The organism is Amycolatopsis sp. NPDC050768 (assembly GCF_040654155.1).
Lineage (GTDB): Bacteria > Actinomycetota > Actinomycetes > Mycobacteriales > Pseudonocardiaceae > Amycolatopsis.
This window is the reverse complement of record NZ_JBFAHL010000007.1, coordinates 87,216-142,257: the sequence shown is the minus strand read 5'-3', so window position 1 is coordinate 142,257 and position 55,042 is coordinate 87,216. Positions and strand designations below refer to the sequence as shown.

At 71.5% G+C, this 55,042-nt stretch carries 56 protein-coding genes (1 of these 56 running past the window's edge); 31 read left to right on the top strand and 25 right to left on the bottom strand.

The genetic code is table 11. The annotated features are described in order from the left end of the window. Positions 1–164: the 3' portion of a transcriptional repressor LexA gene (gene lexA, locus AB0H62_RS21775; protein WP_220239347.1), read on the top strand. 490 nt of this gene lie to the left of the window's left edge; only the last 164 of its 654 coding nucleotides appear in the window; its start codon lies beyond the left edge, outside the window; its stop codon occupies positions 162–164. 1 nt (position 165) lies between these two features. On the opposite strand, the gene AB0H62_RS21770 is transcribed toward lexA, so the two are convergent. Beyond that, a complete protein-coding gene (locus AB0H62_RS21770) occupies positions 166–885 on the bottom strand; it encodes an SDR family NAD(P)-dependent oxidoreductase (RefSeq protein WP_360587728.1) in 720 nt (239 codons plus the stop codon). A gap of 95 nt (positions 886–980) precedes the next feature. After that, on the bottom strand, positions 981–3,287 hold the full coding sequence (locus AB0H62_RS21765; RefSeq protein WP_360587726.1) for a Tat pathway signal sequence domain protein: 2,307 nt from the start codon (positions 3,285–3,287) through the stop codon (positions 981–983). A gap of 283 nt (positions 3,288–3,570) precedes the next feature. Between AB0H62_RS21765 and AB0H62_RS21760 the strand changes: the two genes are divergently transcribed. The 3 genes from AB0H62_RS21760 (at position 3,571) to AB0H62_RS21750 (ending at position 5,677) form a co-directional block, all read left to right on the top strand. Then, on the top strand, positions 3,571–4,563 hold the full coding sequence (locus tag AB0H62_RS21760; protein ID WP_360587725.1) for a LacI family DNA-binding transcriptional regulator: 993 nt from the start codon (positions 3,571–3,573) through the stop codon (positions 4,561–4,563). A 160-nt stretch (positions 4,564–4,723) separates the two neighbouring features. Beyond that, positions 4,724–5,110, top strand: a complete 387-nt coding sequence (locus tag AB0H62_RS21755) for an Lsr2 family protein (RefSeq protein ID WP_360587723.1) — start codon at positions 4,724–4,726, stop codon at positions 5,108–5,110. Between the two features lie 213 nt (positions 5,111–5,323). Next, positions 5,324–5,677: a DUF1622 domain-containing protein gene (locus AB0H62_RS21750; RefSeq protein ID WP_220239342.1), complete on the top strand. Its 354-nt coding sequence runs from the start codon at positions 5,324–5,326 to the stop codon at positions 5,675–5,677. Positions 5,678–5,689: 12 nt separating this feature from the next. Here AB0H62_RS21750 and AB0H62_RS21745 read toward each other — a convergent pair whose 3' ends face one another. Continuing rightward, positions 5,690–6,259, bottom strand: a complete 570-nt coding sequence (locus AB0H62_RS21745) for a TIGR03086 family metal-binding protein (protein ID WP_360587720.1) — start codon at positions 6,257–6,259, stop codon at positions 5,690–5,692. Positions 6,260–6,363: 104 nt separating this feature from the next. Between AB0H62_RS21745 and AB0H62_RS21740 the strand changes: the two genes are divergently transcribed. The 12 genes from AB0H62_RS21740 (at position 6,364) to AB0H62_RS21685 (ending at position 17,282) form a co-directional block, all read left to right on the top strand. Next, a complete protein-coding gene (locus AB0H62_RS21740; RefSeq protein WP_220239340.1) occupies positions 6,364–6,699 on the top strand; it encodes a cupin domain-containing protein in 336 nt (111 codons plus the stop codon). 297 nt (positions 6,700–6,996) lie between these two features. Next, entirely contained in the window at positions 6,997–7,971 is a 975-nt protein-coding gene (locus tag AB0H62_RS21735; protein ID WP_220239339.1) for a dihydroorotate dehydrogenase, read from the top strand. Between the two features lie 78 nt (positions 7,972–8,049). After that, complete coding sequence (locus AB0H62_RS21730; RefSeq protein WP_220239338.1) at positions 8,050–9,315, top strand: MFS transporter; 1,266 nt, start codon at positions 8,050–8,052, stop codon at positions 9,313–9,315. 27 nt (positions 9,316–9,342) lie between these two features. Then, complete coding sequence (locus AB0H62_RS21725) at positions 9,343–10,140, top strand: IclR family transcriptional regulator (protein ID WP_220239337.1); 798 nt, start codon at positions 9,343–9,345, stop codon at positions 10,138–10,140. Continuing rightward, a complete protein-coding gene (locus AB0H62_RS21720; protein ID WP_220239336.1) occupies positions 10,137–10,613 on the top strand; it encodes a hypothetical protein in 477 nt (158 codons plus the stop codon). The genes AB0H62_RS21725 and AB0H62_RS21720 overlap by 4 nt, the downstream gene beginning before the upstream one ends. Continuing rightward, positions 10,610–11,083, top strand: a complete 474-nt coding sequence (locus AB0H62_RS21715) for a hypothetical protein (protein ID WP_360587717.1) — start codon at positions 10,610–10,612, stop codon at positions 11,081–11,083. Before AB0H62_RS21720 ends, AB0H62_RS21715 begins: the two co-directional genes overlap by 4 nt. Further along, positions 11,080–12,393: a Zn-dependent hydrolase gene (locus AB0H62_RS21710; protein WP_360587715.1), complete on the top strand. Its 1,314-nt coding sequence runs from the start codon at positions 11,080–11,082 to the stop codon at positions 12,391–12,393. The genes AB0H62_RS21715 and AB0H62_RS21710 overlap by 4 nt, the downstream gene beginning before the upstream one ends. Further along, the gene (locus AB0H62_RS21705; protein WP_360587713.1) at positions 12,390–13,250 is read left to right on the top strand and encodes a dihydroorotate oxidase electron transfer subunit; all 861 of its coding nucleotides are present in this window, start codon (positions 12,390–12,392) and stop codon (positions 13,248–13,250) included. Before AB0H62_RS21710 ends, AB0H62_RS21705 begins: the two co-directional genes overlap by 4 nt. After that, positions 13,247–14,569 carry a dihydroorotase gene (locus AB0H62_RS21700; protein WP_360587711.1) on the top strand — a complete coding sequence of 441 codons (1,323 nt, stop codon included), beginning with the start codon at positions 13,247–13,249 and terminating at the stop codon, positions 14,567–14,569. The genes AB0H62_RS21705 and AB0H62_RS21700 overlap by 4 nt, the downstream gene beginning before the upstream one ends. Beyond that, on the top strand, positions 14,566–15,957 hold the full coding sequence (locus AB0H62_RS21695) for an aspartate ammonia-lyase (RefSeq protein ID WP_220239331.1): 1,392 nt from the start codon (positions 14,566–14,568) through the stop codon (positions 15,955–15,957). Before AB0H62_RS21700 ends, AB0H62_RS21695 begins: the two co-directional genes overlap by 4 nt. 111 nt (positions 15,958–16,068) lie before the next feature. Further along, positions 16,069–16,287 carry a three-helix bundle dimerization domain-containing protein gene (locus AB0H62_RS21690; protein ID WP_220239330.1) on the top strand — a complete coding sequence of 73 codons (219 nt, stop codon included), beginning with the start codon at positions 16,069–16,071 and terminating at the stop codon, positions 16,285–16,287. Positions 16,288–16,382: 95 nt separating this feature from the next. Further along, entirely contained in the window at positions 16,383–17,282 is a 900-nt protein-coding gene (locus tag AB0H62_RS21685; protein ID WP_360587709.1) for a MurR/RpiR family transcriptional regulator, read from the top strand. A gap of 7 nt (positions 17,283–17,289) precedes the next feature. On the opposite strand, the gene proC is transcribed toward AB0H62_RS21685, so the two are convergent. Next, complete coding sequence (proC, locus tag AB0H62_RS21680; RefSeq protein ID WP_360587708.1) at positions 17,290–18,099, bottom strand: pyrroline-5-carboxylate reductase; 810 nt, start codon at positions 18,097–18,099, stop codon at positions 17,290–17,292. Then, positions 18,096–19,097: a proline racemase family protein gene (locus tag AB0H62_RS21675; protein WP_360587706.1), complete on the bottom strand. Its 1,002-nt coding sequence runs from the start codon at positions 19,095–19,097 to the stop codon at positions 18,096–18,098. The genes proC and AB0H62_RS21675 overlap by 4 nt, the downstream gene beginning before the upstream one ends. 147 nt (positions 19,098–19,244) lie before the next feature. Between AB0H62_RS21675 and AB0H62_RS21670 the strand changes: the two genes are divergently transcribed. From AB0H62_RS21670 to AB0H62_RS21630, 9 genes are all read left to right on the top strand, one after another. Then, positions 19,245–20,468, top strand: coding sequence for a carboxypeptidase-like regulatory domain-containing protein (locus AB0H62_RS21670; protein WP_360587704.1), 1,224 nt, complete (start codon positions 19,245–19,247; stop codon positions 20,466–20,468). Between the two features lie 14 nt (positions 20,469–20,482). Further along, positions 20,483–20,929 carry a MarR family transcriptional regulator gene (locus AB0H62_RS21665; RefSeq protein ID WP_360587702.1) on the top strand — a complete coding sequence of 149 codons (447 nt, stop codon included), beginning with the start codon at positions 20,483–20,485 and terminating at the stop codon, positions 20,927–20,929. 118 nt (positions 20,930–21,047) lie between these two features. Next, the gene (locus tag AB0H62_RS21660; RefSeq protein WP_220239324.1) at positions 21,048–21,686 is read left to right on the top strand and encodes an HD domain-containing protein; all 639 of its coding nucleotides are present in this window, start codon (positions 21,048–21,050) and stop codon (positions 21,684–21,686) included. Positions 21,687–22,081: 395 nt separating this feature from the next. Next, entirely contained in the window at positions 22,082–22,996 is a 915-nt protein-coding gene (locus AB0H62_RS21655) for a DUF6745 domain-containing protein (RefSeq protein ID WP_360587699.1), read from the top strand. A 46-nt stretch (positions 22,997–23,042) separates the two neighbouring features. Then, positions 23,043–23,513: a hypothetical protein gene (locus tag AB0H62_RS21650; RefSeq protein WP_255637812.1), complete on the top strand. Its 471-nt coding sequence runs from the start codon at positions 23,043–23,045 to the stop codon at positions 23,511–23,513. Between the two features lie 88 nt (positions 23,514–23,601). Continuing rightward, the gene (locus AB0H62_RS21645; RefSeq protein WP_220239322.1) at positions 23,602–24,435 is read left to right on the top strand and encodes a peptidoglycan-binding protein; all 834 of its coding nucleotides are present in this window, start codon (positions 23,602–23,604) and stop codon (positions 24,433–24,435) included. A 107-nt stretch (positions 24,436–24,542) separates the two neighbouring features. Beyond that, a complete protein-coding gene (locus AB0H62_RS21640) occupies positions 24,543–25,370 on the top strand; it encodes an LLM class flavin-dependent oxidoreductase (RefSeq protein WP_360587697.1) in 828 nt (275 codons plus the stop codon). Between the two features lie 39 nt (positions 25,371–25,409). Then, positions 25,410–25,856 (top strand): hypothetical protein, encoded by a 447-nt coding sequence (locus tag AB0H62_RS21635; RefSeq protein ID WP_360587695.1) that lies wholly within the window; start codon positions 25,410–25,412, stop codon positions 25,854–25,856. A gap of 17 nt (positions 25,857–25,873) precedes the next feature. Then, entirely contained in the window at positions 25,874–27,094 is a 1,221-nt protein-coding gene (locus AB0H62_RS21630; RefSeq protein ID WP_360587693.1) for a TetR family transcriptional regulator, read from the top strand. A 168-nt stretch (positions 27,095–27,262) separates the two neighbouring features. On the opposite strand, the gene AB0H62_RS21625 is transcribed toward AB0H62_RS21630, so the two are convergent. From AB0H62_RS21625 to AB0H62_RS21605, 5 genes are all read right to left on the bottom strand, one after another. After that, positions 27,263–28,036 (bottom strand): enoyl-CoA hydratase/isomerase family protein, encoded by a 774-nt coding sequence (locus tag AB0H62_RS21625; RefSeq protein WP_220239318.1) that lies wholly within the window; start codon positions 28,034–28,036, stop codon positions 27,263–27,265. After that, positions 28,033–29,538 carry an AMP-binding protein gene (locus AB0H62_RS21620; protein WP_360587691.1) on the bottom strand — a complete coding sequence of 502 codons (1,506 nt, stop codon included), beginning with the start codon at positions 29,536–29,538 and terminating at the stop codon, positions 28,033–28,035. Before AB0H62_RS21620 ends, AB0H62_RS21625 begins: the two co-directional genes overlap by 4 nt. Next, complete coding sequence (locus tag AB0H62_RS21615; RefSeq protein ID WP_220239316.1) at positions 29,539–30,705, bottom strand: acyl-CoA dehydrogenase family protein; 1,167 nt, start codon at positions 30,703–30,705, stop codon at positions 29,539–29,541. Positions 30,706–30,712: 7 nt separating this feature from the next. Continuing rightward, complete coding sequence (locus AB0H62_RS21610; RefSeq protein WP_220239315.1) at positions 30,713–31,996, bottom strand: MFS transporter; 1,284 nt, start codon at positions 31,994–31,996, stop codon at positions 30,713–30,715. Between the two features lie 162 nt (positions 31,997–32,158). Further along, positions 32,159–33,205: a PAS domain S-box protein gene (locus AB0H62_RS21605; RefSeq protein ID WP_220239314.1), complete on the bottom strand. Its 1,047-nt coding sequence runs from the start codon at positions 33,203–33,205 to the stop codon at positions 32,159–32,161. A gap of 108 nt (positions 33,206–33,313) precedes the next feature. Between AB0H62_RS21605 and AB0H62_RS21600 the strand changes: the two genes are divergently transcribed. Then, positions 33,314–34,339: an NADPH:quinone reductase gene (locus AB0H62_RS21600; RefSeq protein WP_220239313.1), complete on the top strand. Its 1,026-nt coding sequence runs from the start codon at positions 33,314–33,316 to the stop codon at positions 34,337–34,339. A 12-nt stretch (positions 34,340–34,351) separates the two neighbouring features. On the opposite strand, the gene AB0H62_RS21595 is transcribed toward AB0H62_RS21600, so the two are convergent. After that, complete coding sequence (locus tag AB0H62_RS21595) at positions 34,352–35,266, bottom strand: SDR family NAD(P)-dependent oxidoreductase (protein WP_360587687.1); 915 nt, start codon at positions 35,264–35,266, stop codon at positions 34,352–34,354. A gap of 78 nt (positions 35,267–35,344) precedes the next feature. Here AB0H62_RS21595 and AB0H62_RS21590 point away from each other — a divergent pair, with 78 nt between their 5' ends. Then, on the top strand, positions 35,345–35,929 hold the full coding sequence (locus AB0H62_RS21590; protein ID WP_360587685.1) for a TetR family transcriptional regulator: 585 nt from the start codon (positions 35,345–35,347) through the stop codon (positions 35,927–35,929). Positions 35,930–36,085: 156 nt separating this feature from the next. Continuing rightward, positions 36,086–36,517: a DoxX family protein gene (locus AB0H62_RS21585; protein WP_220239310.1), complete on the top strand. Its 432-nt coding sequence runs from the start codon at positions 36,086–36,088 to the stop codon at positions 36,515–36,517. A gap of 37 nt (positions 36,518–36,554) precedes the next feature. Here the strand turns inward: AB0H62_RS21585 and groL are convergent, their stop codons facing one another. The 9 genes from groL to AB0H62_RS21540 all read right to left on the bottom strand — a co-directional run bounded on the left by groL (position 36,555) and on the right by AB0H62_RS21540 (position 45,964). Continuing rightward, the gene (gene groL / locus AB0H62_RS21580; RefSeq protein ID WP_360587683.1) at positions 36,555–38,246 is read right to left on the bottom strand and encodes a chaperonin GroEL; all 1,692 of its coding nucleotides are present in this window, start codon (positions 38,244–38,246) and stop codon (positions 36,555–36,557) included. A gap of 32 nt (positions 38,247–38,278) precedes the next feature. After that, positions 38,279–39,304, bottom strand: a complete 1,026-nt coding sequence (locus tag AB0H62_RS21575) for an NAD(P)-dependent alcohol dehydrogenase (protein WP_220239308.1) — start codon at positions 39,302–39,304, stop codon at positions 38,279–38,281. Further along, the gene (locus AB0H62_RS21570; protein ID WP_360587681.1) at positions 39,301–40,050 is read right to left on the bottom strand and encodes an iron-sulfur cluster assembly protein; all 750 of its coding nucleotides are present in this window, start codon (positions 40,048–40,050) and stop codon (positions 39,301–39,303) included. Before AB0H62_RS21570 ends, AB0H62_RS21575 begins: the two co-directional genes overlap by 4 nt. After that, positions 40,047–41,084 carry an amidohydrolase family protein gene (locus AB0H62_RS21565; protein WP_220239306.1) on the bottom strand — a complete coding sequence of 346 codons (1,038 nt, stop codon included), beginning with the start codon at positions 41,082–41,084 and terminating at the stop codon, positions 40,047–40,049. Before AB0H62_RS21565 ends, AB0H62_RS21570 begins: the two co-directional genes overlap by 4 nt. Positions 41,085–41,144: 60 nt before the next feature. After that, the gene (gene mimD / locus AB0H62_RS21560) at positions 41,145–41,516 is read right to left on the bottom strand and encodes a propane 2-monooxygenase effector subunit MimD (protein WP_220239305.1); all 372 of its coding nucleotides are present in this window, start codon (positions 41,514–41,516) and stop codon (positions 41,145–41,147) included. Continuing rightward, positions 41,513–42,682 (bottom strand): toluene hydroxylase, encoded by a 1,170-nt coding sequence (locus AB0H62_RS21555; protein ID WP_220239304.1) that lies wholly within the window; start codon positions 42,680–42,682, stop codon positions 41,513–41,515. The genes mimD and AB0H62_RS21555 overlap by 4 nt, the downstream gene beginning before the upstream one ends. A gap of 60 nt (positions 42,683–42,742) precedes the next feature. Then, positions 42,743–43,792, bottom strand: a complete 1,050-nt coding sequence (locus AB0H62_RS21550; protein WP_360587678.1) for a 2Fe-2S iron-sulfur cluster binding domain-containing protein — start codon at positions 43,790–43,792, stop codon at positions 42,743–42,745. A gap of 115 nt (positions 43,793–43,907) precedes the next feature. After that, entirely contained in the window at positions 43,908–45,560 is a 1,653-nt protein-coding gene (locus tag AB0H62_RS21545) for a methane monooxygenase (protein WP_220239302.1), read from the bottom strand. A 164-nt stretch (positions 45,561–45,724) separates the two neighbouring features. Beyond that, positions 45,725–45,964 carry a hypothetical protein gene (locus AB0H62_RS21540; protein ID WP_220239301.1) on the bottom strand — a complete coding sequence of 80 codons (240 nt, stop codon included), beginning with the start codon at positions 45,962–45,964 and terminating at the stop codon, positions 45,725–45,727. A gap of 160 nt (positions 45,965–46,124) precedes the next feature. Between AB0H62_RS21540 and AB0H62_RS21535 the strand changes: the two genes are divergently transcribed. Both AB0H62_RS21535 and AB0H62_RS21530 read left to right on the top strand, forming a co-directional pair. Then, complete coding sequence (locus AB0H62_RS21535) at positions 46,125–47,960, top strand: helix-turn-helix domain-containing protein (RefSeq protein WP_255637810.1); 1,836 nt, start codon at positions 46,125–46,127, stop codon at positions 47,958–47,960. A 40-nt stretch (positions 47,961–48,000) separates the two neighbouring features. After that, the gene (locus AB0H62_RS21530; RefSeq protein WP_360587676.1) at positions 48,001–48,804 is read left to right on the top strand and encodes a lipase; all 804 of its coding nucleotides are present in this window, start codon (positions 48,001–48,003) and stop codon (positions 48,802–48,804) included. Positions 48,805–48,810: 6 nt separating this feature from the next. Here the strand turns inward: AB0H62_RS21530 and AB0H62_RS21525 are convergent, their stop codons facing one another. From AB0H62_RS21525 to AB0H62_RS21515, 3 genes are read right to left on the bottom strand one after another with little or no spacing between them, the layout of a single operon-like run. After that, entirely contained in the window at positions 48,811–49,644 is an 834-nt protein-coding gene (locus AB0H62_RS21525; RefSeq protein ID WP_360587674.1) for an ABC transporter permease, read from the bottom strand. Continuing rightward, positions 49,641–50,552 (bottom strand): ABC transporter ATP-binding protein, encoded by a 912-nt coding sequence (locus AB0H62_RS21520; RefSeq protein WP_220239298.1) that lies wholly within the window; start codon positions 50,550–50,552, stop codon positions 49,641–49,643. Before AB0H62_RS21520 ends, AB0H62_RS21525 begins: the two co-directional genes overlap by 4 nt. Then, positions 50,549–51,676 carry a hypothetical protein gene (locus tag AB0H62_RS21515; protein WP_220247591.1) on the bottom strand — a complete coding sequence of 376 codons (1,128 nt, stop codon included), beginning with the start codon at positions 51,674–51,676 and terminating at the stop codon, positions 50,549–50,551. Before AB0H62_RS21515 ends, AB0H62_RS21520 begins: the two co-directional genes overlap by 4 nt. A gap of 100 nt (positions 51,677–51,776) precedes the next feature. Here AB0H62_RS21515 and AB0H62_RS21510 point away from each other — a divergent pair, with 100 nt between their 5' ends. Beyond that, the gene (locus AB0H62_RS21510; RefSeq protein WP_220239297.1) at positions 51,777–52,910 is read left to right on the top strand and encodes an alkaline phosphatase family protein; all 1,134 of its coding nucleotides are present in this window, start codon (positions 51,777–51,779) and stop codon (positions 52,908–52,910) included. A gap of 7 nt (positions 52,911–52,917) precedes the next feature. On the opposite strand, the gene AB0H62_RS21505 is transcribed toward AB0H62_RS21510, so the two are convergent. Together AB0H62_RS21505 and AB0H62_RS21500 are read right to left on the bottom strand one after the other, a co-directional pair. Then, on the bottom strand, positions 52,918–53,385 hold the full coding sequence (locus AB0H62_RS21505) for a MarR family transcriptional regulator (protein ID WP_220239296.1): 468 nt from the start codon (positions 53,383–53,385) through the stop codon (positions 52,918–52,920). Next, complete coding sequence (locus tag AB0H62_RS21500; protein WP_360588169.1) at positions 53,382–54,749, bottom strand: MFS transporter; 1,368 nt, start codon at positions 54,747–54,749, stop codon at positions 53,382–53,384. Before AB0H62_RS21500 ends, AB0H62_RS21505 begins: the two co-directional genes overlap by 4 nt. Between the last annotated feature and the right edge of the window lie 293 nt (positions 54,750–55,042).

Here is a 55,042-nt window from a genome sequence, read left to right as displayed (position 1 = left end):
GCCAGATCGTCGCCGCGATGATCGACGAGGAGGCGACGGTGAAGGTCTACCGGCGCCGCAACGGCCACGTGTACCTCGAGCCCCGCAACCCGGCCTACGACGTGATCGACGGCGACCGTGCCGTGGTGCTCGGCACGGTCGTGTCGGTGCTGCGCAGCATGTGAGTCACCGCATGAACAGGCCGCCGTTGATGTCGAACGTGGCCCCGGTGATGTACCCGGTGGTCTCGCCGCACAGGTAGGCGACGAGGTCCGCGACCTCCTCGGCGCGCCCGAACCGGCCCACGGGGATCGCGGCCTCGGCGGCATCGAGCTCCTCGCCGTCCATCTCGTCCATCACCGGTGTCCGCGTGGCCGCCGGGGCGACGGCGTTCACCGTGACGCCCGAGGCGGCGAGCTCCTTCGCGAACACCTTGGTGAGCACCAGGACTCCCGCCTTCGACGCCGCGTAGTGCGCGCCCGCGACCAGCCCACCCTGTTGCCCGGCCAGCGACGCCAGGTTGACCACGCGGCCCCACCCTCGCTCGCGCATCGCCGGCGCGAGCTCGCGCGTGAGCAGGAAAACGCTGCGCAGGTTGGTCGCCAGCACATCGTCCCACTCGGTCACCTCGATGTCCCACACCGACCGGCTCCGCGTGCGGGCCGCGTTGTTCACGAGGATCTCCGGCTCGCCGAAGGCCCGCCGCACCTCCTCGGCGACGGCCCGCACGGCCGCCGGGTCCCGCACGTCGACGGCAAATGGCGCTGCCGTGGTGCCGGAGGCGTCGAGCTCCCGCGCTTTCGCAGCCGAGCTGCCGGCGTCGATGTCGAGCAGCGCCACCCGGTGGCCGAGCCCGTGCAAACGCTCCGCGACGGCGGCCCCGATCCCACGCCCGGCCCCGGTCACGACGGCGATCCTGCGAGTGTCCACTGTGCCCTCTCGTGGTCGGCGTCGTCGGACTCGAAACCCATCCTGCCCGAGACCCACCAGCGGCGCCCGGGTCAGGCCGGCAGCCCCCACGGAGTGCTCGGTCCGTTCGAAGCCACCGGCCGCACCGCGAAGTCCGGCCGGTCGCCCGCGCGGTACACGAAGGCCTCCTCGCCGCGCGCGAGCTCGACCCGCACGTCGCCGTCGGGCAGGGTGCGCCATCGCTTCGCCCGGCCCTGCGCGTCGGTCACCTCGAGCGCGCCGTCGATGCCCGGGCGCAGGATGCAGGGGGCGCCGGCTTCGCTGTGGACCTTCAGCCAGCGCGTTTTGCCGCCTTCGCGGGCGGCGCTGAGCAGGAACGCGCCTTCGGTGCGGAAGTCGCGCACGGAGATGTCGCCCCACGTCGCGGGGACAGCGGGGAACAGCCGCAGGACACCGCCCCAGCTCTGCACCAGCATGTCCTGCATCGACTTCACCGCCGAGAGCGGCGTCTCGATCACGGGGCCGGACTCCTCGTACATCGTGTTGGGCTGGATGAACCGGCTCTGCAGCTGGTCGAGGTAGGCCGCCGCCTGGTCGCCGCGTCGCATCGAAGCCGAGATCGACGCGGCGCCGGTGAAGGTGTAGCCCTGCAGCGCGCCCTCGAAGCCGACCCAGTGCGCCAGCGACTTCTCGATCAGGGCGCGGTTCTCCGGCTGCTCCCAGGTGATCTCGTACAAGGGGTAGACCTGCAGCAGGTGCGAGTAGTGCCGGTGCGACTTCGCGAAGGGCACGCCGGCGCCGATCATGTAGCCGTTCCCGTCCACGGCGTAGGGCGCGAGCGTCGCCAGCACCTGCTGCCAGCGCGACACGAGCGGGTCGGCGACGCGCAGCTCGCGCGCCGTGTCGAGCAGGGTGCGGCAGCCCCAGCGCACGAGCGCGAGGTCATAGGTGCAGTCGGGGGCGTTCACGCCGTACTCGGGCGAGAACGTGGGCGGCAGGTGCAGCTTCCCGTCCGGGCCCGGCGCCAGGAAGTGCAGGTAGTAGTTGATCGCCTTGCGCAGCAACGGGAACAGCGTGTCGCGCAGCAGGCGGCGATCCAGCGTGTGCCGGTAGGACAGCCACACGTTGTGCAGCGCCCACGTGAGGTCGCCGACCTCCGGGGTCGGGGTGTCCTGGCCGGGCTCGCCCACGGGGAAGCCGCTGTTCGCGTCGGAGACGCCGTTGAACAGGGTCATGTCGGTGGTGCGCGGGATGCCGGCCGAGTCGCTCTGGTACGGCGCGCCGACCTGGCTCGACAGGTGCCCGCGGTACTGGTCCAGCGCCCGGCTCACGGCGTCGAGCTCCAGATGGTTGGAGCCGTGGATGAGCCAGTACTCGAGCTGCACGTTGAGGTTCCACCACGTGGCCGGCCACGGCGTGTTCTCCAGCCACGGGCCCGAGGTCGCCATCACCGGCGCCTCGCGCCGCGCGGCCGAGGCGAGCTTGTACAGCTGGATCCAGTAGAAGCTCTGCAGCCGGGTGTCCGGAATGGATACGAAGCTGCGCCGGTAGTAGTCGTGCCACCAGCGGCGGTGCTCGCGCGTGAGCTCGCCGAACCCGGCCGCCGTGCGCACGGACCACAGCGCCCGCGCGGTGGACGTGCGGTCGGGGTAGGACCAGGCGACCGACGAGTAGAGCGTCCGCGCGCCGCCGCGGGTGACCTCCCGCCAGGCGGTGACGTGCTCGCCACCCGCGAGCAGCGGCTGCTCGGCGACGTGGCTGTCGCCGACGGCGCGGACCGTCGCCGGCGGGTTCGCGACGTAGCCCTCGGGCGGCGCCTTCTTCCAGACGGGGTCGGCGCGCGGGCTCACGGCCTCGGCCGGGTGGAAGACCCAGCGGAACCCGCGTTCGCCCTCGGTCGGACGCACCTCGACCGCGAGCACCGGCTGTCCGGTGTGGACGATCGCGCGCAGCGCGAGGCTGCCCGCGGCCGTGGTGATCGTGCCGGTGAGCTCGGCGTTCCACAGGTCCAGACGCCAGTCGACGCCGGTGATCGCGCCGACGGGTTCGAGCGTGAAATACCCGATCGGCAGCCGGGCGAGGCCGAACAGCGAGCCGTACTGCGGCCGGTGGTCCTGCACCTCGCTGTGCTGCACGTTGAAGCGCACCGCGTTCTTGCCCGGCTCGGCGTAGATGCCCGAGCCGAGGAAACCGTTGCCGAGGAACGGCCCCTCTGTCCATGCGGCCGGCATCCGCTGCCACCGCAGGTCCGCGGCCGCGAGGAAGGCGGCCCAGTCGAAGTCGTCGCCGCCCGGCGGCGGGTGGCTCGCGGCCGAGGCGACGGCCGGGCCCAGGCCCGCCGCGCTCGCCGCGATCCCGGCGAGCGCGCCGCCGAGGACTGTTCTGCGGGAGACGTCCATGTCTGCGACCTCCAGGTCAGTGGCGGCGGCGGTCGGCCAAAACATAGGATGTCTGACATCTGTTGTCGAGACCTCTGCCCAAGTTCGTGGCAAGGCAACCCGACTGGAGCACCATGAGCCACGAGAAGAGCTAGGGCCTCTTCATCGATTCATCGGATGACTATCGCGACGTGAGCCGGTCGACGAGAGCGGGAGCCACAAGGGTGCACGTCACAGCCGGGCGCGGCGGGCCCGGCCCTACAATCGGGGCCAGCCGCGCCGCGGCGGTGGGCGGAGGAGAACCGTGCGGATCACGATCCGGGATGTCGCACGGCGGGCAGAGGTGTCGGTGGCCACGGTGTCGCGGGCGCTCGGCTCGCCCGACCGCGTCAGCGAAGCCACGCGCGACCGGGTGCTCACGGTCGTGCGGGAGCTCGGCTACCGGCCGAGCCCGGCGGCGCGCAGCCTCATCACCGGCAAGACCGGCGCGATCGCCATCGTGGTGCCGGATCTGGGGAACCCGTTCTTCACCGGCGTGCTCAAGAGCGTCCAGGCGCGGGCGCGCGAAACCGGCCATGCCGTGCTGGTCGGCGACAGCGACGAGGACCCGGCCACCGAGCAGGAGCTGGTGCGCACGCTGGCGAAGCAGGCCGACGGCGTGCTGCTGTGCTCGCCGGGGATCGACGACGCCACCATCACCGAGCTCGACGGCCTCACGTCCCTGGCGCTGCTCAACCGCCGCGTGGCCGGGATCGGCGCCACGGTGATGGACAGCGCCGGCGGGATGCGCGAGGTCGTGGCGCACCTGGCCGGGCTCGGGCACCGCCGCTGCGCCTACCTCAACGGCCCGGACAGCTCGTGGTCCAACCACGAACGGCTGCGCGGCCTGCGTCCGGCCGCCGCGGAGCACGGCATCGAGATCGTGGAGCTCGGGCCGTTCGCCCCGCGGTACGAGGACGGCGCGCCCGCCGCTGACCAGGCGCTCGCCGCCGAAGTCACCGCGGTGCTCGCCTACAACGACGTGATGGCGCTCGGCGTGCTGGCGCGCTTGCGCGAGCGCGGGGTCGACGTGCCGGGCGAGCTGAGCGTGACCGGCTTCGACGACCTCGTCTACGCGGCGGTGTCCGCTCCCCCGCTCACCACTGTCGCCATGCCGCTGGCCGAGGCCGGAAGCCGCGCGGTGGATCTGCTGCTGGCCCATTCTGCCGCCGACCCGGCCGGCCGGGTGGTCACGGAACTGCCGACGCGGCTCGTCGTGCGCGCCACCACCGCCCGCGCGCCCGGGTACCACCGCTGACCATTCCCCGCATCCGAGGGGAAATGTCGGAAAATAATCGGGACCGACACGGGATTCCGGTCACTCCCAATACTGCGTTCCACTGTGGATCGATGTTACAGTTCTTCTCAGGCCACGGAAAACGCGGCTGCCGGAAACGTTCGAGGAGGATTCACCCGCCATGGCGCACAAGGTCCTGGTCCAGATGGTGGACGACATCGACGGCGGGGTCGCGCACCAGACCGTGCCCTTCGGCCTCGACGGCGTCCAGTACGAAATCGATCTCTCCGACAAGAACGCGGGAACTCTGCGTGAAGAGTTCGCCCGCTACATCGCCGCCTCGCGCCGGACCGGCGGCCGCAAGGTCCGCCGTGGCACCGGTTCGGGCACGCCGACGCCCGAGGACCGCGAACGCTCGCGCAGCATCCGCGCGTGGGCAGCGGACAACGGCTGGAGCATTTCCGAACGCGGCCGCATTCCCACCGACGTGGTCACCGCCTACGAAAACAGCCGCGCCTCGGGCTCGAAGTCGCGCGCCCGCGGTGGTCACAAAAAGGCCAAGGCCTAAAACTGATCCGGCGAAGTCGTGCGGCCATTTTCGCAGATCCGCCGCACGCTCGCCGGAAACGTCCCCACCGAATCCGAAAACCGCAGATCACCGGCAGTTCCCCGTGAACGACCGCCGCCGCCAGGGCCTTGACAGTCCGTCGAGGCGGTTCGTACGTTCCGGCCGGGAGCCGCGGACCTTCCCCGACGTCCGCCTCGGAGAGGGGACTCGCGGATGAGTTTCACCGAGTCGTTCGAGACCGTCGCCTCCGTGATCGAAGGCCTCGGCGTCGGCATCATGGCCATCGGCCTCGTGGTGGTGCTGGTGCGCTTCGTCGTCGACGCCACCCGGCGCCGCGGCAGCTACGATCAGCTGCGGGTGCACCTCGGCCGCGTCATCCTGCTCGGGCTCGAGATCCTGATCGCCGGCGACATCATCCGGACCGTGATCGTCGACGCGTCACTGGAGAACGTGCTGGTCCTCGGCTTGATCGTGCTGATCCGGACCGTGCTGAGCTTCGCGCTCGAGGTCGAGATCTCCGGCGCGTGGCCGTGGCAGGCCAAGCGGGGGCCGCAGCCGCCCGCCTGACCTCGCCGGCACTCAGGCCGCGCGGCCCAGGAACGCCAGCAGCTGCGTGGTCTCGTCGGCGTCTACCGGCGGCGTGAGCTCGGGCCCGAAGAACTCCGGACGCTGCAACGGAATCGACCGGACCCACTCGCCCGTAGCCTTCACCACCGCCGGGTCGAGCGTGACAGTCAGGCCGACAGCGTGCGCGATGTCCCAGGTGTGGACGAGCGCGTCGGAGACGAACGCCGGCAGCAGCGTCGTGAGCGGCACACGCCCGGCGTCGTCGGTCGACATGGCCCGCGCGAGCCCGTCACGGGTCAGACCCGGGGCGGTCGCCTCGAACGCCACGCGCCACTCCTGCGCCGGATCCCCGGCGCAGAGCACACCGGGGTTCGGTGCGCCGGGTTCCCCCGCGGTCTCCGGGTAGTCGGCCCCGGTCACCCAGGCCGACAGCCGGTGGCGGCCCCACAGCACGTGGCCCACGATGTCCCGCACCGTCCACGCCGCGCACGGCGACGATGCGTCCCATCGATGCGCCGGCACCTCGGCCACCACCTTGCCGAAGCCGTCCTGCGCCACGAAAAACTGCTCCACAAGATCCACAGCTTGCTCCCTTCACGGATGTTCTGGCCCTACGACCACCGGCGGACGGCGGAACAGACCGAATCCGGTCCCGACTTCGCGGGCTCAGGGCTACCGTGGCGGGAATGACCGATTCGACCAGCACCGAAGACCAGACCGGCGCGCTGACGCGCAACGTCGAGGGGCACGAGGTCGGTGCGAGCGTGTCCATCATCCGCGAGAGCACCGACGTCGCCGGGTCCGGCCCGCGCCTGCACCGCCACCCCTACCGCGAGACGTTCGTGATCCAGCGCGGCCGCGCCCTGTTCACCATCGGCGACACCGAGCGGGAAGGCCGGGCGGGCGACGTGCTCGCGGTCCCCGCCGGGGTCGCGCACAAGTTCGTGGTTCTCGGGCCCGAGCGCTACGAAGCCGTGCACATCCACGAGAACGACCGGTTCGTGACGGAGTGGCTCGAGTAGACACTGTCCACACACGACGGCGCAGAGGCTCCGCACCCGCGTTCGCATTCGCACATTTGTCGGCGCGGTTCGCACCCGGCCGCCGAAATCGCCGAATCCGGCGCTGACCTGCGGAACCCTCCGGCATCGCGGAGGGCACGTTTCCACCTCGCGGAAACACTCCGCACTCGCGCCGCCGTGTCGTGAAACCGGCTCTGACCACCGTCGACAGGCGGGGCCGCCGCTGCCTTGACACCACGCTGGGCCGGACTCATCCTCACTTCTCTCGTTTCCGTTCGATGGAGGGTGTGATTCCGCATGACGGAGGTGCTGGACCGGACGACCGGCCGCGACGACCGCGACCGGCTGTTCGCCACCGCGCCCGGATCGGCCGTCGACCTGTCGGTTCCCCTGGGCCCGCTCACGCTCGCCAACCCGGTGATGCCCGCGTCCGGCTGCTTCGGGCCCGAGCTCGGTCCCCTGCTGCCGGTGCGGGAGCTCGGCGCCGTCGTGACGAAGACCGTGTTCGCGCAGCGCCGCTCCGGCAACCCGTCTCACCGGCTGACGGAAAGCGCGCTCGGCATGCTCAACAGCGTCGGCATTCCCAGCCCGGGCACGAGCCGGTTCGTGCACGACGTGCTGCCGCGCTACCGCGAGTTCGGCGTCCCGGTGATCGCCAGCGTCGGCGGGCTGACCGTGGACGAGTACTGGCAGGTCGCCGACGAGCTGGCCGGCGCGGAGTGCGCGGCCTTCGAGGTCAACGTGTCCTGTCCCAACCTCGAACACGGCGGGCTCGCCATCGGCGCCGACCCCGCGGCGGTCGAGGCCGTCGTCGCCGGTGTGGTGGCGCGGACGGAACTGCCGGTGCTCGTGAAGCTCACGCCCGGCGTCACCGACATCGGCGAGATCGCCCGCGCCGCCGAGCGGGCGGGCGCGACCGCCGTGACCGTGAGCAACACCTTCCCCGCCCTGGCCGTCGATGTGCGCTCGCGGCGCGCGGTGCTGGGCAACGGCGTGGGCGGCCTGTCCGGCCCGGCCGTGAAACCGCTCGCGCTGCGGCTGGTGTGGCAGGCCGCGAGTGCCGTCGACATCCCGGTCGTCGGCTGCGGCGGCATCAGCAGTGCCCGCGACGTCGTCGAGTTCCTCATCGCCGGCGCCACCGCCGTGCAGGTCGGCACCGCGACGTTCACCCGCCCCTACGCGATGGCCGAGATCGTGCGCGACCTCGCCCGCCACTGCGCCGAGCTCGGGGCGGGCGCCGTCCACGAGCTCATCGGAACCCTGCGCGCCTGAAGCCCTTCCCCTATCCCCCAGCCCCGTTCCCCCAGCCCCGTCCCCCTTCCCCCAACGCTGTGAGGAGTGCTCCACACCATGTCCGACGAAACGCTGGCCGGCAGCACCGCACCACCCGCCACGTCCGAAGACACCCCGGCCACCAAAGCCACCACGCGTTACGCCCGCAAGGCGGTGTTCGCGTCTTCGCTCGGCTACGCGATGGACGGCTTCGACCTGCTGATCCTCGGGTTCGCGCTCTCCGCCATCTCCGGTGACCTCGGGCTGGGCGGCGCCGAAGCCGGATCGCTGGCCACCATCACGCTGATCGGCGCCGTGGTCGGCGGGATCGCGTTCGGGATCCTGTCCGACCGCATCGGCCGGGTGAAGGTGCTGACGTACTCGGTGATCTTCTTCGCCGTGTTCACCGGGCTCACCGCGATTTCCACGAGCTACTGGGAGATCGCGGTCTTCCGGTTCCTCGCGGGCGTCGGCATCGGCGGCGAGTTCGGCATCGGCATGACGCTGGCGGCCGAAGCGTGGCCGGCGAAGAAGCGCGCACGGGCGACGTCGCTGGTCGGGCTCGGCTGGCAGGCCGGGGTGCTGCTCGCGGCGCTGGTCTCCGCTCCGGTGCTCAACGCGTGGGGCTGGCGCGGGCTGTTCCTGCTCGGCGCGTTCCCCGCGATCGTCGCCATCGTGTTCCGCTCGCGGCTGCACGAGCCCGAGCAGTTCACGCGCCACCGCGCGCTCCAGCAGGGCAAGCCGAAGGTGCCGCTGAAGCTGCTCGTGGCCGACGCGCCCACCACCCGCGCAACGATCGGCGTCCTCGTGCTCACGTCGGTGCAGAACTTCGGGTACTTCGGCATCATGATCTGGCTGCCCACCTACCTGTCCACGCAGTTCGGCTACAGCCTCACGAAATCCGGGGTGTGGACCGCCGTGACCGTGGTGGGCATGGGCGTCGGGATCCTGGCGTTCGGCGAGGTCGCCGACAAACTGGGGCGCCGCAAGGCCTTCTGGCTCTTCCAGGCCGGCGCCGCCCTCTCAGTCCTCGGGTACAGCCAGCTGTCGTCGCCGTGGGCGCTGATGGTGGGCGGCGCGATCATGGGCGCGTTCGCCAACGGCATGATCGGCGGCTACGGCGCGCTGATGGCCGAGCTCTACCCCACGGCGATCCGGTCCACGGCGCAGAACGTGCTGTTCAACCTCGGCCGCGCGGTCGGCGGGTTCGCGCCGATCGTGGTCGCGCTCGTCGCCGCGAGCTACGGCTTCGGCTTCGCCATCGGCGTGCTGTCCGTGATCTACCTGCTCGACATGGTCGCGATGATCTTCATCCCCGATCGTCGCGCCGAGCAGCTCGCCTGAGCCGCGCGCTCAATCGACAGGAGAACCATGCAGGTCGTCATCCGCGCCTTGTCCGTGCTGCGGGCCCTCGCGACGAAGGGCAAGGGCGCCACGCTCCAGGAGCTGCACGAGGAGCTCGACATCCCCGTGGGCAGCGCGCACCGCGTGCTCACCACGCTGATGGAGGAGAACTTCGTGACCCGCTCCCCCACCAACAAGCGCTACTTCCTCGGCCCGGCCGCGCGTCAGCTCGGCGAGCCGGCGCCGCACCGGACGGCACTGCTGGCCAACCCGCACCAGGCGGTGGTCGACGCCGCGGAAGCCAGTGGCGAGACGGTGTTCCTCACCGAGCTCATCGGCGCCCGCGCGGTGTGCGTCGCGCTGGTGGAGGGCCGCCACCCGCTGCGGCTGTTCGTGCGCATCGGACAGGAGATGCCGCTGCACGCCGCGGCGTCGAGCCGTTCGCTGCTGGCCTACCTGCCGGAACCCGCGGCCCGGCGGGTGCTCGAAACCCAGTCGCTCGACGCGTTCACGCCGGACACGCCGACCACAGTGGACGAACTCGTGGAGCACCTCGCCCTCGTGCGAGCCCGCGGGTACGACATCTGCGACGACGAGCTCGACCGCGGCGTCTGGGCCGTGGCCGCCCCGATTTTCACCTCCACGGGCGCGGTGGCCGCGAGCGTCACGCTGGCCGCGGCCGGCAACCGCATGCGCGAGGGCACCGCGCGCACGGTGGCGACGGACGCCGTCCTCACCGCCGCGCGTGAACTGTCCGCAGAGCTCGGTTTCGCCGGCGCCGAACCCACCACGGCGGTCGGCGGACCGGCGAGGAGCGCCCGATGAGCCTCGAGGACGACCTGGCCACGGCCACCGACACCACCACGGTGTTCCTCGACGCCGAGCGGCGGCGCGGCGAGCTGCGCGCGGATCTCGCGGCGATCGGCGCCGCGTTCACCACGCGGCCGTCGATCCTGCGCCGGGCGGCGGCGCTGCTCGCCGAGGAACTGCCGACGGCGACCGATCGGCTGGTCACCACGGGCACGGCCGACGCCGTCGCGGTCACCACGGCGCTGGCGTTGCACACCGGTCTGCCGTTCGCGGTCGACGCCGGCGAGGTGCACCGGGGCGACCGCGTCGCCGTCGTGACGCCGATCGCCGACGACCCGGCCGAGACCCCGGCCGACGCCACCGCCGCCGCGCTGGCCGACCGCGTACGCGCGGCGGGCGCCGAACCCGTCGTCCTGCTCAGCGTGCTCGCGGCCGACGGCACCCCAACCCTCGCGGGCACTCGAACCCCTTCGGAGAACCAGTCATGACCACTCCCGTCCAGGACGTCGGCGCCGCGGTGCGCAAGCTCGGCGTCAGCCCCGACACCTATGGCCCTTCGCTCGACACGCCCACCGATCCCGCCGCCACCGAAGTGGTCGGCTCGGCGCTGGCGGAGCTGCTCGCCAAGCACACCCTCGACCAGGTCGCGGTGTGGCACGGTGCCGACGACGCCGTGCTCGCCCACGTCGTCGCCCGGCAGCTGGGCGCCACGGTGACCCGCGCGTCCGAGCTCGAAGGCGTGGTCGGCTTCCACCCGCCGGTCACCGCCGGCACGCGGATCGCGCTGGTCGGCACCGCGTGGGAACCCGCTCGGCTGAGGACGCTGCTCAACCTCGCCGCGACCACACGCGCCGAAGTCGTCGCGGTGGCGGCGGTGCTGGCCACGCCCGCGCTCGCCGAGGTGACGGGCACGCCGACGGCGGCGCTGCTGACCGAGCTGCCGGGTGGTCCACGATGACCGCGTCCACCGCGTCATCGGAGTCCACTGTGGACACGCGGCTGCGCGCCGACCCGGACCGGATCGCGCACTGGCTCGACACGTTCGCCGCACTGTCCGAACCGGACTCCGGACCGGGCGTGACCCGGCTCGCGCACACCCCGCTCGAACGCCGCGCGCACGCGCTGTTCGCCGAGCACGTCAGCGGGCTCGGCCTCGACGTGCGCACCGACGCCGCGGGCAACACGATCGCGGAGCTCCCCGGCACCGTGGCGAACGCGCCCGCGCTCGGCACCGGCTCGCACCTCGACAGCGTGCCCAACGCCGGCGCGTTCGACGGCATCGCCGGCGTGGTCGCGGCCATGGAGACCGCGCGGCTCTACACCGAGCACGACGTGCGCCTGGCCCACCCTGTGCGGTTCGTCGTGTTCGCCGCGGAGGAGGGCGCGCGCTTCGGCCAGGCGTGCACCGGCAGCCGGGTCGTCGCCGGGCTCACCGGCGCCGCGGACCTGGAGACCAAGTTCGACGCCCTGGGCACGAGCCTCGCCGACGCGATGCGCTCGGTCGGCCTCGACCCGGAGGGCGCGGCCGGCGCGCGCTGGCACCCCGCGGACTGGGCCGCGTTCCTGGAGCTGCACATCGAGCAGGGCAGTGTGCTCGAGTCGACGGGTCTGCCGCTCGGCGTCGTCGACCTCATCTCCGGCAGCACCCGGCTGCGCCTCGACCTCACCGGCCGCGCGTCACACACGGGCGGCACGCCCATGCACCAGCGCGCCGACGCGCTGGCCGCGGCGGCCGAAATCGTGCTGCTGATCGAAGCCATCGCCACCGACAGCCGCCACCACGGCACCCGCGCGACCGTCGGCCGGCTCGACTCCGCCCCCGGGTCCATCACGACAATCGCCGGACAGGCGCAGCTGCACGTCGATGTCCGAGACGTCGACAGCGACCGCCAGCGCCAGACCGCCGCGGAGATCGTCGAGCGCGCCCACGCCCTCGCCGCGCGCCGCGGAATCGGTTTCAGCGCCCAGACCCTCGCCGACGCGTCCCCCGTGCTGCTGCCCCGCCGGGTCACCGACGTCGTCGCGGCCACCTGCGCCGAGCTCGGCTTCGCGCACCGCGTGCTGCCCAGCGGCGCCAGCCACGACGCGCAGATGGTCAACCACGTCACGCCGACCGGCATGCTCTTCGTGCCCAGCCGCGACGGCGTGAGCCACAGCCCCGACGAGTGGACCGACCTCGCCGACCTCGTCGTCGGCACCGAAGTGCTCGCCCACAGCCTCGTCCGGCTCGACACCGCGTTCCCCGTCGCGGGATCGGAGCAGTCATGACCACCACCGAAACCCGGGCCGTCCGCGACCACGTGACGCCCCTGCCGGCGACCGGCGCCGTCCTCCCGACCCCGACGTGGCACCACGCGGAAGTGCTGGAGCACCGTCCGGAAGCCGACCGCTACCAGTACCTGCGCCTGCACGCGCCGAGCATCGCGCGGGCCGCGACGGCCGGGCAGTTCGTGATGCTCACCGCCGCGCGCCAAGGAGAAAGCGGGCCCGTGCTGCCCCGGCCCATGGCGATCTACCGCCGCGACGCCGACGCCGGCACGATCGAGGTCGTCTACGGCGTGGTCGGCGACGGCACGCGCAAGCTCACCACGTTCTCCGCCGGCGAGACGATGCTCGTGGTCGGTCCGCTCGGCCGCGGGTTCCACGTGCCCGCCGACACCACGCGCGTGCTGCTGGTCGGGCGTGGCATCGGCACCTGCTCGCTCACCACCGTCGCGCAGGACCTCGCGGGCAGCGGCACCGAGCTGGTCGCCGTCGCGAGTGGACGGACGCCGGAAGCCGTGATCGGCGCTGACTTCTACCACGAGTGCGGCGCCGAGCGCGTGCTCACCGTGACCGACGCTCAGGGCACCAGCGAGATCGCGCGCCTGCGGACGGAGTTGACCTCCACTTTGGACAGTGCGCCGCCGCAGCGGATCCTCACGTGCGGCTCCGACCGGCTGGCGTGGCTGTGCCGCGAGCTGGCCGACCGCTGGGGCGCCGAGGTGCAGGTGTCGCTGGAAGCACACATGGCGTGCGGTCTCGGCTACTGCCACGGCTGCGCCACCGGAACCCGCGGCGGGCCCGAGGAATCACCGTTGATCTGCAAGGACGGGCCCGTGTTCCGGCTGCAGGTGCCGGCATGAGCCCGCTCACGCAGGCCCCGCTCGGCCACGCGGTGCTCACCGGCGTGGCCCCGTTCGGCGGCACCCCGATCGATCTCGTGGTGCGCGACGGCCGCATCGCCGAGCTGCGGCCCCGCGGCAGCGCCGACGAGCCGAACCGGTTCGACGCCGACGGTCTCGTGCTGCTGCCCGCGTTCGTCGACCTGCACACGCACCTGCGCGAGCCCGGCGGCGAGGACGCCGAGACCATCGCCACCGGCACCGCCGCGGCGGCGGCCGGCGGGTACTCCGATGTGTTCGCCATGGCCAACTGCAGCCCGGTCACCGACTCGCCCGAGCGGATCCGTCACGTGCTCGACCTGGCCGAGCGCACCGCGTCCTGCCGCGTGCACGCCGTCGGCGCGATCACCGAAGGCCTTGCCGGGCACCGCCTCGCACCGCTCGAAGCCATGGCCGCGGCCGGCGCGCGCCTGTTCTCCGACGACGGCCGCTGCGTCGACGATCCCGTGCTGGTGCGCGACGCCCTCGAGCTGACCAAGCGGACCGGCACGGTGCTCGCCCAGCACGCCCAGTCGGGCCCGCTCGCCGGCGCCGGCCAGATCAACGCGGGCCGCGCGGCCGAGCGGACCGGGCTGCCGCCGTGGCCGGCCACGGGCGAGGAAACCGTGGTGGCGCGCGACATCGTGCTCGCCGCCGACGCCGGGGCGCCGCTGCACGTCTGCCACGTGTCGACGGCGCGCTCGGTCGCGCTCGTGCGGTGGGCCAAGGAGCAGGGCTGGGCCGTGACCGCCGAGGTCACGCCGCACCACCTGCTGCTCACCGACGGCGAGGCCGCGAGCGCGGACCCGAAATTCAAGGTCAACCCGCCCCTGCGCTCCCCCGGCGACGTCCGGGCGCTGCGGGCCGCCTTGCTCGACGGCACGATCGACGCCGTCGCCACCGACCACGCGCCGCACCCGGCCGAGGCGAAAGCCGCCGACTGGTGCGGGGCGCCGTTCGGGATGACCGGGCTGGAGACGGCACTGGCCGTGGTGTCCGAGGTGCTGCACACCAGCCGCGGCGTCGACTGGGCGCTCGTGGCCGACCGCATGGCCCACGCCCCGGCGCGCATCGGCGGCATCGCCGCGTCCGCCGGCCGCCCGATCGCCGTCGGCGAGCCGGCCACGTTCACCCTCGTCGACCCGCGGGCCGACTGGACGGTCGACCCCGCCGACACCGCGGGCCGTTCGCACAACACCCCGTTCGGGGGCCTGTCCTTCACCCACCGGCCCGTGGCGACGGTCGTCGCCGGCGCCGTGACCGCCGACCGCGGCGCGTTGTTCACCAGGAGTGCCCGATGACCACCACCCGCACCGAAGCAGACCTGCTCGGCGAGCTGGCCGTGCCCGCCGACGCGTATTACGGCGTGCACACCCGCCGCGCCATGGCCAACTTCCCGATCAGCGGCCTGCCGCTCTCGACGCACCCCGAGCTCGTGGTCGCGCTGGCCCGCGTGAAGCACGCGGCCGCGCTGGCCAACCACGACGTCGGCCTGCTGTCCGACGACAAGACCGCCGCGATCGTCGCCGCGTGCGAGGAGATCGAGGCCGGCCGGCTGCACGAGCAGTTCACCGTGGACGTGATCCAGGGCGGCGCGGGCACGTCGTCGAACATGAACGTGAACGAGGTCGTGACGAACCGGGCGCTGGAGCTCCTCGGGCACTCGCGCGGGGACTACGCGCGGCTGCACCCGATCGACGACGTGAACCTCGGCCAGTCCACCAACGACGTCTACCCCACCGCCGTGAAGCTCGCGGTGCACGCGGCCGCGACCGAGCTGCTCGGCGCCATGGCCGAGCTGCGCGGCGCGCTGCACGAGAAAGGCCGCGAGTTCAGCGACGTCGTGAAGATCGGGCGCACCCAGCTGCAGGACGCCGTGCCGATGACGCTGGGCCGCGAGTTCACCGCGTTCGCCGTGACGCTCGGCGAGGACGAGCAGCGGCTGGCCGAAGCACTGACGCTGCTGACGGAGATCAACCTCGGCGGCACCGCGATCGGCACGGGGCTCAACGCGCACCCCGACTACGCGCGCCTGGCGTGCGAGCACCTCTCGCGGCTCACCGGCACGCCGCTCGTCACCGCCACCGACCTCGTGGAGGCGACGGCCGACGTCGGGGTGTTCGTGCAGCTGTCCGGCGTGCTCAAGCGCGTGGCGGTGAAACTTTCCAAGACCTGCAACGATCTTCGCCTGCTGTCCTCGGGTCCGCAGGCCGGGTTCAACGAGCTTCGGCTGCCGAAGGTGCAGGCCGGGTCGAGCATCATGCCGGGCAAGGTCAACCCCGTGATCCCCGAGGTGGTCAACCAGATCGCGTTCGAGGTGATCGGCAACGACACCACCGTCACGCTCGCCGCCGAGGCCGGGCAGTTGCAGCTCAACGCGTTCGAGCCGATCATCGCCCACTCGCTGCTGAAGTCGCTGCACCACCTGCGTACGGGCGCGCAGACGCTGGCGCGCCGCTGTGTCACCGGCATCACGGCCAACACCGAGTACCTGCGCCGGCAGGTCCGCGAGTCCATCGGCCTCGTCACGGCGCTGAATCCGGTGATCGGCTACGAAGCGGCGAGCGCGCTGGCGAAGCAGGCTTCGGCCACCGGCCGCTCGATCCACGAGCTCGTGGTCGACGCCGGTCTGCTCACCTCCGAGCAGCTCGACACGCTGCTGGACCTGCCGGCCGCCACCGCGGGATGACACCCCCGGGATGACACCGACGGCCGACACCGTGGCGACGGCCTTCGTTTACCTTTCGTTTACCTGGGTGTACTGCAATGAAACCTCCATCGGGTGACAGCAGGAGGCTTCATGAGCACGCAGACCCTCGGAGCTCTGACGCCGGACACCCACTTCGGGCACCTGGAAGACCGCCTCACCCGCGACTTCGCGACCGTCGGCGCCGAGTCCGTGCACGACCTCGTGGAGCGCGAACGAGCGCGCTTCACCGACGCGCCGATCCAGGCGTTCGTGCCGATCCTGGTCGAGCGCGCCGTACGGGCCGCGTTGGGCAGCCGGCCGCTCGCCTGAACGCGACACTGAAAATTCAGCACCCGCCACCGTCCACTGTGCACTGACCGTCCGGTGCGGCGGATCGAAACCGCTGCTCGGTAGGCTGTCGGGTCGTGACCGCCCACGACGACCAGACCGACTCGCTCAGCGCTCGTGTCGAAGAACGGCTTGCCGGGCTGTCGCCGGCCGAGCAGCGCGTGGCCGAGTACCTGCGCAGCCACCAGCAGGCGATCCTGCTGTCCACGGCCGGCGACCTCGGCGTGCTCAGCGGCACGAGTGACGCGACGGTCGTCCGCGCCGTGAAGGCGCTGGGCTACTCCGGCCTGCCGGAGCTCAAGCGCGTGGTGGGCCGCTACGTCGTCGGCGACACCAACCCGGCCACGCGCCTGCGCGAGCGAATCGAGCGGACCGGCGGCGACACCGACGCCCTGCTCGACCAGGTGCTGACCGAGTCGGTCGAGCGCCTCACGGAGACGCGCCGGCTGCTGGCCGACCCCGAGTTCACCGCGGCCGTCGACCTGCTGGACTCCGCGGCCGAGGTGCTCGGGTACGGCCTCGGCCCTTCCGAGCTGCCGATGCAGTACCTGGTGACCCGCCTGCACCGGCTCGGCCGGCGGGCCTGGAGCACGTCGGCCACGGGGTTCCGGCTCGCCGACGACCTGTTGCGCCTCAAGGAGAACGACGTCGTGGTGCTGTGCGTGCCCGACCGGCTCCTGCACGATGTCAAGACGCTCGTCGAGCACGCGCGCTCGGTCGGCGCGCGCGTGCTGCTCGTGACCAACTCCTTGCGGCCCACGCTCGGCGACCAGGTCGACGTCGTCCTCACGGCCGTGCACTCCGTGAGCGGCCTGACGCACGAGGGACTCGGGGCGACGCTGGTCGTCGACTGCCTGCTGGCCGGGCTGGCGCGCAAGGACCCGGCGGCCGTTTCGGACAACACCGACCTGCTGACCGCCTTGCGCACCGCCCTGGTGCCCCGCGACATGCGAGCGCGCCGGGCCGGCCGCGAGTGACCTGGGCTCAGCGTCCCATCTCGGCCGCCCGGTCGCGGGCCGCCTCGATCGCCGCCATCACCGCCGCGCGCACCCCGCGTTCCTCGAACTGCCGGATCGCGGCGATCGTCGCCCCGCCCGGGCTGGTCACGGCCGCGCGCATGCGCACCGCGTCGGCGTCCGGGACCTGGAGCATCTCGGCGGCACCGGCGGCGTTGGCCTTCACGAGCTCCTCGGCCAGCGGGCGCGGCAGGCCGAGCAGGATCCCGGCTTCGATCAGCGCTTCGGTGAGGAAGAAGTAGTACGCCGGCCCGCTGCCCGACAGCGCGGTGATGGCGTCCATGCGGGTTTCCTCGACCCGCACGACCTTGCCCACCGGGTCGAACAGCGACTGCGCGTAGTCGAGCTCGGCGTCGCCCGCGTACGTGCCCGCGCTGATCGCCACCACCCCACGGCCGACGGAGACAGGCGTGTTGGGCATGCAGCGCACGACCGGCGGCTTGCCCGGCAGCAGCGCTTCGAGGCGCGCGATGCGCACCCCGCCGACGGCCGAGACGAAGAGCTGGTTGTCGTTCACGTCGTCCGCGACCGCGGCGAACAGGTCGTCGACGTGGTACGGCTTCACCGTGAGCAGCACGGTTTCCGCAGTGCGGATCGCGGGCCCGGCTTCCGCCGTGGTGGTCACGCCGTAGCGCTCGCGCAGGTACGCCGCGCGCTCCTCGGCGAGCTCGACCACGACGACCTCGGCCGCCGTGAACCTCGGTTCGGTGCCGGCGAGCAGTCCGGCGAGCAGCGCCTCGCCCATGTTGCCGCCGCCGATGATGGCCAGTTTCGTCATCGCAGGGTGAACCCCGTTCCCAGTTCGTCGGCCGGGTCGAGCGTGAACACGCTCTCGCCGGCCAGGTGTGCGGTGCCTTCGATCTCCGTGGCGACGCCGCCGGCAGTGCCGTTGACGCCGGTCGGCAAGATCCGGCCGGTGAAGGTGGTGCCGATGATCGAGCCGTGGGTGAGCACGTCGCCCTCGCGCAGCCTGCCCTCCGCGGCGAGCAGCGCCAGCCGAGCAGAAGTGCCTGAGCCACAAGGGGAACGGTCGACCTGACCGTCGGCGAACACGGTCACGTTGCGCTGGCGCGGTCCGGTCGCGGTGTCGCCGAGGTCGTCGTAGAGGATCACGCCGTAGACACCGCCGAGCCGGCTGTCCGCGGAGTACCGCGCCCACTCCGTGCCGCTGAGCGCGGCCTTGACCTCGCGGCCGGCCGCCACGAGCTCGGTGTGGTGCTCGGGGACCACTTCGAGGCCGAACGCCGAAGCCGGCACGCACGCGTAGATCGCGCCGCTGTAAGCGAGATCGACCTTGACCGGCCCGCTTTTCGTGGCCACCTCGACGCCGCGGCCGAGCACGGTCGTGTCGACGTTGCGGAAGGCCACCTTCCGCACCTCGCCGCCTTCGCACGTCACAGCGGCGATGACGCGGCCCGACGGGACGTCCATCGGCACCTCGGTCACGCCGTCGGCCACCGCTTCGACGCGGCCGGTGCGCACGGCCCACGCGCCGAGCGCGATCGTGCCGTGCCCGCAGGCGGTGGAGTAACCCTCGCGGTGCCAGAACAGCACGCCGAACAATGACCCCTCGGTTTGCGGCGGCACCAGGAAACAGCCGTACATCGCCGAATGCCCGCGCGGCTCGCGCACGAGCAACTCGCGCACCGCGTCGATGCCCGGCGTCGACCGCGCGGCTTCACGCCGCTCCAGCACCGTCGTGCCGGGGATCTCCGGCGCCCCACCGGTGACGATGCGGAAGGGCTCCCCCGCCGCGTGGTAGTCGGTGACGGTCACCGCGTCCACTGTGGACCGTCCAACCTCTTTGTAGCGTTCATGACAGGTGACAGTACATGGTAGTTTTCACTACGGGAAGAGGTGTGCGCGCGGTCACCGCCACCACCCGACCGGAATACTATTCGTGCACGAATAGTTGAGCCGAACATGAAGACTTCCGTGCTCGCCCGGCACCGCTGGTGGTGGCAGCCGCTGGGGATCTCACTGCTGCTGGTGCTCGTGTTCATCGGCCTCTACGTCGGGTTCCAGCGCAGCCCGCGGCCCTACCAGGTGCCCGTCGCGGTGGCCGGGACCCAGCTGCAGACGCAGCTCGCCGGGGCGGCCGGGCAGGCCGTGGCCGTCGTGCCCGTCGCCGACCAGGCGGCGGGTGACGCGCTGCTGCGCCACGGCGACGCCGTCGCGACGCTGACGGACCAGGCCGGGCACTTGCGGCTGGACGTCGCCGGCGCGAGCGGCGCCACGACCGTGTCCGCGGCCGAGAAGCTGGTGAGCGCGTTCGCGCAGCACCGGGGGCAACCGCTGGTGATCACGGACGTGCTGCCGCTCTCGGCGTTCGACACCAAGGGGATGTCGGGCTTCTACGTGGCCTTCGGCGTCACGCTGGCGTCGTTCGCGCTGGCGCAGAACCTCCTCGCGGCCGCGCGGCGCGTCCGGCTGCGCCACCGCATGGCGGCGCTCGCGGGGTTCGCGGTGCTGTCCGGGATCGTCGCGGCCACGCTGGCCGGGCCGGTGCTCGGCGCGCTGCCCGCGCCGTTCGTGCCGCTGGCGCTGACCCTCGGCCTGCTCTCGGCCGCGACGGCACTGGCGACCAAGGCCCTGGGCACGTGGTTCGGCGCGATCGGCATCCCGATGTCGACGCTGCTGCTGCTCACCATCGGCAACTCGACCAGCGGCGGCGTGCTCGGGGTGAACCTCCTGCCCGAGCCGGCGCGGTGGGTGTCGGCCGTGCTGCCACCGGGCGCCGCGGTGCGCGCGCTGTCGGACCTCGACTACTTCCACGGCGCCCACCTGCTCGTGCCCGTTCTCACGCTGCTGGCGTGGTCCGCGGGTGCCGCTTTCCTGATCCACGTGCGGGAACGCAGCCGTACCGGGGCCGATGAAGCAGAACAGGCCGGGCCGGCCGGGGAGATCTCGGGTCGCGTCAGCGCCCCGGCGGTCCTCGTCGTGACGGATCCGCAGGGCGCCGTCACCGCGCGATCGGACACCGACGGCCGCGGCCGGTTCCACCTGACCGGCCTGGCCCCCGGCGACGTGACGCTGACCGCCGTCGCCGAAGGGTTCCTGCCGCAGACGCGGGCGCTGACGGTGCCGGCCAGTGGCGGCGCGACCGTGGACCTCGCCCTGGCACCCGCGTACGCCCGCGCCGCATGAGGCAGCCTTGACCCATGGACACCGGATCGGACCACGACACCGAGAGCGGCGAACGTCCGCTCGACGACGCTCCGCTGTACCTGCTGCGCCAGGCGCTGCGCACCTACACCGCGCGCTGGCAGGAGACCGTGCGCGAGCTGACGCCGCCGCAGTACGTCGCCTTGCGGGTGTTGCGGTCCTCCCCCGATCTCGACCAGGCGGCGCTCGCCGAGGCGACGCGCATCGACACGGCCACGCTCACCCCGTTGCTCGCCCGGCTCGAGGAGCGCGGCTACGTCGTGCGGCGCGTCGACCCGGGCAACCGCCGCCGCAAGCTGTTGCGGGTCACCGAGGACGGGGCCGGGGTGCTGCGCCGGGTCGCGCCGCTGGTCGCCGAGACCGAGGACACGTTGCTGGGTGAGCTGAGCACGGAGCAGCGCACGGCGTTCACCGACGTGCTGCGGAGGATCGCGCACGCCTGAGCGATGTCCCTATCGGTGGGGTTCGTGGCCGGTCCGGCCACAGCGCTCAGCGGCCCTCGCGCGACAGGCTGTGAGGACCACACCGTTTCTCAACGCCGCTTTCAAACAAGGAGTCGTGATGACCGAGACGATCGCCGGGATCACCGTGCCGGACACGCAGCTCGTCGCCGAGGTGACATCGCTGATCCGCGAGAAGTCCACCGAGCTGCTGTTCAACCACTCGCGCCGCGTGTTCCTGTTCGGCAGCCTGCAGGCGCGCGCCCTCGGCATCGACCCCGACCCGGAGCTGCTGTACGTGGCCGCGCTGTTCCACGACACGGGGTTAGTGCCGCCGTGGCGCAGCGAGCAGCAGCGCTTCGAGATCGACGGCGCCGACCAGGCCCGGGAGTTCCTGCTCGCGCACGGCCGTTCGGCCGCCGACGCCGACCTCGTGTGGACGTCGATCGCGCTGCACACCACGCCCGAGGTGCCCTACCGGATGGCGCCCGAGATCGCCGCGACCACCGCGGGCGTCGAGACCGACGTGCTCGGCCTGAACCTCGACCGCATTTCCGCCGACGACCGCGCGGCCGTGACCGCGGCGCACCCGCGGCCGGACTTCAAGCGGCAGATCCTGCAGGCGTTCAAGGACGGGTTCGCCCACCGTCCCGACTCGACCTTCGGCACCGTGAACGCCGACGTACTGGAGCATTTCGTGCCCGGCTTCAAGCACACCGACTTCGTCGACGTGATCGAGAACTCCGACTGGAAAGAGTGACGCCGGCCGGCCGCTGCCGCGCGCCCAAGGACGCGGTGGCGGCCAAAACGCTTGCGCGGTCACCACGATTGCTGTCATGATCGCGGTATGTCTGATGGAAAGGGCGTGCTCGCCCTCGCGCGTTGACCGCGCCCGGCGGGCCCGGAGCCCGCGTTCCCGCACCTCCCGAATTCCTTGATCCGCAACGGTCCCGGTGGCAGCTCGCCGAGGCCGCCCGAGCGGAATGGCTCGGCCACGCCCTGTCCTGCGAGCCTGCCGACCGGCCGGCCGCGGAAGCGGCGATCAGTGCGCTCTACGAGCTCGTCGACCAGCCTCCCCCGACGTTCGTGTGGGTCGATTCCCCTGGTGCGGCAACGAAAGTCGTACTACCGAGCCCCGCGTTGTCCCTCGCGTCAATGACCCGGCTGGAAAACCGGTTGGCCGGGTCGCTTTCGGATCTGCGTGCCCGGTTCAACCGCAGGATCGGCTTCTCCGAGAATGCGTGGCCACGGCCGACCTGGCCCGAAGAACCCCAGGAAGCGCTCGATCGTGGCTCCCTCGACTCGTTGCTGGCCTCCGGCGTCCGACGGTCGGTGCGGCGCAGCATCCTCGATTCCGTCGCCGGCACGATCAAGGCCGAACTGCGTGCACCGACCGGGATCGGCTGGTACGGCCAGCACGAAGCCCACTGGGTGGCGCACTACGACGCCCACCGCCGGATCGGTGTCCACTTCGGACACGAAGTCGAACGACAGCTGGACCTGTGGGCGGAAACCGTGCGCTCGTGCGGCTGGTGGTGGCCCCGCGACGACGTCTGCGTACTCACCGAACGCCCGGTCGTCGTCCGCACCGAACCCGTGCCCGGCTCGGAGTACGGCGAGGTGCGGGCGCACGCCGCCGACGGACCGGCCATCGCCTATCCCGACGGCTGGCGCGCGTATGCGTGGCACGGCACGCCGGTGCCGGCGTGGGTGATCGAAGACGTGACAGCCGAAGCCATCAACACCGAACGCAACGTCGAAATCCGACGCTGCGCCGTCGAGCGCCTGGGCTGGGACGGCTACATCGAACGGGCCGGCCTCACGTTCGTCGCGCGAGCACCGGACCCGGGCAACGGGGACGCCGAACTGCTGCTCTACGACGTGCCCCGGGCGCCGGGCACGATCGCGCGCCGGCTGCTGCTCACCGTCAACGGATCCGTGGAACGCGACGGCACGCGCCGCCGCTACGGACTTTCCGTGCCGCCGTGGTTCGACGACCCCGTCGACGCCGCGGGCTGGTCCTACGGGCTCACCGGAGCCCAGTACACCGGCCTGCTGCGCCGCACCTGACGCACTTCAAAATTCCAGCCCTTCGAGACCCCCCAAGGTGATCACCATGACTGAAACATCCACAATGGACACCCAGACCATCAGCCTCGCCGATCTCCTCGACCGCTCCGGCCTCGACGTGCTGGACCACCTCGAACGCCAGGTCGCCGTCCCCGTGCTCGACGGGCCGCAGGCCCAGGGCGACCTCATCGTGATCCCGCATGCCCTCGTGGCCCGCACTGTGGAGCTGAACGGCTGGGCGCTCTGGCAGCCGGTGCCGCCCAGCGGCTTCGAACTGGTGCGCGGTGTGGACGGCCGCAACCCGCACACGCTCGTGGCCGATCCCGGCACCTGCCGGTGGATCTCGGTGCACGACCCGCTGCGCCTGGGCATCGTCGTGTTCGAGAACACCGCGCCCGCGTACCTGATCCACCCCGAGCACGGCGGCAGCGGTGTGGCGCCGGGCCGGTGGCTCGTGCGCCGCCAGCAGGAGCGCGGCGTCACCCTCGCCCGCAACCGGCTGCTGATCGCCGACTGAACCCGGCCTGGACCTTCGAGTTGTACGTCCCTTGTATCCCGTTCCATGATTCTTTGCCCGGATTCATCCGCGGACGAGAGGACCAGGGATGCTCAGGAAGGTCGTCACACTGACCGCGCTCGCGGCGGTGGCGCTCGGCGTGGCCGCACCGGTTTCGGCCGGTGCGGCCACACAGGCGCTGCCCGCGGCGAGCATGGAGGCCGTGCTCAAGGCCGCGCAGATCGACCCGCGCCGCGCCGACAGCACGCAGACCCCCGGCGCGCACGACAGCGTGCTGCTGGTCGAGCAGGCACTTCAGGCCAAGGGGTTGCTCGACGCGAAGTACGTGGACGGGTACTTCGGCACCACGACCATCACGGGGTACTCGGAGTACCAGAAGTCGCTGGGCTACACCGGGATCGACGCCTCGGGCCTGCCCGGCCGCACGTCGCTGGAGAAGCTGGGCGCCGGCCGCTACACCGTCACCGCCGTGATCGCCGCGGGCAGCCACGTGACCTACCACGGCGTCACACTCAACACCCGCACCAAGGCCATGCTGGTGGCCGCCGAAGGCCTGCTCGGGCGGCAGCTGAGCCTCACGCAGGGCTCGTACAACCCGGGCGGCGTCGACGCGTCGGCCGGCACCCACGACGGCGGCGGCACGTTCGACGTCTCGGTGTCGGGCCTGTCCACCGCGACCCGCACGAGCGTGGTCAAAACCCTGCGCCAGGTCGGGTTCGCGGCGTGGCTACGCACGCCGGAGCAGGCCGACTGGGGTTACCACATCCACGCCGTCGCGATCTCCGACCCGGACCTGTCCTCGGGCGCCCAGCACCAGACGGGCGACTACTACCTGGGCCTCAACGGCCTGGCCGGACGCGGCGCGGACGACGGCCCGGCGGTGAACCCGAAGAAGACCTGGGAGGAGTACCAGCGCGGCTGACCGCGGCGTCCTCGCCGGTTCGGCAAGAGTCGGCGAGGACGTGCCGTGGTGGCACCCGCACCCTCGGCGGTGGTTGTATCGGGATCATCGACTACGGGGGTGTTTCCATGTCGAACAAGGCGTTCCGGTTCGGAGTGGTCGCGGCGGCCGACGGCAGCGGCGCGAAGTGGCAGGCCACGGCGCGGCGTGCGGAGGAGCTGGGCTACTCGACACTGCTCTCACCCGACAACCTCAACCTGCCCTCGCCGACGGCGTCGCTGGCGATCGCCGCGGCGGTCACCACGACGTTGCGGGTGGGGTCGTTCGTGCTGGCCAGTCCGCTGCGCACGCCGCGCGCGGCCGCGTGGGAGGCCCACAGCCTCACGCAGCTCACCGACGGCCGCTTCGAGCTCGGCCTCGGCACCGGCCTGCCCACGATGCGCCAGGCGGCCGACGAGCTGGGCCTGCCCTACGGCTCCGGCCAGGACCGGCTCGACCAGGTGTCCGAGACCATCGACCACGTCCGGCGCCTCGACGGCGCCGCGCACACACCGGTGATGATCGCGGCCGGCGGCCCCAAGGCCCGCCGGCTGGCCGCGGCGAAGGCCGACATCGTCACGCTCGCCGGCGGCGCGCTGACCACGCGCGCCGAGATGGCCGGCCACGTCGAGGAGATCCGCGCGGCCGCGGGTGCGCGCGCCGACGACCTCGAGCTGTCGCACAACATCTTCGTGGTGGGCGACGAAGCGCCGCCGTGGATCAGCCGGTTCCTCGGCGGCCTCGACGCGAAAACCCTCATCGAGCGCGATTCGCTCACCGTGCTCAACGGTGACCTCGACACCATGGCCGCCGAGCTCGAACGTCGCCGCGACGAGCTCGGGGTGTCGTACTTCACCGTGAACAGCGCGTTCGTCGAGGAGTTCGCCCCGCTCGTGGAGCGGCTCACCGGCAAGTGACCACGGGACCCTGGGTCCACTTCGGACTCAACGTGGTTGATGGTCACTCCCCTGCTCATCGCCGCCGGCGGTGTGCTGGTGGTCTACGGCTTCCGCGTCCTGCGCCGCCTGGACCGCAGCGCCCCGCGGGCCGCCTCCGCCGTGCGGCGCGTGTCGCCGGCCCTGGTGCTGGTGGTCGTCGCCGTGAGCTTGTTCTGGACCACGGCCACGGTCGCGCAGTGGTCGGGGTGCGGGCTCGCGATGGCGCAGGCGCGTTCGCTGGACCAGCTGCCGAGCGTGATCGTGGACACGAAGGAGCGGCTGTTCCTGCGCAGCCCGGGGATCGAGGAGACCGCGCTGCCGGCTGCGCCGGGACAGACCTTCCGCTACCGCTACCGCGCGTGCAGTTCCAGTTCCAGAACCAGCAGCCGTAGCGGCGCTTCGGCGAAGCCCGGTTGTGGAAGCCATCCCGGCGCGCGCCCGCTAACCTGGTGGGAACGGTGCTGACGCGATGAGGAGAACGAGTGAGCCGGGCGGAAGTTCGCGGGACGAAGCGGCAGTCCTCGCCGTCCGCGCGTCCCAACCGCCGCGCCGAGCTGCTCGCGGCCGCGGCCCGGCTGTTCCGCGAACGCGGCTACGGCGGGGTCTCCGTGGCGGACATCGCCGAGCAGGTCGGCATCACCGCCGGCGCGGTGTACAAGCACTTCCCCGACAAGCGCGCGCTGCTCGCCGAGCCCATCCGGGAGATGGTGCTCACCTGGCGCAACCGCGAGGTGCTCGCGCTGGCCCAGGGCGGCGACACCGACGAGGTGCTGCGGCGGCTGGCGACGTCGGTGGTCGGCGTCGTGCTGGAGCGCCCGGACGTGGTGCGCCTGTGGCACCAGGAGGCCCATTACCTCACGAGCGAGGTCCGCGAAGAGCTGGTGGCCGTGCGCGTCGAGGGGGTCGGCCTGTGGCTGCGGGTGCTGGTGGACGCACGGGCAGAACTGACCACGAGCCAGGCGGAGTTCCGGATCCGCGCCGCGCTGGGCCTGCTCAACAGCGTGCCCGCGCTGCCGCGGCGGCGCCTCTCGGCCCACGCGGCGACGCTGGAAACCGTGCTGCTGGCCACGTTGCTCGCGCCGGAACCGCCGAAGAGCCTGCCGGAAATCCGCGTGGTGGACCGGGAGTCACCGGCCGCGGCGGAGAACACGCGCAGCCGCGCGATCCTCGACGAGGCGGCGAAACTGTTCCGCGAACGCGGGTACCACGCCGTGGGCATCGACGACATCGCCGCGGGCGTGGGCATCGCGGGCCCGTCGATCTACAGCCACTTCCCCAGCAAGGCGGCCGTGCTCACCGCCGTGGTCGAGGAGATCGCCGACGAGCTGTGCTGGGGCGGCGCGCTGGCGATGGCCTCGGACGGGACCCCGCACGAGGTGCTCGAACGGCTGGTGACCACGCACGTCCGCACGGCGATCGCGAAGAGCGACCTGATCGCGGTGTGGATGACCGAGGAGCACCACGTGCCCGAAGACCTCGGCGAGGCCGTGCGCCGCGACCGCAAGCGCTACCTGGACTACTGGGTGGGCGCGGTGCTGGCGGTGAACCCGGGCGTGGAGGAAGCGGTGGCGGAGACCGCGAGCCTCGCGGTGATGGAGCTGATCGACGCCGTGGCGCGGTCGAGGCGGTTCGCCGCGGTGCCGGAGCGTCCCGAGTGGACGGTCGGACTCGCGCTGGCGGCACTGACGAGCGTGGCGGTCTGACGCGGACCCTCTGTCTTGAACAGACACCGTGGACGGACACCGATGGCGGGGTGGACCCTCCCCCTCGGGAAGTCCTTCCCCGCCATCGGTGTTCTCAGCCGGTCGCCCTTCGGCTTTCTCCGGTGGCCGCGCCCGTCCGGTTCCGCGGCCACAGGTTCTGCGCGCGGCTCAGTCGCTCGCGCGCTCGGTGCCCTTCCAGCGGTCGGAACCCTTGCGCGCGAACGACCACAGCTGCGCGCTCTGCTCCAGCGGCACGGCCGCCTGCCAGCTCAACGCCGGCGGGCCGACCTCCGCCCGTAGGCTGCGGATCGCCGCCCGCGTGAGGGCCGGGTCGCCGCCACCACGAGCCGCGAGCGCGAGGGCGCGCGGCTCGACCTCCTCGTCGGGCCGCGCCTCGTAGGCGAGCCCGAGCTCCACGGCGCGGCGGCCGTTCACCGACTCGCCCAGCACGCCGAGCACCGTCGCGGCCTCCGGCGTGACGACCCGCGTCAGCAACGTGTAGTGCCCACCACCGGGGTGCACGCCCAGGCGCGTGAAGCCGGACGCGAGCACCGCGTCTTCGGCGACGACGCGCACGTCGGCGGCCAGCGCGAGGTTCATCCCGGCGCCCACGGCCCCGCCGCGCACGGCGGCGACCGTCGGCACCTTCAGCGCGCCGAAGCGGAGGAACGCATCGTAGATCCGTTGCGTGGCGCGGATTCCCTCGTCCGAAGCCGGTGCGGCCGAGATCGCCGCCAGCTCGTCGCGGTCGCCACCCGAGCAGAAGTACCCGCCGGCGCCCTGGATCACGGCCGAGCCGATGGTGAGGTCGGCGTCGATGCGCTCGCACGCGTCGATCAGCGCGCCGGCCAGCTCGCCATCGATGGCGTTGCGCTTGCGCGGGGCGTTGAGGATGAGCACGGCGACGCCGTCGGTCACCTCGAACAGCACGGGTTCGGTCATGGGCGGGCTCCGCGGAGGTCGACGTCGTCGGATTCGTGCGTGCGCAGCAGGGCCGAGCGGACCTTCTGCGTCGCCGTCTTGGGCAGTGCGGGACGCACCGAGATGTAGCGCGGCCAGGCGAACTTCGGCAGCTTGCCGTCGAGGAACGCGGGCAGCCCGAGCGGATCGAACTCGCCGCGCGGCACGACGACGGCGCGGACCTCCTGGCCCACGACCTCGTCGGGCACGCCGACCACGGCCACCTCGTCCACCGCCGGGTGCTCGGCGATCGCCGCCTCGACGTCGGCGGGCCGCACGTTCTCGCCGGCTCGGCGGATCATGTCGTCGGCCCGGCCGTGGAAGACCAGGTAGCCCTCGTCGTCGACCGCGCCCATGTCCCCGGTGTGGAACCACAGGTTGCGGAACTTCTGCAGCGTCAGCTCGGCCTTGCCGTGGTAACCGTCGAAGAGCACGAAGGCCTCACGCGGGCGCACGCAGATCTGCCCCGGCTCGCCGGGTGCCACGGGCACGTCGTTCACGTCGAGGATCGCCAGGTCCATGTCGGGCCGGACGGTACCGCAGGTCCCGCGGCGGCGCTGCCCGGAGCGGTTGGCCGTGACCCAGCCACCGGTCTCGGTCATGCCGTAGAGCTCGTGGACCTCGACGCCCACGTGGTCCTCGATCGTGGTCCACAGCCCGACCGGCGCGCCGCCACCGGTGCAGAAGCGCAGCTTGTGCGGCGGGATGTGCTCGGGCAGCTTGCGCACGAGCATCGCCAGCATCGTGCCGACGTAGGTGAATCCCGTGGCCTCGTACCGGATCGCCTGTTCCAGGAACCTCGCGGGCTCGAACTTCTCCAGCAGCGCCAGGGAACAGCCGGTGGCGATGGCGGTCATCACCGCGTACACCTGCGGGTTGGTGTGGAACAGCGGCAGCGCCACCATGATCCGGTCGTCGGCGCGGATCCCGATCGCGTCGGCCAGTTCCCGGCCGCCGGCGAGGAACGCGCCGTCGGACAGCACCGCGCCCTTGGGCGGGCCGGTGGTGCCGGAGGTGTAGAGCAGGCTGCTCTCGGCGTCGAGCTCCGCCTCGTGCATCGGGTGCGGCGCGAGGCCGGCCACGGCGTGCTCCAGCTCGTCGGCCGTGGTGAAGCCCAGCGTGTGCCCGGGGTCGAAGCCCGCGTCGGCGACCAGGCGCGCGATGCTCGGGGTGTCGCCGACGGCGAACTCGATGCCCGCGTCGGCCACCACCTGGCGGATGTGCGCGCCGGTCGCCTGGTTGTGCAGCGGCACGCACGTGGCGCCGAGCCAGCGCAGCGCGAACCACAGGTAGGGGAACGTCGGCGTGTTGCCGCAGGCGAGCAGCACACGGTCGCCGGCCCGCACGCCGTTGCTCTGCAGCAGCGTCGCGGTGCGGGTGACCACGTCGAGCAGCCCGGCCCAGCTGATCACCTTGTCGTCCTGCAGCAGGAACGGAGCGTCGCCGCTGGTCTCGCACCGTTGCTTCAGTGTTGCCGCGAACATCTACCGATCCTCCACCCTGACGGCCTTGACCAGACTCTTCGCGACGGTGTTCTTGAGCACCTCGGCCGATCCCCCGGCCACCTCGTACGCCTTCGCGTCACGCAGGTACCGGCCGAACGGCTGGGTCTCGCGCGTGCCGTGGGCGCCGCACACCTGCACCGCCGTGGAGGCGACCTTCGTGGCGAGCGAGGCCGCCAGCAGCTTGGCCGACGAGGACGAGCGCGCGATGTCGCGGCCCGCGTCGAGATCGCGCGCGGCCTCGTAGGTGAGCAGCCGCGTCGCGTCGATCTGCGCGGCCAGCTCCGCGAAGTACCACTGGATCCCTTGGAAATCCAGGACCTTCGTGCCGAACGCGGAGCGCTTGTCCACGTACCGCAGCGCGCCCTCGAACGCCGCGCGCGCGATGCCGAGGCTGATGCCGGCGGCGAGCGTGCGCGAGTTGGCGAGGGTGACCATCACCTGCTTGAGGCCACGGCCCTCGGTGCCGATCAGGTGGTCGGCGGGCACCTCGACGTCTTCCAGCACCAGGTTGACGTGCGGGCCGTTGCGCAGCCCGAACGTCTCGGCCTCGTGGCCCTGGTAGCTGGACACGCCCGGGGTGTCCTTCGTGACCGCGAACGTCGAGACGCCGACGTCGGTCTCGGCGAGCACCACGAACAGCTCCGCGGCCGCACCGGAGGTGATGAAGGCCTTCTCGCCGTTGAGGACCCAGCCCTTGTCCGTGCGGTGTGCCTTGGTGTCGAGTGTGCGGATGTCGCTGCCGTGCCCGTCCTCGGTCAGCGCGAACGACGCGGGCAGCCCACCGGCGTAGCGCGGCAGGTAGCGCTCCTTGAGCGACTCCTCGCCGTAGAGCTCGATGCAGCGCTGGCTCTGGAAGATCGTGATGAGCGAGATACCCAGGATCGCGCTCGCGACCGAGAGCTCCTCCAGCACGGCGAGCAGGTCGGTCATCGGGCGGCCCTCGCCGCCGTAGCGCGGGTCGAGGGTCATCGAGTTCCAGCCGCGTTCGGCGGTGAGCCGTACGAGGTCGAGCGGATAGCGGTCGTCGCGGTCGAGGGCGTCCGCGACCGGGGCCACGTGCTCCCGCGTGAACTCGCGGGCCTCGAGCGCGAGGCGCTCGTCGACGTGGTCCCTCCAGAGGTGCTGCAAGTCGTTCCCCTTCCTCATTCCCGACTCATTCCACGGCTGTGATGGCCCGGCCGGAGCGGTCGGCCAGGAACAGCGCGGTGATCATCATCAAGGCCACGGCGAACAGGCCGGTCGAAATGCCGCCGCCGAGGCCGTAGCGGGCGGCGAGCAGGCCGACGATCCCGGGCCCGAAGCTCGCGATGCCGCGGCCCACCGAGTAACAGAAGCTCGAGCCCGTGGCCCGGATCGGCGTGGCGAACAGCTCGCCGAACCACGTGCCGAACACGGCGAAGTAGCCCAGCCCGAACGAGATCACGAAGTACATCGCGATCACCGCCCCGGTCGCGGCGCCGGTGGCGATCAGCACCGCGAAGGCGATGAACGCGACCAGCTGAACCGAGGCGAAGGCGAGCAGCGCCTTGCGCCGGCCCCAGCGGTCGCCGAGCGCGCCGGCCGCGATGTAGGAGACGAGCGAGATGGCGGCGCTGACGTAGAGCACCGTCTGCGTCGGTCCGGCGCCCAGGTGCAGGCCGGTCTTGAGGAAGGTCGGCATCCAGGACGAGTAGACGTAGTAGGAGTACTGCGCGCCGAACACCACGACGGTGCCGAGCACGACCATCTTCAGCGCGTTCTTCTTGAACAGCATGGCGAGCCCGGCGGTCGCGGACTCCCGTGCGACGACAGTGCCGGCCTGCCGGCCTTCGGCCTTGGCCCGCTGCAGCTCCAGCCACTGCTTCGACTCCGGGCAGGCGAGCCGGATTGCGACCGCGGCGAGCGCCGGCAACGCGCCGATGGCGAACGCCCAGCGCCAGTTGGGCACGGCCCCGGCGACGAAGATGCCGATCGCGTACGCGGGCCAGATCGCGGCCTGCACCATGCCGCCCGCGAGGCCGCGGCGCTTGGGCGACCACGCCTCGTTCAGCAGCGCGAAGCCGATGGCCCACTCGCCGCCGATCCCGATCCCGGCGATCATCCGGCACACCACGAACAGCCCGAAGCTCGGCGCGAGCGCGCCCAGCCCCGTGCCGATCGCGAACACCCAGATCGTCCACGTGAGCACGCGACGGCGGCCGAACCGGTCGGCCAGCGGGCCGAACAGGATGCCGCCGATCGCCGTGGCCGCGAGCTGCGCCGTGAAGACCGCGCCCACGGCGGCCGTGGAGACGCCGAACGTCTTCCCCACGTCGCCGGCCACCAGCGACAGGATCACGAGGTCGAAGTACTCCATCCCCCAGCCGCTGACCGCGGCCGCGATGATCAGACCGCGCTCTCTTCGGGTGTAGGCGGACCCGGCCACGCCGGCCGGGGCGTTGGTCGCCACTTCGGACATGGGCCACCTGCTTCTTTGCGGGAGGTGAATACTGGTTAGGCGGACGGTAACTCGTCGTTAGCCAGAGTTCAAGGGGGTTCGCGGTCACGGTTGGGAAGCCCGACTCGGTCGAGAGCCGGGCTGGGGTGCTCGCTGCGTTCGAGATGTGCGCGAGTTCCCGGCTCAGAGGGAGAACTCGGCTCTCAGCGTGGTCGGGCCGCCGGGAGGCGAGGTGAGGGTGAAGTGGCCGTCGAGGGCGTTGACGCGGTCGGCGAGGCCCGCCAGGCCGGAGCCGGACGCGCCGGGGGCGGCGCCGCCGACGCCGTCGTCGCGGACTTCGACGGTGAGGTGGCGGGCGTGGGCCGTGATGGTCACGGTGGCCTGGGAGGCGTGCGAATGCTTCACCGCGTTGGTGAGGGCTTCGGCGACGAAGAAGTACGAGCACGCCGCCACGCCCTCGGTGGGCTCGACATCGACCGCACCGGTCACGACGACCGGCAGGGCGGCGCGCGCGGCGAGGACCTGGACCGCGGGGAGGAGGCCGCGCGAGGCCAGGATCGCCGGGTGGACGCCCGAGGCGAGCTCGCGCAGCTCGGTGAGGGCGGTGAGCGTGTGTTCGACGGCCTCGTCGAGCAGCTGCCGGGCGTGCACCGGGTCGGTATCGAGCTCCGCGCGGGCGACCCGCAGTTCGAGCAGCAGGCTGACGAGCTGCTGCTGCGCGCCGTCGTGCAGGTTGCGGGCCAGCCGGCGCCGCGCCGCGGTGGTGCTCTCGACGATGCGGCGACCGGAGGCGCGCGACGCGGCCGCGCGGATCTCTGCCGAGTCGCGCTCGCGCAGCGCCCGCTCGGCCGCGCGGCGTTCGGTCGTGTCGACGAACGCGAGGACCGCGCCCCGCCCGTCCGGCAGGTCCACCGGCGCCGAGCGCCACGCGACCGGGAACTTCGAGCCGTCGCGCCGGAACAGCCAGTCCTCGTCGCGGTGCAGCGTCTCGCCGGTCACGCGCGGGCGCAGCATCGGGCACTCGGCCGCGGGGAACTCCGAGCCGTCGGGGCGGTGGTGGTGCACCGTCTGGTGGCTCGGCCGGCCCCGCAGTTCGGCCAGGTCGTCGTACCCGAGCACGGCGACCGCCGCCGGGTTGGCGAAGACGATCACACCCGCGTGGTCGACGACCCACACCGGCTGGGGCACGGTGTCCAGGATCAGCTCAAGCAGAGCGCGAGGAGGTTCCACGGCACCCTCCGGTCGAGGTCAGCGAGCCGGACGCCCCTTACCGTACCCACGAAACCCCGCAGCGCGCCCACCCGGAATACGCGGGCGCGGCCGGGGCTTGCACGAGAGATGAAGGCTGTCACGTTCACCCGCCACGGCGGGCCGGAAGTGTTGTCGCTGTCGGAGCGGGAGGTCCCGGAGCCGGGCACCGGCGAGGTCCGCGTGCGGATCGTGGTGTCGGCGGTGAACCCCACGGACTGGAAGTCGCGCCGCGGCCCCGGTGAGCTCGCGGGCCCAGCCGTGCCCAACCAGGACGGCGCGGGGGTGGTCGACGCCGTCGGGCCGGGTGTCACGGAGTTCACGCCGGGCGACCGCGTGTGGGTGCTGCTGGCCGCGGCCCACTCCCCCGCATCCGGAACCGCGCAGGAGTACACCGTGCTGCCCGCCGAACGGCTCGTGCGCCTGCCCGACGCGGTCGGCTTCGACGAGGGCGCCGGGTTCGCCATCCCCGCGCTCACGGCGCACCGCGCCCTGACCGTCGCCGAGGACGGGCCGACGCGGCTCGCCCCGGGCGCACTCTCGGGCCGCACCGTCCTGGTCACCGGCGGGGCGGGCGCCGTCGGCAACGCCACGATCCAGCTCGCCCGCTGGGCCGGCGCGACGGTGCTCACCACCGTGAGCACCGAGGCCAAGGCCGCGCTGGCCCGGGCAGCCGGCGCGCACCACGCGCTCCGCTACACCTCCGGCGACCTGGCGGCCGAGATCCGGGCGATCGCCCCCGACGGCGTGGACCTCGTGGTCGAGGTCGCCGCCGGCACGAACACCGGGCTGCACGCCGACGTCCTGCGCACCCGCGGCACCGTCGCGGCGTACGGCGACGACCGCGGCACCGGCACGATCACCCTCGAGTTCGGCCGCAACCTGTGGCTGAACTCGCGTTACCAGTTCCTGGTCCTCTACACCGTCGGCCTCGACAAGCTCCGCGCCGGCGCGGAGGACGTCACCGCGGCGCTGGCCGACGGCGCCCTGCGCCTGGGCGAGGAGCGCGGCCTGCCGGTGCACCGCTTCCCCCTGGAGCAGACGGCACAAGCCCACGAAGCCTCGGAGAACGGCGTGACGGGCAAGATCCTCATCGACGTGACGCCGGCCTCCTGAACCCTGCGCCGGTCACCGAGGTTCGGTGACCGGCGCGGTCACGAACTCCGGGTCCACGCCCGTGAGTTCCGCGCTCAGGTCCCACAGCCGACGGCCGGTCGCGGAGTCGGCGAGCGGTCCCTTCGGAGTTTCGAGGCGCGGTTTTCCACGCAGGCCGAAGAACCGCGGGCCCCACAGCTGTCCATTGCGGACAGACGGGGCGAGCGACGCGTGCACGGACGGCCGGGCGCCCGCGTGTTTTCCTTGCAGCAGCACGCCGGCGGGCACCGCGTGGAGCAGCTGCCCGGTGGTGCGTGAGTGCACCGGCGGCCGCGAGGGAGTCAGGGCGTTCAGGGCGCCACCGGGGTGGACCACAACGCTGAGGGCAGCGCTGTCCGCCTGCTCGAGCCGGCGGGCGAGCTCGAAGCCGAACAACATCTGGGCGAGCTTGGCGCGCTCGTAGGCCTGCTTCGGCGCGAAGGCGCGGGTGCTCTGCAGGTCGTCGAGGTCGAGGTGAGCGGAGCGGGCCGTGAAGCTGCCCGTGGTCACCACGCGGCCGGCCGGCAACCGGGGCCACAGCAGGGCTGTGAGGGCGAAGTGGCCGAGGTGGTTGGTGCCGAACATCAGCTCGTGGCCGGCCGGGGTCTCTCGCCGCTCGGGACCTTCGAGGAGCACCCCCGCGTTGAGGACGACCACGTCGAGCCGGGGCGCGTCCAGCGCGTCGACCGAGGCTTTGAGCGAGGCCAGGTCGGCGAGGTCGAGGCGCACGGAGGTGACCCGAGCGCCGGGCACTCGCGCCTGGATCGCCCCGATCGCGGAGGCGGCCTTCGCGGGGTCGCGGCTGCCGAGCACCACGGCGGCGCCGGCCGCGGCGAGCTGCTCGGCGACGAAGTAGCCGATGCCGGCGTTGCCGCCGGTCACCAGCGCGATCGTGGACTGGTTCGCCATGGTGCGCACTCATTTCTGTAGTCACTCTGATTACAGAGTACCTACAATTCCAGAGTCACTTCAGCTATCATGAGCCTCATGCCCGCCACCCCCGGCCGACGCGAACGCAAGAAGGCCCGCACCCGCCAGGCGCTCGACGAAGCCGCCCTGCGCCTGTTCCTCGAGCACGGCTACGACCACGTCACCGTCGCGCAGATTGCCGAGGAGGCCGACGTCTCCGTCGCCACGCTGTTCGCCCACGTGCCCGACGGCAAGGAAGCCCTGATCTTCGACGACGGCACCGAGCGCCGCGAAGGTCTCGTCGCCGCTGTGCGCGAGCGGGAAGCCGGCGAACCCGTCCTCGCCGCCCTGCGCCGGTACTTCGCGAACCGCGGGCCGTTCGCCGCCGAACTGCCGCCCGAGTACGAACGCAAGCGCACCCTGATCGTCACCACGCCGGCCCTGCGCGGGTACGCGCGCAAGCTCTGGATCGCGAGCGAAGACGCGCTGACCGAAGCGATCGCCGAGGCGAGCGAGGTGCCCGCGACCGACATGGCGGCCAGGGCGCTGGCCCGCTACGTGCTGGAGATCCCCGACCTCGCCGGTACCGAGCCCGACCCCGTCGGCGCGATGCACGCCGTGTTCGATCTCCTCGAGTCCGGCTGGCCACCGCGGCCCGTCTGAGCACCCCGAACGCGCGAGGCCCCACTTTCGCAGGTACCGCGTCGGACGTCACAGCCGGTATACCTGGTCCCACGCACCGATAGGTCTGGACCATTACGGCAGCCGACCGGGGTGTCGGCCCGGCCGCGCCCCGGCACCGTCCTTTGTGGAGGTACCATGCACCGGCTGGACGCGATCCGCGACCACGCGATCGGACTTTTCCGCATCGTCGTGGGGTTCCTCTTCGCCTGCCACGGCGTGAAAACCCTCTTCGGCCTCCTCGGCGCCCACGCCCCCGCGCAGGTCGGCTCGTGGCCCGGCTGGTGGGCGGCGCTCATCCAGCTCGTGGCGGGCACGCTGGTGTTCCTCGGCATCGGCACCCGCGCGGCCGCGCTGATCGGCTCCGGGTCGATGGCCTTCGCCTACTTCACCGTCCACGCGCCGAACGACGTGCTGCCGATCCAGAACGGCGGCGAGCAGGCCGCGCTGTTCTGCTGGACGTTGCTGGTGCTCGCGTTCACCGGACCCGGCCGGTTCGCGCTCACCGGGGCACTCGCGGCTTTCCGTGCCACTCAACGGGAAGACCCCCGCGCACCCGTGCGGGGGTGAGGTGCGCGGGGGTCAAGTTACCCGGATCAAAAGCGGATCAGCCGACCGACGGCCCCATCCCGAGCGACTGCGGAGTGCTCGCGTCGGGTGAGGGCTGGTGCAGGCCTTCGTCGAGCGGCCCGAACTCGGTCATCAGCGCCGCGCTGCCGCCCCACGGCGTCTGCTCCTCGGCGATCAGCGAGTTCGTCGTCAGCAGCAGGCCGGCGACCGAAGCGCCGTTCTGCAGCGCCGAACGGCACACCCGCAACGGGTCGATGATGCCGAGCTCGACGAGGTCGCCGAAGCGCCCGACCAGTGCGTCGAACCCTTCGTCGTCGCCGAGTTTCCGGGTCTGCTCCACGATCTCCTCGGCCGCGTACCCGGCGTTGCTGGCGATCAGCAGCGCCGGTGCGCTCAGCGCGCGCCGCACGATGTCGGCGCCGATGGCGTAGTCGCCTTCGAGGTCGAGTCCGGTCAGCACCTTCTCCGCGTGCAGCAGGGTCGCGCCGCCACCGGCGACCACGCCCTCCGCGATCGCGGCCCGAGTGGCCGAGAGCGCGTCCTCCACGCGGTGCTGCAGCTCCTTGAGCTCGGCCGGCGTCGCCGCGCCGACGCGGATCACCGCGACCTTGCCGGTCAGCGCGCCGATCCGATCGGTCAGCACGTCGTCGTCGATGCCGAACTGCGCGCGCTCACGCTCGGCCCGCAGCTGGTTCACGCGGAACTCGATCGCTTCGGCGGACCCCGCGCCCCCGACGATCTGGGTCGCGTTCTCCGTCACCCGCACTTGCTTCGCACGGCCGAGGTGCTCCAGCTTCATCGTCTCCAGCGAGAACCCCGAGTGCTTCGACAGCACGGCCCCGCCGACCACGGCCGCCAGGTCCTCCAGCTTGTGCAGCCGGCGGTCGCCGAAGCCGGGCGCGCGGATCGCGACGGCCTGGAACGTGCGGTTCACGTGGTTGTGCACGAGCATCGACAGCGCCGTGCCCTCCACGTTCTCCGCGATCAGCACGAGCGGGCGCGGGTTGCGCATCACCTTGTCCAGCACCGGCATCAGCTGCTGCACGTTGCTGATCTTCTCGCTGCACATGAGGATGTACGGGTCGTCGAGCACCGCTTCCAGGCGCCCGGGATCCGTGACGAGGTACGGCGAGAGGTAACCGTTGTCGAACTCGAAGCCCTCCACGAACTCCACCGACATGCCGATGCGCGGCGACTCCTCGATCGTGACGACGCCGCTCTCCCCCACCGTGTGCAGCGCCTTGGCGATCACCGAGCCGACGGCCCCGTCGTCGTTGGCGGAGATCGCCGCGACCCGCGCGTAGTCCTCTTCGGACTTCACCGGGTGCGCCATCGTCTCCAGGTGCTCGACGAGCCGGCCCACCGCCGCGTCGATGCCGCGCTTGACGAGCACGGGGTTGCCGCCGTGGGCGATCGCCTGCATGCCCTCGCCGATGATCGCCTGCGCGAGCACGGTCGCGGTCGTGGTGCCGTCGCCCACCACGTCGTTGGTCTTGATCGCCGCTTCCTTCACCAGCTGCGCGCCCATGTTCTCGAACTGGTTGCGCAAGTGGACTTCGCGCGCGATGGTCACGCCGTCGTTGGTGACCACGGGCGAACCGGTGATCTTCTCGATGATCACGTTGCGCCCCTTGGGGCCCAGCGTCGACTTCACGGCCTCCGCGAGTTTGTCCACCCCCGCCACCAGCAGGTCGCGGGCTTCCGAGCCGAAGCGAAGTTCCTTGGCCATGCTGCTCCTCCTGTGTGATGGGACTGGATCGGCTAGGGGACGAGAATGGCGCGGCCCCGGACGCGGCCGGCGTCGAGATCGGCCAGCGCGTCGAGTGCCGCGTCGAGCGGGTACTGCCTGGTGTGCAAGGTGACCTTGCCCGCCTGCGCGAGCACCATCAGCTCCACGAGGTCGTTGTAGGTGCCCACCAGATTGCCCACGATGTTGCGTTCCGTGGAGATGATGTCGATCGTCGGCACGTCGATGTTGCTGCCGTACCCGATCACGAAGTGCGAACCGGCGCGGCGTGTCATGGCGAACGCTTCCTGCTGCGCGCCCTGCTCGGCGACGAAGTCCAGCACCACCTCGGCACCGTGGCCGCCAGTGAGGTCGAGGACCGCGTCGACGTGGGTGCCGTCGGCGACCACGGTGTGGTCGGCCCCGAGCTCCGCGGCGAGCTTGAGCGCCTCGACATTGCGGTCCACGACCACCACGGTCGTCGCGGTGAGCGCCCGCAGTGACTGGATGCCGATGTGCCCGAGCCCGCCCGCGCCGTTGACGACGCACACCGTGCCCGGTGGCAGCAGCGGCACCGCCTTGCGCACGGCGTGGTAGGCGGTGATGCCGGCGTCGGCCAGCGCCGCGACGTCCTCGGGGCGCGTGTCCGGGTCGAGCTTGATGCACGCCCGCGCCGAGGTGAGCAGGTACTCGGCCATCCCGCCGTCGGAGTCGATGCCGGGGAAGGCGTTGTTCTCGCAGTGCATGTCATTGCCGGCGCGGCAGGCGTGGCACAGCCCGCACGTCGGCGTCGGGTGCAGGATCACGGTGTCGCCGACGGCCACGTTGGTCACGGCGGAGCCGACCTCGTGCACCCAGCCCGCGTTCTCGTGCCCGATCGTGTAAGGCAGCGCGACGCCGGATTTCGCGGCCCACTGCTCCTCGATGATGTGCAGGTCCGTGCGGCACACGCCGGCCCCGCCGATCTTCACCACCACGTCGAGCGGCCCGGTGACCTTCGGCTCCGGCACCTGCTCGATCACGGGCTGCTGGTGGTACGCGTGCAACCGGACCGCCTTCATGGCGTCTCCTCCGTATCGGGGTTGTCGGTGGCCTCCGGGTAACGGGCGCGCAGCATCCCGCGGCACACCCCCGAGTTGGCGTCCTGGCTCACGCGCGTGAGCCGTGCGAGGCCGAGGTGCCGGTGCAGCTCGTCCGCCGTCACGGCCTCGCCGGTGCCCGGGTCGAGCACGAGCGGGTCCGCGTCGCCGCCGGGCAGGCCCAGCTCACGGCGGCGTTCCCGCAGCCGCTCGCGGTCCGGCGTCGGCGGTGCGTCGGCGAGCGTCAGGTCCGCCAGGCGTTCCCGGGCCACGCCGCCGGACACCACCGACCGGCACACGCGGTCGGTGCCGGCGAGCACGGCCTTGCGCAGGAAGTCTGCGCGCAGCCCGTCGAGCTCGTCCGCCGCCTCGTCGCCGAAGGAGCCGACGAAACCGGCCCGCGCCGCCACCCCCTTGTTGATCACGTCGGCGGCGAAGTGATCCTTCAACTTCACCACGGCCCTGGTGACACCCGGCACCACCGACACGGCGTCGTAGGAGTCGGCCACCATCAGGAACGCGAAGTTCGGTGCGCAGAAGTACGTCGGCAGGCACAGCTCGACGACCGCCTCCCCACCCGGGTCCACCGTGGAACTCGCCACGAAACCCAGGTCGGTCAGCGGCCGGTCGAGCTCGGGATCGCGCACGGTCCCCAGCGCCGACCAGACCGCCGCGGTGATCGCGGCGGTCTGGTCGGTGCGCGCGCCGGCGGTTCCGGCCGAGGTCACGGTGACGGGACCCCGACGGCTTCGACGGTCTTGGGCGCTTCGATCCCGAGCCCCTCGGGCACGTCGATGCCGTAGAGGCGGGCCGCGTTGAGCCCGAGGATCTTCTTCTTGGTCTCGACCGTGAGCTTCCCGTAGTCGGAGAACTCCTCGCCGTCGGGCATCTGCCAGTCGACGAAACCCTCGACCTGCCACTTGGGTTCCCAGATGGCGTAGTCGGCGCCGAAGAGCATCTTGTCCTCACCGACCCAGAACAGCAGCTCTCCCATCACCTTCGCGAAGAACCGCGGCCGCGCATGCATGAGCCCGCCGATGACCACCGACAGGCCGGCGTAGACGTTGGGCTCCTGCGTGGCCATGAAGCAGAAGTCCTCGATCCGCGGCAGCCCCACGTGCTCGACGATGAAGTTGAGCTCCGGGAAGTTCGTGGCCGCGTAGTCCACGTCCTTGACGTCGAATGCGTCCTTGTCGAGCGGCCAGATCGTCGGTCCCTTGTGGACGTGGATGTTCTTCACGCCCAGTTCCTGGCACTTCTCCAGGTAGTACGCGGCCTCCGGGTCCCGCAGGCTCCAGCCGCGCGAGTCACCGTGCCACTCGGCGGTGTAGAGCTTCGCGCCCTTACAGCCGTAGCGCTTCACGCGCTCTTCGAGCGCCCTCAGCCCCGGATCGCCGTCCCGCGGGTCCCAGTTCGTGTTCACGATGAACCGGCCTGGGTACTTCTCGGCCAGCGCGGCGTTGGCCTCCGTCGTGTTGAAACCCTCCTTGTACCACTGCCGGAGGCTGGTGGGCTGGAAGATGGCGATGTCCACGTGACCCGCGTCGAACAGGTCGTGCATCATCGTTTCTTCGTCGTACTTCTGGAACTTTTCGATCGGCCAGTGTGTTTCCGCCGGACCAAGGCTCTGGTATGCGTGAAAGCACTCGATCCAGCCCTTGGCGTACTCCTCCTGACCCGAAACCCAGTTGGCGGGGCTGGCATCCCAGAAGTGGGTGTGGCTGTCGACCACGAAGTACTTCTCGCCGTCCTTTTCGTACACGGTGCTCCTCCCGGACTGAATCGAGTGCTTCTCCGACCGGTCCTGCTGCGACCGGTGCTGTTACGAGCGTGCCACGAGGTCGAAGTCGAGGTACTCGGCCGCGTCCTCGGGGTTGGCGAACATGATGGTGCGGTCGTCGAGGTGGACCATGCGCCCGTAGTGGGTGGACATGTTCTCCTCGAATTCCGCCGAGTTGAACCAGCCCTCCTCCTCGCCCGCCGCCTCGTCGATCTCGGAGTAGACGACGTCCATGCGGCCGTCGGCATCCACGCGGATCATCGAGGGCAGCGGCGTGATGGTCACGTTTTTCTTGCCACCCATGACCTCGGCCACGATGACGCCGACCTGGTTGTTCATCAGGGTGAACCCGCACCGGTTCGAGGCGGTGTTGTTGGACTTGTACGGGCTTTCCGCCGTTTTGAAGAGAGTCACTGGCTCAGCTCCTTCGGTGCCTGCAGACCCAGGTCGGACAGGATGCCGCCGAAGCGGCTCTTGGCGCGGTCGAGGCTGTCTTCGAACCGCATGGGCTTCGCGTCGGGCTGCGACCACAGCGGCTGCAGCGTCCGCGCGGCCAAGATGCACTTCGGCACCCATGCGGACAGCCACTGCTGCATGAGCTGCCGGTTGTGGTCGGCGAATTCCTTGTCGTTGACCAACAGGTCGAACATCGCCTTCGTGTAGCGCAGGTCGCGCTCGGAGTAGTCGAACTCCTCGGCACCGATCAGGGTCGGCGTCACGAAGTCGCCGTTGGCGGGTGCCGCCTGCTGCACCAGCCGGCTGCGGAAGAGCTCACCGATCAGAGGCTCGAACACGATGTTCGCGGCGAAGATCGCCTCGCACCAGTCCCAGATCTCGGTGAGCGCCTCGGCCGTCTCCCGTACGCCCTGCCACGCCGGGTCCTCGTTCCACGTCGTCAGGTGCGCGGTGCCGTCGAACGCGTCGATCTCTTCGGACAGCGTGAGGTTGTACAGCGCCAGGTCCTGCGCCGCGCGGATGCGGTGCATGCTGTTCACGGAGATGGCGTTGTTGTGCATGTTGGTCGGCGCCCGCCGGTTGGCGTTGGCGTACAGGTACAGCCCCAGGCCTTGGTCCACGTGCATCCACGCACCGATGTGGTGCGAGACGAAGGTGACCCAGTTGGGGTTCCACTGCTCGAACGCCTTCGACTGGCGGGCCGCGTCGATGTTCTGGTTCAGCTGCCGAACCACGTTCGCGTTGTAACGGTAGAGCGTGAGCTCCCACTCCTCGTTGGGGTCGCGGAACTCGTGCCAGCCGAGCGCGGGCCACGGGTAGCCCTGGCCACCCGAACCGGGGCTGCGCACGGGCTCGGGCCGATCCGAGCCCCACGCCTTGAGCGCGGTCCACTCGAGCGGGTAGCCGCCGTTGCCGTCGGCGAAGCCGTACAGCCAGCCCTGGCTCAGGTAGTGCCGCGGGTCGGGCTGTACCTCGACGGTGACGTCCTCGTAGTGGCTCTGCTTGCGCTTCTTCGGGGTGAAGTAGTTGAAGTGCCGCTCCGTCGAGTCCGGGAAGTCCCGGGCGCCCGCCTCAGCATCGGTGAAGACGGGCTTGGGGACGCTGCGTTCTGCCGTTGATGTCATCGGTTTTCATCCTTCGCGTCGGGCACTGGCCTCGTCGTTACCTCGGTGTCTCAGCCGGACTCACGTCTCATCCGCGTCGCCGGTCGTGGTGAACTTGTCGTAGAAGATCCGCTTCTCCGGCACACCGAGCGCCGGCAGCAGTTCCAGGGCCGCCTCCACCATGGGCGGCGGCCCGCACACGTAGACGTCGGTGCGGCCCAGGTCGGTCTCGAGCCGCCGCACCACATCGGTGATCAAGCCCGTCTCGCCATCCCACTCCTCGTCTTCGTCGGGCTCGGACAGGGCCGGCACGAACCGGAAACCCGGGATCTTGTCCTCGAGAGCCGTCAGCTCGTTCTCGAAGCACAGGTCCCTCTTGCGGCGGGCGCCGTAGTAATAGGTCGCCTTCCGCTCGATGCCGCGTTCGGCCATGGACCGCAGCAACGAGAGGATCGGCGCCATGCCGGCGCCGCCACCGAGGAACACCAGATCCCGCTCGGGTGCGTCCCGCAGGGTGAAGACCCCGAACGGACCCGACACGTCGAGCCGGTCCCCGATCGAGACCGCGGTGTCCAGGAAGTGCGAGAACAACCCGTCCGGGTAGATCCTGATCACGAACTCCAGCAGGCCGGAATCCCGGCCCGGGGTGTTCGCCATCGAGAACGACCGGGTGGCCTCGTGTCCCGGGACCGCGAAGTCGACGTACTGGCCGGGGAAATACTTGAACGACTCGGCGTCCACGAGCCGGACCACGAGCCGCCGGAGGTCGTGCGTGATCTCATCGAGCGACACCACTTCCGCCACCGCCTCCTGGATCGGCAGTCCGGAGTGGATCATCTCCTCGTCGTAGTTGAGCAGTTCGATCGTCAGGTCCTCGTACGCGTGCGCCCGGCACAGCAGCGTGAAGCCCTCCTCCTTTTCGAAGTCGGGCAACGCGAATGTGGAATACCGGTCGTGGTCGACGTCGTCGCCATCGAGGATGAACGACTTGCAGGAGGCGCACTGGCCCTCCTTGCAACCGTGCATGAGCATGACGCCCTGCTCGGCGGCCGCACGCAGGATGTTCTGGTCCTCGTCGACCTCGATCTCGATGCCGACCGGCTCGAAGCGCACGTGGTGCTTGTTTCCCATTCGCTTCCCTGCCTGAACGCTGGAGCTCGCACGCATCCCGGGTCGCCTCCGTCGGCGACCGGGGCCGCCGCGAAGGCGGCACCCGATCGCCGGTGGAAGCCGGTCGTCCGTCCGATCAGGACGTTGCCCTCGCGGGCCGTCCCGCCGGACCCTGGCGGTTGTAGTCGTCCTGGAACGCGGCCCGCTGCTCGGCGTTCATCTCGTTGAGCAGTACGTTCGGGCTCTGCAGCGGCGGGCACCGGCGCAGGTGGTCCAGTGTCCACATCTTCTTCGGGTCCAGGTCGAGGTGCGGCTGCGCGACCAGGGTCTTGCCGTCGTCCCGGACGAAGCCCATGTCGGACACCACATCGGCCCAGTTCCAGCCGTGGTAGAGCGTCTCCCACTCGCGGGACCCGATGAGCTGGCCCATGTTCGGGGTCTCGCGACCCTGGTACGTGGGCCGGAACGCCTCGACGTCGGTCCACCGGCAGGCTTCGTGGCAGTACGTCCGCCACTGCCCGTCGACCTCCGCCATGACCATGTCCTCACGCACGAGGCACGGGACCATGCAGGTCCAGCACCGGTGCGGGTAGACGTAGTCGACGTCTTCCAGCGCGATCGGGTTGTGCCCGTTCGGCACCGACAGGCGGCTGTAGTTCTCCCACCACTTGCCGTACTTGTCGTACCAGCCCGGGTACTTGTACTCGAACCACTCGAAGTCCTCGTCCGTCATCGGGTCGATGCGCCAGTAGTTGGCGAGCCACCCGGTGGCGAAGAACTGCGCGACTTCGTGCACGTAGCCCTTGTCCCAGATCTGCTTCCACGCTTCTTCGATCAAGTCGTGCGGAATGACCAGACCGTACTTCTCGAGCGGGACGAGATAGCTGCGGTAGTAGTCGTCGTAGATCCACCGGCGCCACATCTCCGCGTAGCTCTCGCGGTCCTTACGGCGGTCCTTCGTGCCGTACTCGATGAAGGTGCCGATGGCCGCGTCGACCACCCGGTGGTTGTTCCACCACGCGTAACGCAGGTCGCGTTCGAGCAGCTGGTGGTTGCTTTCGTCGGAAAGTGCCATCAACAGCGTGGCGTAGCCGTTGCTGATGTGGCGCGATTCGTCGGACTGCACCGAGTGGAAGACCGTCGGCAGCAGGTAATCGCCATTGGCCGCCGCCTCGGCAGGCATCGCGACGAACAGCGTGTTGGTGAACGCCGTCTCGGCCACGATCGTGAGGTAGATGCTCGCCGCGGTGATGGCGTCACCGGTGATGAAGCCCTCGGCGAACTGCCGGCCGATCGTGCCGCAGTAGTCGTTCTGGAAGTTACGCAGGCTCGAGTTGAAACCCGCCGGGTCGATGTAGTTGTTCATGTACAGGCGCTTCAGGTTCTGCTGGATCGTCGAGTGACGAACCTCGTCGATCATCTGGATCGCCTGGCCGTTGTGCAGTTCCGGGTTCGGCACCGTGCGGAACAGCAGCGGCATGGCCCGCGCCGCGGAGATCTCCGGCAACGGGATGATGGACAGGAACAGCTTCTGCCACTCCAGCCACCGTTCCTGGACCTGCCGGAACATGTTGCCTCGGATGGCGCCGTCCTCGGCCCCGTAAACGCGGTGGTCCTTTTCTTCCTGCATCGGGAAGTAGGAACGAAGCACCTGCTTGAGCGGGTCCTTCTTCTTGGCCTTCTGGAACGTGTAATCGGTCCCGTAGTGCGACACCGGCTGGTGGTACACCGGTTCCCACGACAGCTCCTGGATCTTCTGGTGGGCTTTCGCCACGCTCTGGCGGCTCATGGTCTCTCCTTACCCGTCGCGCCACGACGGCTGCTGGCTCGCCCTGCCCGTACCGCGGTACCCGGTCACCCGGCCGGACCGGGACGTCAAGTCCTGCGAAGACGATTAGGGGGGCGGCCCGCCGAACCGCGAGTCTCAATACGAGACAAGCGGCGGAGATTTTTTCAGCCGTCCTCCATCATCGCGGCCCGCAGCGCGGCCAGCTGAGACTCCTTCTCGTGCTGCAGCCGCACGTCACCCTCGGCCGTGGGCGTGATCCCCAGCGCCCGCAGCAGTTCCGCGGCGGGCTCGCCGGGCGGGCCGCCGGAGCCGAGTGTCGGGTGCAGTCCGATGTCCACGAGGTGGCGGAATACCAGGTCGACAACCGTCCACGGGTTGTACGTTTCCTCGGCTTGTTCATCCATTCGGGTCCTCCTGCGCGCTCGTCCGGACTCCCCCATCAGAACCCCGCGCGCGCGGGGAGCGCGTCTCAAGGTGAGACCCGCGCTGGACACGTGTCCTAAGCTGGGCACGACCCGGTACTGCGACACAAAGATGTGGGCAGCGACAGGAGGTCGAGCCGTGGTGAAGAGTCCACCCGCCCGCCAGGTCGCACCGAACCCGGCCGCGATCCTGCCCGACGAAGACGGTCTGGCCAGGACCCGGATTCGCTTTCTGACGTCGGAAACCATTGAGCCGGACCAAGTCCGCGAGGCGATCCTCGCTTCGTGGTGGCGGTCGCGGCACTTCCGCGTGCCAGCCGATCGCATCGACCTGCCCTACCTCGGCGAGGTCAACCTCGACACTCCCTTGATCCACAGCGCGAAACTCGTCATGCAACGGCTCGGCGACCAGCTGGACGGGCAGCCGATCAGCATGATCCTCGCCGACCCGACCGGGACGGTGCTGAGCCAGCGCTCCGGCGACACCGACCTGCACCGCCACCTCGAACGGGTGGAGCTGGTCCCCGGCTTCAGCTACGGCGAGAAGTTCGTGGGCACCAACGGCATCGGCACCGCGCTGGAGGACGACCAGCCGACGCACGTGTTCGGCCACGAGCACTACGCCGAGCACCTCGAGAACCTCGCGTGCGCGGGCGTGCCGATCCACCACCCGATCTCCGGGAAGATGATCGGCGCCGTCGACCTCACGTGCTGGCGCAAGGACGCGGGCGGGCTGCTGATCGCGCTCGCGCGCAGCACGGCCGAGCAGATCCAGCAAGCGCTGCTGACGCACAGCAACCTGCGCGAGCTGATCCTCTTCCAGTCCTACCTGCAGGCGTGCCGCCGCACGACCGGCATCGTGATGGCGTTCAACGACGACATCGTGATGATGAACGACAGCGCGCGCCAGCTGCTCAACTCCGCCGACCAGTCGATCCTGCTCGGGCACGCCGCGCAGGCGCTGTCGGAGTACCGGCGCAACACCGCGACCGTGACGCTCTCGGGCGGGGGCAAGGTCAAGATGCACTGCCGGCGCGTGCCGGGCCAGCACGAGGACGACGTCGTGGGCGGCGTGCTCTCGGTGAAGCTGATCGTCTCGGAGGCCGAGTCGAGCGGCGTGCCCGTGCCGATGCTGCCGATGTTCCTGCCGGGCCTGGTCGGTTCTACGCCGTCCTGGCTGCGCTGCACGCACGACGTAGACGCCGGCTACAGCCGCGGCGAGTGGCTCGTGCTCGCGGGCGAGCCGGGTACCGGGAAGCTGAGCCTGGCGAAGGGCGTGCACCAGCGGCGCAACCCGACCGGCCGGCTGCACACGCTCGACGCGCGCGACGCGGTGGAGGACGACTGGCTCTGCGACCTTCGGCGCGACCTGATCGACGATCCGGTCGACACGCTCGTGGTGCAGCACCTGGAGTCGCTGAGCGGCGAGAACCTGAAGGCGTTCTCGGCAGTGCTCGAAGAAGTGCGTACCGCGTACGGCGCCAACGCGCCGTGGCTCGCGGTCACCCTCGCCCCGGAGGCCGAGACGACGCCGGACCTGGCCGAGTCGCTGGCGTTCTTCCCGCGCACGGTGACCGTGCCGCCGCTTCGCCGCCACATCGACGACCTGACCGAGCTCGTGCCGTTCTTCCTCGCGAAGCTCTCGCGCGGCAGCCGGCTCTCGTGCTCGCCGACGGCGCTGCACCTGCTGATGCGCGCCGACTGGCCGAGCAACACCGCGCAGCTCTACCAAGTGCTCAAGAAGGTCGCGCAGCACCGGCGGCTCGGCGCGATCCAGCCGAGCGACCTGCCGGCCGAGTACCAGGCCATCGCGAAACGGCCGCTGAAAGGTCTCGAGTCGATCGAGCGCGACGCGATCGTGCGCAGCCTCGAGGAGGCCCACGGCAACAAACCGCGCGCGGCACAGCTGCTCGGCATCTCGCGCGCGACGATCTACCGCAAGATCCACGAGTACGGCATCGTCACGCCCGACCACTGAGTTCACGGAGGTCCCGCACGCCGGGGATCATCATGGAGCCATGCGGTGGCCGGGTGTGCGAGGGCTGAGCCCGCGGCGACGGCTGCTGGTCGCCGGGGTGGCGCTCGCGGTCGTGGCCGCCGGCGTGGTCACGGCGGTGTCCGTCGGCGGGAGTTCCGGCGTACCCCGTGCCGGAAGCCCCGCGCAGGACACACCGGGGCCGGTGCTGCTGGTGCCCGGCTACGGCGGTGGCCGGGACTCGCTCGAACAGCTGGCCGACCGCATCCACCGGGCCACGGGCCGGGACACCGAGGTGCTCACCCTCGCCGGCGACGGGACCGGCGACCTCCTGCAGCAGGTGGACGTGCTGGCGGAAGCCGTCGAACGCGCGTATGCCGGCGGAGCCCCGTCCGTGGACGTGATCGGCTACTCGGCGGGCGGGGTCGTCGCGCGGCTGTGGGTCGCGCGCGAGGGCGGCGAGCACCAGGCGCGGCGCGTGATCACGCTCGGCGCGCCGATGCACGGCACCACACTCGCCACCGCCGGCGGAGTGCTGGCGCCCAGCGCGTGTCCCACGGCCTGCCGCCAGCTCACGCCCGGCAGCGCGCTGCTGCGGCAGCTGCCGCCGATCCCGCCGGGCCTGCCGTGGCTTTCGGTGTGGACGCGGCTGGACCAGACCGTGACCCCGCCGGAGTCGGCGCGCCTCGACGGCGCGGTGAACGTGGCGCTGCAGCAGGTGTGTCCCGCAGACACCGCCGCGCACGGCGACCTGCCGACAGACCCGGCCGTGACCGGTCTCGTGCTGAACGCGATCGGCACCGCGCCGCTGAGCACGCCGGCCTCGTGCGCGGACCTCAGCGAGTGATGCCGGTCAGCTGGTGACGTCCTTGGTGGCGAAGTTCGCCCACGCGGCGCCGAAGAACACCACGATGTAGCCGGCCTGCAGCAGCAGCCCGTGGTCGATGTTGTGCCACAGCACGGGATCGCGGAAGAAGTCGAGCCACGAGAGCCAGTAGTGCGTGGGCAGGTACGGCTTCACCGGCGCGGCCGCGTCGAGCGTTTCCAGCACCGAGCTCGTGATGAGCACGGCCAGGCCGCCGAGCGCGGCGCCGAGCGCCGAGTCCGCGAGCGTCGACAGGAACATCGTGATCGCCGCGAACCCGAGCATCGACAACACGATGTAGGCCACGGCCCCCAGCAACCGCAACGCGAGCGACGACGAGCTCAGCGACGTGCCCGACAACGTCACGGCCTGGGCCGCCTGGCCGCCTGCCCCGACCTCGCCGCCCGTGCCGAACAACAGGATCCCGATCACCAGCGACGTGAGGACCACGATCGCGATCGCCGCCGTCACGTACACCGCGAGCGCCACGAGCTTGGCCGTCAGCAGGCGCGTGCGCCCGGCCGGGCGCGCCAGCAGGTACCGCAACGTGCCGCCCGAGGCCTCCCCCGCCACGGAGTCCCCCGCCACCACCGCCACCGCGATCGGCAGGAACAGCGGCAGCACCAACGCGAGCGCGGCCGCCGGGTACAGCGACCCGTCGCTCACCACCGCCGACAGGAACGCCCCGCCCTGCCCCGGCGGCGGCGCGAAGTCCGCGGTCGCCAGGAACACCGCCACGATCGCCGGCAGCAGGCACAACAGCAGCACGCTCACCCACACGCGCGGCCGCAAGGCGAGCTTGCGCAGTTCGACGCCGATCACCGCGTGCCTCCGAAGCGGTCCGAACCGTGGCCCGTCACTTCGAGCACGACCTGTTCCAAAGTGCGGTGCTCCTCCCGCAGGTCGCTCACGCGCACGCCCGCGCTGACGAGGCGGGTGTTGAGTTCCGCGGCGTCGGCGTAGCGGACCACGAGGTGTTCGCCGTCGCGGTGTTCGAGGTGGCCGTCGAGCACGGCGGCGGCCGCGGCGGGGTCCGGGGTGCGCAGGAGGACGCGGCCGGTCGCGGCGCGCAGGGCGGCGACGTCGCCGTCGAGCACCAGGCGGCCGTGGTCGACGATGCCGACGCGGGTGCACAGCTGCTCGATCTCGGCGAGCAGGTGGCTGGAGAGGAACACGGTGGTGCCGTCGCGGTTGAGCTCCAGCAGCAGCTCGCGGATCTCCTTGATGCCCTGCGGGTCGAGGCCGTTGGTGGGCTCGTCGAGCACCAGCAGCCGCGGGCGGTCGAGCAGGGCGCCGGCGAGGCCGAGACGCTGGCGCATGCCCAGCGAGTACGCCTTGACCGGCCGCCGGTCGACGCCGGCGAGCCCCACGCGTTCCAGGGCCTCCTCGATGCGCCGCCGCCGGGTCCGCCTTCCGCGGTGGCGGCCGGCGGCGTCGAGCAGCGCCAGGTTGCGCCGGCCCGACAGGTGCCCGTAGGCGGCCGGGCCTTCGACGAGGGCGCCGACGTCGGGCAGCACGTCGGCGAGCCGCTTCGGCACCGGCTGGCCGAGCACCTCGATCTCACCGCTCGTGGCGTAGACGAGCCCGAGCAGCATCCGCACGAGCGTGGTCTTGCCGGATCCGTTCGGGCCGAGGAAGCCGTAGCGGTCGCCTTCGCGGACCTCCAGGTCGACCGCGTCGACGGCCACGGTCCGGCCGTACCGCTTGGTCAGCCCCCTCGTGACGATCATCGGCCGCTCCGGCGAAGCGTGGCCAGATCGGCCGCGGCCAAGGCCAGCACCGACGGCGCGACCAGCCCGGCGAGCAGGTAACCGCGCCGCGAGCTCGGCGGGCGCACGATCGCGAGCGACAGCGGCGTGACCGACAGCTGCACGGCCGTGCCCCGCGGCAGCGTGATCGCGGTACCGCCCGCCTTGCCGGCCGCGTCCGCCGCGCCGTCGGCGACCGCGCGCGGCACGGCGACCACGGCGAACGTCGCGAGCCCCGAGCCGTAGAGCGCGGCGCCCTGCACGCCACCGAAGTTCGCGGTGCGCACCGGCCGGCCGCCGAGCGTCGGGGGCAGGCGGACGCGGCCCAAAGCGCCCAGCGCGTTCGTCAAATCCGGCGCGTTGGTGGCCGTGAACCCGCTGCCCGGCGCGGGAACCGGGGTGGTCACGACGGGTGCGGTCTGCTCGACGTCCTCGAACTCCGTCGTGAGCATCGGCGCCTGCTGGCCGCGCGCGGTCACCTCGACGCGAAGCGGTAGCCCGCTCTCCGGATCGGCCCACACGTCGACGCCGCCGATCGTCGTCTCCGGATCGGCGGGCACCAGGCGGAACCCGGCGGCCGGGATGCCGGCGACGTTGCGCGGCGGCAGCGCGCTCACCGGATCCGTGGGCGCGGACCGCAGCGCCCACCGTGCCAGCTCCGGCGGCAGCAGGTCACCCGCGCGCGGCAGCCGCACGGCCGGGTCACCCGTCAGCTGGGTCAGCATGTTCGCCCCGTAGTCCCAGGTGTATTCGCCTTCGGGCAGGTGGTAGACGTCGTGCTCCCCCGTCGTGGTCAGCACCGCCACGCGGTAGCGGTCGGGCCCGGCGTACCAGGCACGCGTGGTCGTGGTGGTGGAGAACAGGGCCGACACGTCGGCGAGATCCGGCAGCTCGGGGATCGCCAGCGAGCCCCGGCTTTGCGCCAGCCCCTGGTACGGCTTCCCGGCCGAACTCAGCACCAGGTCGCGCAGGTGCCCGGCGTCGGCGACCGGCCCGGCGGGCCGCAGGGCCGCGACGAGCGACGGCAGCGCCACCAGCGCGATCGCCACGACGGCGACCACCGCCCAGCGAAGACCGCGCTCACGACGCACGACGGACACCGGCATCACCTCTGAGTCCCCTTCCACGGTCCCTTTGTACGCCACGAAACCGCGTCGCCCCGTTTCCGAATCCTTACGCCGCGCCTGTCGCCTTAGGGTGAGGCGCATGGAAGATCTCGCGCAGCGCTACGCCGCGGGCACCCTCGCCGACGTCATCCCCTCGGCGCTCGCCGGGCTCGGCGTCGACGGTGAGCGCAACCCGCTCGGACTGCCCGCCGCCGACCGCGTGTGCGTGCTGCTCGTCGACGGCCTTGGCTGGACCTCGCTCCGAGCGCACGCCGATGCCGCGCCGTTTCTGGCGCAGCTGTCCGCCCGGCCGTTGACGGCCGGCTTCCCCAGCACCACCGCGACCAGCGTCGCATCTCTGGGCACCGGCCTGACGCCGGGCGAGCACGGCGTGGTCGGGTACGCGTTCGAGGCCGGACGCGACGTGCTCAACGTCCTCGGCTGGCGCCGCCACACCGGCGGCAAGCCGATCGACCTGCGCGAGCGCGTTGTGCCGGAGGAGCTGCAGCCGCGCCCGACGGCGTTCGAACGCGCGGCAGGAGCCGGCGTCGCCGTGCGCGTGGTCGGGCCTCGCGACCAGCGCGACAGCGGTCTCACGCGGGCTGCGCTGCGCGGCGGGGAATTCCAGGGCGTGCACGCTCTCGGCGACCTCACCGCGGCCGTCGCCGAAGCGCTGAAACACCCGCGGAGTCTCTGCTACGCCTACCACGCCGACCTCGACCTGCTCGGCCACGTCCACGGCCCCGGCAGCACCCCGTGGCTCTACCAGCTGTCCTACGTCGACCGCCTCGCCGAGACGATCGCGGGCAGCCTCCCGGCCGGCGCGGCGCTGATCGTGACGGCCGACCACGGCATGGTCACCGTCGGCGAGCGCGTCGACTACGACGCCGAACCCGCGCTGCGGGCCGGCGTCCGCACCGTCGGCGGCGAGGCCCGCGCGCGCCACGTCTACACCGTCGAGGGCGCGGCACCCGACGTGCGAGCCGCGTGGCGCGAAACCCTCGGCGACCGCGCGTGGGTGCTGGGCCGCGAAGAGGCTGTCACGGCGGGCTGGTTCGGCCCGCGCGTCGACGGCGCCGTGCTCCCCCGCATCGGCGACGTCGTCGTCGCGGCCCGCGGGACCGCCGCCGTCGTCCGCACCGAAGCCGAGCCGCGGCTGAGCCGCATGACGGGCCAGCACGGCTCGGTGACCGACGAAGAACTGTTGGTACCGCTGGCGATCGCCCGCGCCTGACCGTCCTTCAGGGACGCTCGGTGTGCGGCGCGCCGGTCTCGGCGAGCTGGTCGATGGCGCCCACGAGCTCGGCCAGCGCCGGAATCGCCGACGCGATCAGGTGCCGCCACGCCGGGTGCAGCCGGTCGATCGCCGCGGCGAGGATCTCGGCGTTGTGGTGCTTGTAGCGGTCCACGGCCGCGCGCCCGCTCTCGGTCAGTTCGAGCTCGACCGTCCGCCGGTCCTCACTGCCGCTGGTGCGCGTGACGAGATCACGCGCTCGCAGCCCGGTGACCATGGTCGTGACGGAGTTCGGCGCGAGCTTCAGCAACTGCGCGACGCGGCTCGGGCGGGCGCCGGGATTCTCGGCCAGGCACGAGAGCAGTTCGAGCTGCGCGACCGACAGCGTGTTGTCCGGGTCGGCCGTGCGCGCGGCGCGGCGCATGGCGCGCCGGAGGCGGGCCACGACGTCGGCGAGGTTCGGCTCGGGCGTCATGCGGTGCGGGGTGCGCGGGGGCCGGCGGCGAGACCCGTGCCGGCGGCGAGCACCGCCGCCACGGCCAGGGCCGCGAGCGCGAGCGAGCGGCCGCCGGTTCCCCCGGTGTGCAGGCACAACGTCACGAGTGCCACGCCCAGCGCCGTGCCGAGTCCGCGGGCCATGTTCACCAGACCTCCTCCGGTGGCCGACATCCGGGTGGGGATGGCGCCCATGACGGCCGAGTTGTTCGCCGGGATGAACACTCCCAGACCGAGCCCCACCGCGAACAGCGACACGCCTGTTTCCCACGGACCGGACACCCCCATCAGCACCGCGCAGCCGACCGCCGCCAGCGCCGCTCCGGCGCCGATGCGAACGCGGGAGCCGAGTCCCGCGGGCAGCACGCGATCAGCCGCGACGGCGGCCACCGCGAACCCGGCGGGCAGGCTCGTGAGCACCGTGCCCGTCGCACCGTGCGCGCCCAGGACCTGCGGCAACAGCGCCAGCGGCCCGAACAGCACGAGGTACCCGCACAGCGCGCCGGCCAGGCCGAACGACACGACCGGCGGCCGCAGCACCGCGAGGCGCAGGATCGGGCTCGCGGCCGAGTTCTCCCGCACCACGAACGCGGCGGCCGCCGCCACGCCCGCCACGAGCAGCGCCGGCACGGCCCAGCCGGGCAGCGCCAGCCCCGACAGACCCGAGATGGCCAGCAGCAGCGCGGTCGACGCCGTGGCCAGCAGGGCCACGCCCGCGCCGTCGAAGCGGCCCAGCGGCGTGCGCTCGCGGGTGCGCGGCAGCAGGTACCGCCCGGCGATCAGGCCGACGAGGCCGACCGGCGCGTTGACCAGGAACACCCACCGCCAGCCGACGGTGTCCACGAGCAGGCCGCCGACCGCGGGCCCGAGCGCGAGGCCGAGCGCCTGCGCGGCGGCCTGCACCCCGAGCGCCGCGCGCATCTTCTCGCGGCGCACGCTGCCCACCACCAGCGCGACGCTGTTGGCCTGCAGCATCGCCGCGCCGAGCGCCTGCACCACGCGGAACACGACGAGCCACGTCAGCGTCGGCGCCAGCCCGCACGCGATCGACGCCGCGGTGAAGACGCCGAAGCCGTAGACATAGGTGAACTTGCGCCCGTGGGCGTCCGCGAGCCGGCCGACCGCGGCGAGCAGCCCCACCAGCGTCAGCAGGTAGGCCAGCGACACCCACTCCACCGCCGCCAGCGGCTCGCCGAACTCGCGCTGCAGCGCCGGGAACGTGAGCGTGACGATGCTCGCGTCCAGCTGGCCCATGAACGCGCCGAAGCACACCGCGCCCACCGCGAACCAGCCCGCGAGCCGGTGCTCGCGCACCACCCGCGGCCGCGGCCGCTCCACCAGCATCGCCACAGCGGTCCCCTTCGCCGACAGTTCGTTCTCACACAGAACTACTTCGCCGTCAACTCCGCCAGCCCAGCGCGACCAACCCCACACAACTAATTCTGCACCCGAACGACCGACGCCCCCCAACGAGACCACTCCAGCGTCTCGACTCCACCCCCCCAACGAGACCACTCCAGCGTCTCGACTCAACCCCACCAGCGAGATCGCGTCGGGGGGTGTTTGGGGGGGGGGGGGGGGTTGGCTGCAGCGCGGGAGCATCACGCCCACACCAACACAACAACAACAGAAAGACA

Bases quoted from the DNA above. Each gene is read 5' to 3' on its own strand.
- AB0H62_RS21755 (WP_360587723.1), top strand. From the start codon at position 4,724: ATGGCGCACAAGGTCCTGGTCCAGATGGTGGACGACATCGACGGCGGG.
- AB0H62_RS21550 (WP_360587678.1), bottom strand. From the start codon at position 43,792: ATGGGAAACAAGCACCACGTGCGCTTCGAGCCGGTCGGCATCGAGATC.
- AB0H62_RS21715 (WP_360587717.1), top strand. From the start codon at position 10,610: ATGACCACTCCCGTCCAGGACGTCGGCGCCGCGGTGCGCAAGCTCGGC.
- AB0H62_RS21710 (WP_360587715.1), top strand. From the start codon at position 11,080: ATGACCGCGTCCACCGCGTCATCGGAGTCCACTGTGGACACGCGGCTG.
- AB0H62_RS21620 (WP_360587691.1), bottom strand. From the start codon at position 29,538: ATGTTCGCGGCAACACTGAAGCAACGGTGCGAGACCAGCGGCGACGCT.
- AB0H62_RS21705 (WP_360587713.1), top strand. From the start codon at position 12,390: ATGACCACCACCGAAACCCGGGCCGTCCGCGACCACGTGACGCCCCTG.
- AB0H62_RS21735 (WP_220239339.1), top strand. From the start codon at position 6,997: ATGACGGAGGTGCTGGACCGGACGACCGGCCGCGACGACCGCGACCGG.
- AB0H62_RS21725 (WP_220239337.1), top strand. From the start codon at position 9,343: ATGCAGGTCGTCATCCGCGCCTTGTCCGTGCTGCGGGCCCTCGCGACG.
- AB0H62_RS21665 (WP_360587702.1), top strand. From the start codon at position 20,483: ATGGACACCGGATCGGACCACGACACCGAGAGCGGCGAACGTCCGCTC.
- AB0H62_RS21655 (WP_360587699.1), top strand. From the start codon at position 22,082: ATGACCCGGCTGGAAAACCGGTTGGCCGGGTCGCTTTCGGATCTGCGT.
- AB0H62_RS21510 (WP_220239297.1), top strand. From the start codon at position 51,777: ATGGAAGATCTCGCGCAGCGCTACGCCGCGGGCACCCTCGCCGACGTC.
- AB0H62_RS21520 (WP_220239298.1), bottom strand. From the start codon at position 50,552: ATGATCGTCACGAGGGGGCTGACCAAGCGGTACGGCCGGACCGTGGCC.
- AB0H62_RS21670 (WP_360587704.1), top strand. From the start codon at position 19,245: ATGAAGACTTCCGTGCTCGCCCGGCACCGCTGGTGGTGGCAGCCGCTG.
- AB0H62_RS21650 (WP_255637812.1), top strand. From the start codon at position 23,043: ATGACTGAAACATCCACAATGGACACCCAGACCATCAGCCTCGCCGAT.
- AB0H62_RS21600 (WP_220239313.1), top strand. From the start codon at position 33,314: ATGAAGGCTGTCACGTTCACCCGCCACGGCGGGCCGGAAGTGTTGTCG.
- AB0H62_RS21640 (WP_360587697.1), top strand. From the start codon at position 24,543: ATGTCGAACAAGGCGTTCCGGTTCGGAGTGGTCGCGGCGGCCGACGGC.
- groL (WP_360587683.1), bottom strand. From the start codon at position 38,246: ATGGCCAAGGAACTTCGCTTCGGCTCGGAAGCCCGCGACCTGCTGGTG.
- AB0H62_RS21515 (WP_220247591.1), bottom strand. From the start codon at position 51,676: ATGCCGGTGTCCGTCGTGCGTCGTGAGCGCGGTCTTCGCTGGGCGGTG.
- AB0H62_RS21575 (WP_220239308.1), bottom strand. From the start codon at position 39,304: ATGAAGGCGGTCCGGTTGCACGCGTACCACCAGCAGCCCGTGATCGAG.
- AB0H62_RS21730 (WP_220239338.1), top strand. From the start codon at position 8,050: ATGTCCGACGAAACGCTGGCCGGCAGCACCGCACCACCCGCCACGTCC.
- AB0H62_RS21635 (WP_360587695.1), top strand. From the start codon at position 25,410: ATGGTCACTCCCCTGCTCATCGCCGCCGGCGGTGTGCTGGTGGTCTAC.
- AB0H62_RS21555 (WP_220239304.1), bottom strand. From the start codon at position 42,682: ATGACATCAACGGCAGAACGCAGCGTCCCCAAGCCCGTCTTCACCGAT.
- AB0H62_RS21500 (WP_360588169.1), bottom strand. From the start codon at position 54,749: ATGCTGGTGGAGCGGCCGCGGCCGCGGGTGGTGCGCGAGCACCGGCTC.
- proC (WP_360587708.1), bottom strand. From the start codon at position 18,099: ATGACGAAACTGGCCATCATCGGCGGCGGCAACATGGGCGAGGCGCTG.
- AB0H62_RS21505 (WP_220239296.1), bottom strand. From the start codon at position 53,385: ATGACGCCCGAGCCGAACCTCGCCGACGTCGTGGCCCGCCTCCGGCGC.
- AB0H62_RS21695 (WP_220239331.1), top strand. From the start codon at position 14,566: ATGACCACCACCCGCACCGAAGCAGACCTGCTCGGCGAGCTGGCCGTG.
- AB0H62_RS21645 (WP_220239322.1), top strand. From the start codon at position 23,602: ATGCTCAGGAAGGTCGTCACACTGACCGCGCTCGCGGCGGTGGCGCTC.
- AB0H62_RS21545 (WP_220239302.1), bottom strand. From the start codon at position 45,560: ATGAGCCGCCAGAGCGTGGCGAAAGCCCACCAGAAGATCCAGGAGCTG.
- AB0H62_RS21700 (WP_360587711.1), top strand. From the start codon at position 13,247: ATGAGCCCGCTCACGCAGGCCCCGCTCGGCCACGCGGTGCTCACCGGC.
- AB0H62_RS21590 (WP_360587685.1), top strand. From the start codon at position 35,345: ATGCCCGCCACCCCCGGCCGACGCGAACGCAAGAAGGCCCGCACCCGC.
- AB0H62_RS21740 (WP_220239340.1), top strand. From the start codon at position 6,364: ATGACCGATTCGACCAGCACCGAAGACCAGACCGGCGCGCTGACGCGC.
- AB0H62_RS21765 (WP_360587726.1), bottom strand. From the start codon at position 3,287: ATGGACGTCTCCCGCAGAACAGTCCTCGGCGGCGCGCTCGCCGGGATC.
- AB0H62_RS21690 (WP_220239330.1), top strand. From the start codon at position 16,069: ATGAGCACGCAGACCCTCGGAGCTCTGACGCCGGACACCCACTTCGGG.
- AB0H62_RS21610 (WP_220239315.1), bottom strand. From the start codon at position 31,996: ATGTCCGAAGTGGCGACCAACGCCCCGGCCGGCGTGGCCGGGTCCGCC.
- AB0H62_RS21540 (WP_220239301.1), bottom strand. From the start codon at position 45,964: ATGGATGAACAAGCCGAGGAAACGTACAACCCGTGGACGGTTGTCGAC.
- AB0H62_RS21530 (WP_360587676.1), top strand. From the start codon at position 48,001: ATGCGGTGGCCGGGTGTGCGAGGGCTGAGCCCGCGGCGACGGCTGCTG.
- AB0H62_RS21750 (WP_220239342.1), top strand. From the start codon at position 5,324: ATGAGTTTCACCGAGTCGTTCGAGACCGTCGCCTCCGTGATCGAAGGC.
- AB0H62_RS21660 (WP_220239324.1), top strand. From the start codon at position 21,048: ATGACCGAGACGATCGCCGGGATCACCGTGCCGGACACGCAGCTCGTC.
- AB0H62_RS21615 (WP_220239316.1), bottom strand. From the start codon at position 30,705: ATGAGGAAGGGGAACGACTTGCAGCACCTCTGGAGGGACCACGTCGAC.
- AB0H62_RS21625 (WP_220239318.1), bottom strand. From the start codon at position 28,036: ATGACCGAACCCGTGCTGTTCGAGGTGACCGACGGCGTCGCCGTGCTC.
- AB0H62_RS21585 (WP_220239310.1), top strand. From the start codon at position 36,086: ATGCACCGGCTGGACGCGATCCGCGACCACGCGATCGGACTTTTCCGC.
- AB0H62_RS21595 (WP_360587687.1), bottom strand. From the start codon at position 35,266: ATGGCGAACCAGTCCACGATCGCGCTGGTGACCGGCGGCAACGCCGGC.
- AB0H62_RS21720 (WP_220239336.1), top strand. From the start codon at position 10,137: ATGAGCCTCGAGGACGACCTGGCCACGGCCACCGACACCACCACGGTG.